Consider the following 57671-nt stretch of genomic DNA (forward strand, 5'->3'; position numbering starts at 1 on the left):
GCTCTACCTCCAAGATTCTTAAACACGAGGCTAGCCCTAAAGCTATTTCGGAGAGAACCAGCTATCTCCAGGTTCGATTGGAATTTCTCCGCTACCCACACCTCATCCCCGCACTTTTCAACGTACGTGGGTTCGGTCCTCCAGTAAGTGTTACCTTACCTTCAACCTGGACATGGGTAGATCACCTGGTTTCGGGTCTACAACCACATACTCATTCGCCCTATTCAGACTCGCTTTCGCTACGGCTCCGTCTTTTCAACTTAACCTTGCATGTAATCGTAACTCGCCGGTTCATTCTACAAAAGGCACGCTATCACCCATTAACGGGCTCTAACTACTTGTAGGCACATGGTTTCAGGATCTCTTTCACTCCCCTCCCGGGGTGCTTTTCACCTTTCCCTCACGGTACTGGTTCACTATCGGTCACTAGAGAGTATTTAGCCTTGGGAGATGGTCCTCCCAGATTCCGACGGAATTTCACGTGTTCCGCCGTACTCAGGATCCACTCTGGAGGGAATGAACTTTCAACTACGGGACTGTTACCCTCTATGGTAGGCCTTTCCAAGCCGCTTCATTTAACTCATTCCTTTGTAACTCCGTGTAGAGTGTCCTACAACCCCAAGAAGCAAGCTTCTTGGTTTGGGCTCTTCCCGTTTCGCTCGCCGCTACTAAGGGAATCGAATTTTCTTTCTCTTCCTTCAGGTACTTAGATGTTTCAGTTCCCTGAGTCTGCCATCAAAACGCTATGAATTCACGTTAGGATACTGTTCGATTAAAAACAGTGGGTTCCCCCATTCGGAAATCTCCGGATCAAAGCTTACTTACAGCTCCCCGAAGCATATCGGTGTTAGTGCCGTCCTTCATCGGCTTCTAGTGCCAAGGCATCCGCCATGCGCCCTTAATAACTTAACCTAATTGATTCCAATCTGCTGCGTAATACTTTGTCAGCTACACTTGTTCGAATGCTCATGTACGTATGTACACTCCGCTTCTCACTGCGTTTGCTTTCGCGTCTTACTTGCATCTTGAAATAATTTTCACATAAGTCATTAAGCCTAAAAAATTAAAACTTAATAATTCAAAATCTATAAAAGAAATTTGTGTTTGTGTTACTTTCAATGTCGTTTTATCCAGTTTTCAAAGAACAAGTTTTACTCTGCGACAAGTAATCGCAAGAGCAAGGTTTGAAGATCATTTGCATGAGCCTTCAAAACTAAACAGCAAGTAAGATAATCTGTATAAGACCCAAGGTCTTTTCCGTTATATTCCTTAGAAAGGAGGTGATCCAGCCGCACCTTCCGATACGGCTACCTTGTTACGACTTCACCCCAATCATCTATCCCACCTTAGGCGGCTGGCTCCTTACGGTTACCCCACCGACTTCGGGTGTTACAAACTCTCGTGGTGTGACGGGCGGTGTGTACAAGGCCCGGGAACGTATTCACCGCGGCATGCTGATCCGCGATTACTAGCGATTCCGGCTTCATGCAGGCGAGTTGCAGCCTACAATCCGAACTGAGAACGATTTTATGAGATTAGCTTACCCTCGCGAGTTTGCGACTCTTTGTATCGTCCATTGTAGCACGTGTGTAGCCCAGGTCATAAGGGGCATGATGATTTGACGTCATCCCCACCTTCCTCCGGTTTGTCACCGGCAGTCTCCTTAGAGTGCCCAACTAAATGATGGCAACTAAGAATAAGGGTTGCGCTCGTTGCGGGACTTAACCCAACATCTCACGACACGAGCTGACGACAACCATGCACCACCTGTCACCAATGTCCCCGAAGGGAAAATCCTATCTCTAGGACGGTCATTGGGATGTCAAGACCTGGTAAGGTTCTTCGCGTTGCTTCGAATTAAACCACATGCTCCACCGCTTGTGCGGGCCCCCGTCAATTCCTTTGAGTTTCAACCTTGCGGTCGTACTCCCCAGGCGGAGTGCTTAATGCGTTAGCTGCAGCACTAAGGGGCGGAAACCCCCTAACACTTAGCACTCATCGTTTACGGCGTGGACTACCAGGGTATCTAATCCTGTTTGCTCCCCACGCTTTCGCGCCTCAGTGTCAGTTACAGACCAGACAGTCGCCTTCGCCACTGGTGTTCCTCCAAATCTCTACGCATTTCACCGCTACACTTGGAATTCCACTATCCTCTTCTGCACTCAAGTTCCCCAGTTTCCAATGACCCTCCACGGTTGAGCCGTGGGCTTTCACATCAGACTTAAGAAACCACCTGCGCGCGCTTTACGCCCAATAAATCCGGACAACGCTTGCCACCTACGTATTACCGCGGCTGCTGGCACGTAGTTAGCCGTGGCTTTCTAATAAGGTACCGTCAAGGTACGTTCATTTCCTAACGTACTTGTTCTTCCCTTACAACAGAGTTTTACGATCCGAAAACCTTCATCACTCACGCGGCGTTGCTCCATCAGACTTTCGTCCATTGTGGAAGATTCCCTACTGCTGCCTCCCGTAGGAGTTTGGGCCGTGTCTCAGTCCCAATGTGGCCGATCACCCTCTCAGGTCGGCTATGCATCGTTGCCTTGGTAGGCCGTTACCCCACCAACTAGCTAATGCACCGCGGGCCCATCCTACAGTGACGCCGAAGCGCCTTTCAACTTCAAAACATGTGATTCGAAGGATTATTCGGTATTAGCCCAGGTTTCCCTGAGTTATCCCAATCTGTAGGGCAGGTTGCCCACGTGTTACTCACCCGTCCGCCGCTAAATCAGAGAAGCAAGCTTCTCGTCATTCGCTCGACTTGCATGTATTAGGCACGCCGCCAGCGTTCGTCCTGAGCCAGGATCAAACTCTCCATAAAAGTAGTTTGAAAGCTCATTTGCTTTGCTAGCGTTATCTTTTGATAACAATTGCTTATTCACTTAATGTGATAAGACTTGTTTGTGATTATCTTCTTGCTTGTTTAGTTTTCAAGGTTCATGTTGTTTCGTCGTTTTCTTATGACGACTTAAAATATCTTACCACATCTTCATTCAAGTTGTCAACAACTTTTTTAAAAAATGTTTTTTAGTTATTTAAACCATCTTTGTTAGCGACTCTTAATATTATAAATGTTTGTTATTTATAAGTCAACAACTTTTTTTAAAAAGTGAATTCCATAAACATTACTGTTTGAAAAGCACTTGTATTACTATACCTCTATAACGAATAACTGTCAACAATTTATTTCAAATAAAAAAGCTATTTAATTGATTCTTTTCTAAGAACCAACCAAATAGCTTTGTTGTTTAATTACCGTACCCAGATGAAGTAACTTAGGAAGACAAAGAATAAGATGTACATAATCCAGTGAACTTCTTTACGACGACCTGCTAATAACATTGTTAACGGATAGAAGATGAAACCAACCGCAATACCTGAGGCAATACTATAACCTAAAGGCATCATTAGCATTGTTAAGAATGCTGGTACAGCAATTTCGAATTGATCCCACTCAATATTTTTCAATGAACTTACCATTAGAATACCTACAATAACTAATGCTGGTGCTGTTACTGCCGATGTGATTACATCGAGTACTGGGAAAAAGAATAGTGATACTGCGAATAATGCTGCTGTTACTACTGCTGCAAAACCAGAACGCGCTCCTGCTGCCACACCTGCTGTTGACTCTACATAAGCAGTTGTTGTTGATGTACCTAATACTGAACCTACTGTCGTACCTAATGCATCGGCCATTAATGCACGACCAGCACGTGGTAACTTATTATTTTTCACAAGACCTGCTTTATCTGCTACAGCCATTAATGTACCAGCTGTATCAAAGAAGTCTACAAATAAGAATGTTAAAACAACTACTAAGAATTGAATATTTAATAATGACGAGAAGTCATGTAAGATCGGGTCAAGTGCAACACCGAATGTTGGTGCGATACTTGGAATTGATGATACAACTGATTTTGGAACTTCGATTACGCCAGAAATCATACCAATGATTGTTGAAGCGATGATTGTAATAAAGATAGCTCCTGGAACTTTTTTAACCATTAAGATGACTGCAATGACAATCCCTACAACTGCAAGAAGTGTGTCACCTTTTGTAAAATCACCTAATGTAACAATCGTGTCTTTGTCTGCAACGACGATTCCTGCACCTTTTAAACCAACGAATGTAATGAATAAACCGATACCAGCTGATACTGCATATTTTAATTGAACTGGAATGGCATTAATAATTGTTTCACGAATGCCTGTTAATGAAAGAAGAATAAAAATAATACCTGAAAAGAATACACCTGTTAAACCCGTTTGCCACGGAATACCATATGTTCCTACTACAGCGAAAGCAAAGAATGCATTTAATCCCATACCTGGTGCTAATGCAATTGGATACTTCGCTAAAATACCCATAATAAGCGAACCAACAATCGCCGCTAATGCTGTTGCAACGAATGCAGCACCTTTATCAATTCCTGCTGCGGCTAAAATGCCTGGGTTGACCGCCAATATGTATGCCATTGCTAAGAACGTTGTAACTCCACCAATGATCTCTCGGCGATAATTCGTGCCAAGTTCTTCAAATTGGAAATACTTTTTCATGATTAAATCCTCCGAATGTCGTCAAAAATAAAAAGCGCACAACTTTTAACAGTCGTACACTTACGATTCTATGTATCCATAGTATGAATAGAATGATCTATTCAATCGTAGTCAAGTCATTTACGGTAACTTGGTAGAAACTTCTGAGCCTTATTCTCAGCTTTATACGACGACGTTATTTAATTTACATTCATAATATAGCACTGTATTTTTCAATTTGCAATACTTTTCACGAACATTTTTAATAACTAATTAATAATAGTTCGTGAATAAAGTATTTTCTGTCACTGTAAATCTCTTTATCTATAAAACGAATATCAAATTTTGTTATCTACTCAACTCGAATACCTAATAAAGAGGCTAATACTAATGCCTGTTCCATATTGACACGACAACCTTTCAAACGTTCTAAATCAACAGTTAAATGTGTGAATTGTGAAGATCGTAAATCAAGTGTAGTTAAATCAGTCTGCTGCATCTGTAAACCTGACAAGCGACATTGTTCAAATTGTAAAAATTGATGTGTCACTGCATAGAAATCAGATTGTTCCAAATCACATTGATTAAATAACACATGCTTTAACCTTGTTTCATTAAATAAAGAAAAATTCATTTTGCACGATTCAAACGTTATGTCCCCCAAACTTGACCCTTGAAAAATCGTTCCAACTAATTTGCAACGTTCAAATACAACTCGGTGAATGGAAGACTTTGAAAAATCTACATTGGATAAGTCACAATTTTCAAATCGAACATCTAAAGCATTTAATCTTTTAATGGAACTATTATTCAAACGACAATCTCGTATGATGACTTGTACAAAGCGAAGATCGCAAGCTTCATCTTCTTCGAAGTTAATACTCTCTATTAAACTCTGCTCTGCTTCCCACTCTTCTTGCGCTAAGATACGATTCCATGTTGTCTCTGTTAAATGTTGTGGTAGTTTTGGTTCATTCATCTTACCATCCTCTCCTTTCTTATCACTTTACACTAAAAAAGAGGAACCGCAATTGCAATCCCTCTTTAATTCACTGTTTAAAAAAATCTTAGTACCAGCCGTTTGCTAACCAGAATTGTTTTGCTTTTTCCCATGAACCGTAACGTTGTTTTACATAGTTATCTGCTACACGTTCTTGGTTTGCTGGTGAGTAGTCACCGTTTAAATATGATTTATCTAGTTGGTATTTACCAATATATTTACCTGTTGCGCTTCGTGCATCATATGAGTTGCTTGACTCTTTTTGTGCAATCCAAGCTTTCGCTGAAGATGATGAACCTTGATAAGATGATGCATTACTTGCTTTTTGTGTTGATTGGTATGATTTTGTTTGTGTTTGCGCTTGTTGTTTTTGTTGTACTGGCGCTTTGTAAGTTGTTTGTTGCTTTTGTTGAGATGGTGCTTTATATGTTGATGATTGTTGTACTTGTTGTACTTGTTGTTTTTGAACAGGTTGAGCTGTTTTTCTTACTGTTGTTGTACCATCAGGGATTACTAATGTTGTTCCTACATGGATTAAATTTGGATTTGAAATTCCATTTGCTGAAGCGATACTTGATACGAATGAATAGTCTTTACCAAATTTTTGAGAGATACCTGATAATGTATCACCTGATTGTACTTTATATGAAGTGTGCGCACTAGCATCTGCTCCTGCTACAAAACCTGCAACACCAACTGCTACTGTTGTACCTAACACTAACGTTTTTAATGATTTCATAATATTCATTTCCACCTTTTGTTTAATTTTTATATTTGTCTCTCTATTATGTTCTTGCTGATTTTTAATATTTTTTTGCTCCTTCTCTGAAGCTGATAATAGATTAACATGATTTTTTATTACAAAAGTTACAGAAATATCACAGCTAAATGACCAACATGTATTAAAAGTTATACAAAGAACTGAATTAATTATTAAAATAATATATCATTATTATGATATAAGACCTAAAAACATTAGAATGTTGATATGACTTTGTTTTTACAATAAATTATAGGCTATTTTATTTTTCAATTTATTTGAGTTAATTTCATAATTCCAATCCCTTTGTTATCAAGGGGTAAAATTAAATAAAAATGAGGCACCTCCCCAAATTCGGTATAATGGTAGCGACTAAACAACCCACCCGAAAGGAATGATGCCTCATGACTATTGTAAAACAAATTAGCCTGTTTGACATCCAAGAATTATTCGAAATGGAAAGTTCGCACCGATTTGATGCCATTTTCTCCACTTTCGATGTACAACCTATCTTTCATCTCTTTTCTAAAAAGACAATGCGTGGTGCTCCACGCGAATGTAATTACGGGGCCATGATTCAATCATTAATAGTACGTATCGTCGAACGTATTCCAACAATAAAGGACTTAGTCAAACGTTTAGTCAACGACCCTTTATTCCGTTTGGATTGCGGATTTCTTGTTTCGGATTCAGTTCCGTCAGAAGCGTCATATTCTCGTATGATTGATGTCATTAGTCAATCTGATGTACTAGATTTCATGCAGGATCAACTTATCCTAGCCGCTTTGACGGAAGGATTTCTCGAAGACGAGTGTCTCGGTTTTGATGCAACACACTTCGAATCACGTGATGCCTCAAAGCCTTCAGAGAAAAAAGAAGCAGCTCCACCAAAAAAACGTGGTCGAAAAACGTCTGAAGAACAAGCGATTTGGTTAGCTGAACAATCTGAGATTGAGGTCAATCAAACAACCTATGAAAAGAAGCTAGAAGCTCAGTTGACGATTCCGACGAACACACTTTGGCAAGATATCCCCATTGAACCGAAGTGGGGAATTAAGAAAAATAGTAATGGCAAAAATACGTTCTGGTATGGCTTTAAGGGACATTTAGCTGTTTCAACTAAAAGTCAATACATTGTCGCTCGCATCATGTCCTCAGGGAATTTAAGCGATAGTAAAGCAGCTATACCCTTGTTGAAAAAAATCGCAGACTTCTTGCCAAATCATTTCGCTACCGCAATTTTTGATGCAGGATATGATTACGAGCCAATTTACCGTCAAATATTAAATCAAACAATGCGTGCTGTTATTCCGTATAATGTCCGACGAGAGAGCGAAGTAATTGGATTTGACCAACATTTCCGCCCAACCTGTGTGCGCGAACATAGTTATCGTTATGACAGCTTTGATGAAAAATATCAGACACTCAAATTCACAAGACCAAAGGAATGTGAAACTTGTCCATTACGCGATGATTCCCTATGTCAAAAGGTTTTCAAAATAAAATGCGAAACAGATATTCGTAAGTATACGTCTCCAGCACGTGGCTCAGATTTATGGAAGAAACTCTATAAAGAACGTACGGCAGTAGAACGTGTAAATGCTTATTTAAAGCAATATTTCCAGTTAAATAACATCCGTCACAGAACAGGTCGCAAAGCAAAATTGCATTTCAATCTAGTGACGTTTATTTATAATGCCTGTAAGTTAGCAGTTGACCGCATCAATTCGCAATTAAGTCATGCAAAAGTACCTGCATAAATTTTAAAAACGATAGTTTTTACATCGGAGCAATCTAAGCTCTTGAAAAAATCGAATTATGAAATTGATTCATTTAAGCAACATAATAAGAAAAAAGATAAAAATAGATGCAGATTTTTTTGTTATAGTGGATTTAATGAATAAAAAGGAGATTTTTTAGCTTATGAATCAACAACAGACACCACTTTACACCGCACTTATTCAACACAATGCGAAGCAGCCGATTAGTTTTCATGTGCCTGGACATAAAAATGGTATGCTGATCCCTTCTTTTGCACAATCAACCTATGAAAAGCTGTTAAAAATTGATGCAACCGAAATTACAGGACTTGATGATTTACATGATGCAGAGGGATGTATTGAAGAAGCACAGTCATTACTGAGTGAATTGTACAAAACAGAAGCAAGCTATTTTTTAGTAAATGGTTCAACGGTGGGAAACTTAGCGATGATTTTAGCGACATGTCAGCAAGGCGATACCGTTCTTGTTCAGCGTAATTGCCATCAATCGATTTTGAATGGATTAGAACTTGCAGGAGCAGAACCTATCTTTTTAACTCCAGCTTTTTATGAAGATGGACAACTCCCTACCTTATTAACAAAGAAAGTTGTTGAACGCGCGACTCAACTTTATCCAGAAGCGAAAGCCATCATTCTGACGTATCCAAATTATTATGGATTTTCGGATGCGATTGAAGATGTAATTCACGCTGCAAAAGAAGCAGGGCTTTTCATTTTAGTCGACGAGGCGCATGGGGCTCATTTTCAATTAGAAGGTTTTCCAAAAAGTTCACTGTCATTTGGCGCAGATATCGTTGTTCATTCAGCGCACAAAACGTTACCTGCGATGACGATGGGTTCATACCTTCACATCGGAACAGAACGTATTAACAAACGATCAGTTGAACACTACCTTCGTATACTCCAATCAAGTAGCCCCTCTTATCCAATTATAGCTTCACTTGATTTAGCTCGTTACTATTTAGCCAATTTACAAGATGTACAGGCAATTCTAGAAAATATCCAAGCATTCCGTCATTCCTTACAAAATATTGAAGGCATTCGTGTTTTAGAAGCGCCTTCACTCGATCCATTAAAAGTAACGATTCAATCAACAACAGGATTAAGCGGTTATGCACTACAAGCTCTTCTTGAACAACAAGGTATTTTCTCTGAACTAGCTGACCCTTTCAATGTATTACTCGTACTTCCACTGGCAGTAACGGATTATACTGATACGTTGCAACGAATTAAAAGCTGTTCATTTGAAAAAGGTGAGCCACTTCAAAAAGAAAAAAACATATATATAGAAGAAACTCAAAAATTAGCACGATCTTTTCATGAATTAAAGGGTGAAACAGACTATGTAACATTTGAACATGCTGCCGGAAAAATAAGTGCTGAACTCGTTACTCCATATCCCCCTGGTATTCCACTCATTATGAAAGGTGAATGCATTACACAACAGCACATTGAAACCATTCAGCGTTACCAAAAGCTAGGAAGTCGCTTTCATGGTGGTAGTAAATTAGCATCTCAACAACTACTTGTATATCAATAAAAAAGAGGAGCCGCATGTGATTGCGTCTCCTCTTTCTCATCATTAGTTTAAGTTACCAGGTACAGTTTTCATGATACGACCTGATTTTACGTTTTTTACAGGTTTTGTTGCTGGACGTAATACGCGCATTCGTCTCACCTCCTCTCAAATCGATTCGAACAATTATTGCTCTACTGTTTGTAAGCTGTTCTTCCAAACAAGATTCAATACTTTTTTAATGTTCTTTTTCTCTGAAGGACATGGACGTTCGCCTGATACGACACGGTACCATGGGCAGTGATTCCCTTGACATGCTGGACGGAAGAAGCAAGATTGGCATACTGTATCTGTTTCTTCACCTGATAATAACCAAGAAGCAATTTTATCGTAGTCTAAATCCATTGTACCGTCTGCTTGAATTTTACCTACTTTATTTACTTCTTCATCTAAAACCGTTGTACATTTATACAATTGACCATCTGAACCGATAACCATCGCATTCGGTTTTGCTGCGTAACATACTGCTGCTGTCGGATTCAATGCACCTTCAACCATGTTACTCATCGCAAGACCTTTATCCATCGCTGTTTCTGTGAACTCCCAGATTTTCTTGTTTGCTGTAATATGCGTACAAGTTGGAATTTCTTCATCGTTCGGACCGCCCCAACGACCAACAGGACGGAAGAATACGCCAAAGCGTGAATCATTCGCAAAGTGCTCTTTTAAAAAATCAATTAAGTGTTCTGTTTCACGTAAGTTATCTTCATCAAAGTTAATACGGATTGTCATATTGAAGTCGCCTTCTACATCACGTAATGATTGTAAGTTTTCAACGATTTTTTCAAACGTTCCTTGTCCGCCAATCATATGACGACGCGCATCATGTACTGCTTGAACGCCATCAATTGTCACCATGTATTGTGATACATTCCATGATAGTAACTTTTCAAATGTTTCACGATTTAAAAAGTAACCATTCGTTACAACGTCTGCTGAATAATCAATATTATGTTGCTCTGCTTGTGCCATGAATTCTTTCGATAACTCTTCGATAATTCCTAACTCTAATAGCGGCTCTCCTCCGAACCAACTAATGTGCAAATTATCTAGTGTACCCGCGCGCTCTTTTACTAAAGCTTTCACACCTGCTTTTGTTTCGTCTGTCATCTTACCTTTTGCAAATGACTCATAGCAATAACGGCAACGGAAGTTACATTGCTCTGTTGTCATTAAGATTAAGTGCAGCATATCTGTACGGTGCATCGTTTGGTGTAATAAATCAGCACGTTTTAACTCATCCACCGTATCTTTTACGATAAAACCATTATCGAATAAAGCTTGCTTTACTTCTGTATCAAGAGCTGGTGATCCTTGACGCTTTAGTGCTGTTAATACTTCTTCACGCTCTTTTTCGTCAAAATTAACGATGGCGCCTGTGTAACTGTTGTAAACAATTACGCCGCCGTCTTCTGTTTTCGTTAATGCATTAAATTTCGATGGAATGTATTTTACTTGTTCCATGTCTGTTCCCCCTCAAAAATCAATCTTTGTACATCCGATAGATGTCATCTTCTCAAACCTTTTTGAAACAGAAAAAAAGGATTGTCCCTTCTATAAACGCGCAGTATTCGCCTTACTGCGTGTTTATACGAAAGACAGTCCTTTAAGTAGAAATAATCGTCATGCTTTTGAATACGGACTTCTGCCCACAAGCAGACAGACCTGTCCTACCTATTTTGCTCACGACAAAATAGAAGGTAGCAACAGTTGTCTGCTCGATTCTCCCTCATGCGATTATTTCGATTCTGTTGTTGGTGGCTTAGAAGTAACATCTTCTTGTACACGTAATGCGCATTCGACTTCGCCAGAAATACGTGTCATAACAAATGCAATGGTTGTACCGATTGTTTTCGTGTTCGCATTATTTCGCATACAGCTTCCCTCACAACTTTTTTATCAATCATTCGTCCGTTTAGCTAGCCCATACATTTATGCGCTAGTGATTGAGTTTATTTTACAAGGGATTTCCGCTTTATGTCAATGTTCTATTTTATGTCCATTTCGGAACAAGTCGAATATAGATCAATTCAAAAATCAGTTCACAAACCGTTTGCGTCAGAATAATCGTCATTGTTAAACTTTGCATCGCATGTGGTAAAGTAAATGTTAATGGTAAGACAGCTAATGAATTACGCGTAAAACCACTAAAGATTAATGCTCGTTCTGCTGGCTTTTTCAAACGATATAAACGTGCAATCATGACAGATAATACAGGCATAATGAGAATGAAGGCAATATAAATCGGAATCACTGCAAAAATTTCTTCCTTCATATTTGCCATGCGTTGTACTTGGGGCGCAACAATCACAAAGATTGTCAAAGCCATCGTCGGCACAGGTAACCATGCAGAGGCTTGTTGAATCTTACGAATGGGTGAATCGAATCGCAAACAATCATCCAGGCGCTAGGTGGTATGACAGCTTGGCTCGTGAATAAACAACTTCAAACATTTGGCACAACCCAGACGATTGGTGCTTGGAATATTGCCAACAAAGTATATATCTTTTGTTTAATGCCGATTGTTGGGATCACGCAAGCCATTCAAACAATTTTAGCCTATTTCCATGGTCAACGTCATCCACAGAAAAAACGTTTAGTTATTCGTACTACATTACAGTGGACAACAATTTATAGTGTGTACTCATGATTGGTGTCTTTTTCTTATTCGGTCAAAACGTACTTCAATTATTAACGAATGACGAACAACTACTTCGAGAAGGTCAAAGGATTTTAAATATTATTTTCATCACGCTTCCTTTAACCGGATTCGCTTATACCGTCATGACACAACTACAAGTGACCGAACAAGAATTACAAGCTGTTGGAATTGGATTGACGCGTCAAATTTTTGCGATGTTACCGCTGATTTATCTATTACCTTTATTCGTTCGTACATTTGCGCTACCTTTTTCGCAAACAGAAGCCATCTTTTTAGCGACTCCTTTCGCAGACTGCTTAACTGCGCTTGTTGCTTATGTCTTCATTCGAAAACAAGGCTTATTTTCTTTTTCCAAACAGATGATTTACAATAAAGAAAAGTAGCTCGGTTTCGGGGGTGGGACGATGTTTTATTTAGATGAGTCAGGCACAATTTCAAAGAACAAGCCACACGCTAATAATATGCGTGATGTGTATTTCATCATTTGTTTCGTGCATACTCACGACCCCGAACAATTAAAAAAAGTGTATCGTCGCACGATGAAAAAATTACGTCGTACATTTGCTGATTATTTTGCAACGCATGTACGCAATCCACGCGAACCAAAAGGCTCTGAACTCACACCGATTATGAAGCATTATTTTATTTCGGAACTCATTCAAAAAACGGATATTACTGTATCCTATGTTGTGATTGATAATCGTCATATAAAAGATGTCTTCCGAGAAAATGATGCACGCACATTCAATTTTTTCGTGAAATATTTACTTCAATTAAAAGAGCTAGATGCACGCGATCAGGAACACTTACATCTAAATATTGATAACCGAAATGTATCGCTCATGAATATGCATCAATTAGAAGAATATCTTGCGACAGAACTTGTTTTAACAGAGAAAGTAAGACATGTGCAAGTCGAATATTTAGACTCACGCGATAGCTACGGGGTTCGTACAGCCGATTTGTTTGCGAACTTACTCTATCAACGATTACGCTATCGTCGTAATCCGTTTCCAGACTACCACTTACAAGATCGCATACGAAAAAAATCACCGATTCATCCCGCTTCACTCGAATGGGTATTCCAACAATTTAAAGCGAGCGGACGACTTCAGAATTATTTTTACATCCCTACGCAAAAAAATTGACGCTTACTTTTCGCGGTGCTACTATAGATTTAGGCGTACAAGTAAATCCTGAATCTACGCAATTGTGTCGAAAGACGACTGTAAGCTGTCTCTGTTTGGCAGCCGTACTCAGGTTAGTATGCCTTGAATTGAATACATGCGACATTTTGTCGTCACATAGAAGAACCCCTGATTTTTAAAAAATCAGGGGTTTTGTTTTATATAAAAAGCTAATCTTTATTCTGTTATTTCTTCGAATTCACCCGCATACATCATAATCGTACCGAGTAAATCATTAAAGACTGTCGCATGAACGGTATACACACCACGTTCATCATCATAACCATCTTCAACAATCGCCTGTCCTTTGAAAAAAGAAGGAAGTGGCACCAGTCCAAATAAGTGCTGGGCATTCGTACGTGTAATGAGTTTGCCCTCTTTTGAAACATTCAATAATAAATTCGAACGCATCATCGCAGGTTTTCCGAGTAAATCGTAAGCTGTATTCGTATTCAAATCAATACGTGTTGTCGAGTTGAACGCACGTGTTTTCTTTTGAAAATAAAAATTACGCGACCAATTCATATCGACAATACCATTCCCCTGATCCACCGTTTCGTACATCATATCAAATGGCACATTCGACCCCTGCTCTGGAAATAAAAAATCCATCAACGGCGCTGCATAATAAAAAGGCAACAGTAACGGACTCCCATGTTTCACCGTCGACATCACCCCTTTTGCGCGGAATGTTTCACCAGGAGCTGTATGGTAGCGGTGTTGTAACATCGGATGCAATCGTTCAAAATCCTCACCAAGTAATTGCTTATAGACAGACATAGATTAGCCTCCTTTCTATAATGATTCCCGATTTAGTTGAAAACATACTATGAGAGCATGCGCACAACTAAAGCTCAGGAATGAGATGAATCGCTAAAATATGACGCTGTACAATATGAAGCTTTACACTGTTATTATAATATGAATGAAAGGGGAAATATAGTTTGGTGGGGTGGAGAGTGGGTACTTCTTATTTTATAGCATAAAAAGCCTACACCTCTTGCGAGGCATAAGCTTTACTCGAGTTTTTGGCTCTACAATAAATAACGTTGGTGAAGAAAAAAGCACCGAACTCACATGAGATCGGTGCTGGAACTTCACTTGCGTTATTTTTTATGTAAAACCATAGAAAACAAGTGAGTTTCCCGATAGAATAAAAGTCGACTAAAACCCATACTAAAGGAGAGACTCACTTGCATACTACTCATGATATTAAAAATTTACTAGATATACAAGACCCAAACATCACTTTTTCCGATGCATGTGTGGAAATAAAGCAAGATAGAGGAAAGGTATGTAAATTTATTTCCGCTACACTTACCTATACACCTACCCATTGCGCGGTTTGTGGTATGAAAAATGAACACTTTTCCGTGATTAAAAACGGGACACAAACATCCCGCATCACACTGCCACTCACGGGGGTGCATCGTACCTTCCTTTTACTCAAAAAACAGCGCTTCTTTTGTAAAAGCTGTTCATGTACTTTCGTGGCGCGTTCGTCTATTGTCGATCGCCATTGTTTTATTTCCAATCAAACGAAAGCACGCGTTACGATGAAAGCGACCGAAGCGCAATCCATCACGTTGATTGCCCAAGATGCGATGATTTCGGTGTCTTCTGTGCAACGCTTTATTCAAGCGTATGCGAATGAATGCCTGAAACCAACGAATCGACTACCGGAAAACCTGTCGTTCGATGAATTTAAATATGCCAAAGGGCGCATGGCTTTTCAATATATTGATGCCCAAACAGGCACGATTTTGGATATTTTACCGAGTCGCTTCAGTTTTCATATTAAGAACCATTTCTACACGCGTTACAGCTATCGTGAACGCTGTTCGGTCAAAACCATTACGATTGATATGAATGCCGGATATGAAAAACTCATACAAGAACTGTTTCCAAAAGCGAAGATCATCATCGACCGATTCCATCTCGTTCAATTGATCAGTCGTTCGATGAATCAACTGCGAATCCAAGTCATGAATGGTTTTAGACGCGGGCACAACGAAGATCAGAAGAAATATCGTCGACTGAAAAGATATTGGAAACTACTTTTAAAAAACGAAAAAGACCTAACCTACGCCGTTTATAAACCGTTTGGGTTATTTGGGCAAACGACGGACAGGACCGTTGTCGATACATTATTGAGTTATGATGAACGTTTACAAGTCAACTATACACTGTATCAATCCCTATTAAACGCCATGAAAGAAAAAGATATAAACGCCTTACAAACGCTCTTAAAACAGCCTTTACACGAAGAAATTTCACTTGATTTCAGAAGAAGTATACGCACATTAAAACATCACTTAAGTTCCATTGAAAACAGTTTTATGTATCCATTCAATAACGGAAGAATTGAAGGCATCCATAATAAAATCAAAGTCTTAAATCGTGTTGCCTATGGGTATCGTAATTTCACGAATTACCGTCAACGAATCTTCATTCATTTCAAATTGAAAAGAGCGAGCTGCGTTTCATAAATGAAACACAACTCGCTCGAAAAACCGACTCGTTTATTCTGTTAAATAGTCTCACCAACGTCATTTGACAAAGAACCACAATAATCCAGCTTTGAAAAAAGATCTCTACCAAATTTGGTAGAGATCTTTTTATGGAAATAAAGTTTGAATTATATAAATAAACGTTTTATGTTTTATTTTTTAAGACTAATACATGATCCACATTAATTTTACCGCCACGATTTGCACGATCAAATCCCATGAAATGATTCTTAATAATATAACTCCATCTTGTTTCTAATATTAATCCATTTTTTTCTGCAAGTTGTACGAGTATAGTTGCAGTATTGACTTCGACATTACTAACAGTACTGTTTCCTACGGCCATAATATAGTGAGCACCGCTATTCATTGTGGTTATGGAAGACTTGAAGTGTTCCTCCATGAATTCAAAGTATTTATATATGATATAGGCGTGTTTCTCACCATTTTTTTTATCTTCAAGTACTTTTTTTATACTGTCATCCATCAGTGGGATGCCTAATGAACGTTCTTCAACAAAAAAGTTTGAAAATTCTTTTTTAGGTACTAGTGTCGTGCCCGTATACAACTTTCTTTTTTTGTTCTGTTTTGTCTGGGTATTCATGGAAAATAAGTCTCCAACCCAGAATAATTCTACCATCTGATTATATACATAGTCGATTGACTTAATATAAGGGGGCGAAGTAACTATTAAATCAATTTTTTTAGGAATTAATTTAGAAAAATCAGCATCTCCGTTTGTTCTAAATACGCTAGCTTTTGCTTTATTATTCCATAAAAGATTGAATTCCTGAAAACCGTTCAAAAAGATTCCTAACTGTTTTCCAAATAATGAGTACACTTCAGAGGGTTTTTTAGGTTTTGTTCCAGAAACATATGTTTTTTGTGATTGATTATCGGCATTTGATGCACGACGAATTATTCCTGAGAAAGCGATAATAAAAGCGTCATAATAATCAGATATATTGATAACATCTTTAAACATTATAGGGATTTCATCAATTAACCCTCTAAGTTTACTTAATTTTATTACTGCATCATCTGTAAACCAATGATTTAAATTTTCAACTTCAGGCATAAATTTTGCTTCGACAGTTTCCTTGTTATTCATAATCCAGTCACTGATAATTGAAAACTGGTTCGGATCCAAAGGAGTTGATTTAACTTTTGAAATTAAACAAGAAAGTGGGTCAATATCGATACCAAAAGAATCATGACCTAATATTGTTGATTCTACTAGACTTGTCCCACTACCTACAAAAGGGTCTAAGACTATTTGTTTTTCATCATTAAGGTAGTTATTAATTGCCCATTCTGGTATCTGAGGAATGAATTTTCCTGGATACTTATGAAAACCATGTGTCAACGGTGTGACAATATTAGTGTCAATACTCACTAGTGCATTATTTGGTATTGCACTAGGTAATTTTTCAAAGTGTAAAATTGTCATAGGTTACTCTTTTCTAAGGATTACAATGGATTCTCTCATGAATCCCATTACGTCCTTTAAATATTTTCTCTGTTGAGAGCTCGTAGTTAAATGTCTGGTAACGATTATTTCTTCCACTTCGAATCCTATTTTTTCCCCTATTTCTGCTATTAATAAGTCAGATGGGATAATGATTCCCGCATAAGCAGAATTTCCAACTACTATAGCTACTCTACCTTTATCTTGTGTTTTTACATATAGGTTACGTATCAAAGTCTCCATATCGTCAAAATAACCGGATACGACTACTGGAATTTTATTGCTCCATAACTTTTTTGTTTCTAAAATAGATGTTAGATGTGAGACAGATTCGTTAGCATTTACTAATAATTTTGAAACTGTAGCACTTGCATTTGAACGTAATCCAGTTCTTTTAAGTTGCTTTAACTCATCTTGACTCTTTATAAATTCTCCTAACCATAATTCAGTTTTGTGGATTTCAAAGTAATCAAAGAAATTCACGTATGGAGGGGAAAAAATTGTTAATTCCATTTGCTCGGGAATATCCAAGACTCTCTCCATAGATGAACCTAATAGCATAGTCGGTTCTGGAGCGGAAATAGGGTTGCTTTGTAAATCTTCTAAAATATTATATATGTTGTTAATAATTTTATTTAGAACATAAGAAAATTTATCTTTTGGAAAATGCTCTTCTTCCCATTGCTGTATAGGTATATTAATATAACCATTTTTATTTCTTCGTCTATTTCTATACTTTAATCCGTTACCTTCTTTTTTTACATTGGAAATAGATTCAATATTTGAGAGCCACGATAAGAAGAATATATCCCTTGTGTGAGAGTTGTCAATTGATGTGATATGTTCTTTTAACTGAAGTATGGTTTGCAATATATCTGTATTAAAATATTTATATGCTAATTCAAAGTTTGTAGCACGTAATGTGGAGTCACGTTTCAATTTTTGGAAAATTCCCAGCTCATTTTGAATACTTTTAATATCCTCTTCAAAATAATTTCTATTTTCAACTTTTGAAACAAATAAAGAAATAGGGTTTACATCTATTCCATAGGTTTTTAGATTGCTAAATCTACCAGCGAGAATGGAGGAACCACTCCCCATAAAGGGATCTAGAATGGAACCAGTAACATTATATTTAGTAATAAATTTTTGAACTAATTTATAAGAGTATCCTTCTCGATAAGAATACCAGCGTTGAAAAGGGATTTCATTAGTTGTTTGGAAATGGACTAAATTTGAATACGACTGATCCAGCACTATATTATATTGTTTTTCGAGGTTTTCTAAAAAAATTTTATCTTCATATGCCACGTGAATCTACTCTCCTAAAAATACATTTTCTCTATGGTATAACGCATAGACTCTATTAAAGTGGACTTTTTCTGGTAGTGTTAATTGTTTCGCTTGACTGTCCAGAATACGCATAACATTTATTTGTTTTTCGGTCTTAATTAATTCTGATGAATATATAAATTTTGAGGAGACGATTTTTCCATATCCATCAAAAGTAAATAATCCAGCGTCAAACATTTTATGGCAGCTTAAACATAATGCAACGCCATTCTCTACATCACTTCTATGCTTATTATTAGTTATTATATCTTCGGCGCTAAAGGGCATGATATGAGCAGCTTGAATAAATAGTGTTCCTTCTGCATCACAACCTGGAATCGCACAATGATAATGATAGTTATTTTTGACTGCTTTAGACCAAGTGGATGTTCTTTCTGATTGTTTAGTTGCTTGCCAACGTTTCTCTAGCTGTTCCTTGCTAAGTGTAATTCTAAACGTAGATAATCCTTCAACTGCATCTATAAGCTGAGGAGTTCCATACTCTTTAAATTCACTTAGCAATGCTTCTCTAAATGGTGCACCTAAAGCCAATGGATTATTCTTAATTTCTTGTGCATTAATTTTTGGCTGTGGAACGTAATTTCTTATTGCTTCAAGCATATTTGGAAATTGGTTACCAAACTCCAAGCCACCATTATGGTTCTTAATAAACAAAGCTGACTGTACTAAATCAGTTGTCCAATATGAATAATTCTTCCCTTTTTTTCTTGTAGTGTCTCCGTCTATAAGATATTCTAATCTATTTCTGTCCAAAGCACCGTTGTTAGAGTTCAATTCCTCTATGAGCCTTTTAATTAACAAACCACTTTCAACTGGAATACTATCAAACCTTTTACTATCAGGAGAAAAAGAAACAGTTGCAAGAGCATTTGCAATTGTTAGTCTATATAGTAAATTTGCATCTCCACCTCGTCCATCATCAACTGCATCAGACCATAATAAACCCATGGTAGTCCACTGTAAAGGAAGTTGATTACTGTCTCTAATAAAACCTAGACGAATCCAGTTTCTAATTTTTGTTTGCATCGTTGATGGTTGGATGGATTCATTTCCTAACTTGGCTGTAGCTGAAAAATCATAAATCCAAGCATTTTTAGGATTTCTTCTATCTGCTCCCCAAATTTTACCGATAAATTCAGTTTTCATACTTGAAGCCACAAGCAATTGAATTGCAGCTAATTCTGAAAGCTGGCTACCGGTTCTTGAATGGAACCAGTCTCCTTCAAACTTTGGCATAAAAAACCTCCTAAACTTCGCTTTTGTCTTACTTATTTTAACAGAAAAATTGTAGTTAAGTATTTAGTTATGCAAGAATATACCTTTTTCTTCTGTAAATATGATAATCCATCAACGTTAAGGTTGCTCATAGTAATATCTACAGAGTTATTTATTATATAAAATGTAAAGCTAACATTAAACAAAAGCCAAATATAACTTTATTTCATGACCCTGAATAACTATATGAGTTATAGATTTTGATATAGATAGTTATTTAAGCAATAAATTTATTAATTAGAAAAATAAAAGACCCCTACCAAATTTCGGTAGGGAAATGGTAGGAAACCATATCATCTTTAATGTAAATATAGTATTTTAAGAGTTGAAAAATGTTGATATATCGGCATTCCCCATCCATATTATATTGGTTTTTTATTCCCACTCAATCGTTGCTGGTGGCTTAGATGTAATGTCATACACGCAGCGGTTGATGTGGTCTACTTCGTTTATGATACGTACTGAGATTTTTTCTAATACGTCCCAAGGGATACGTGCCCAGTCAGATGTCATACCGTCGATTGATGTTACAGCGCGGATGCCGATTGTGTAATCATATGTGCGTTGGTCGCCCATTACGCCGACAGAGCGGATGTCAGGTAATACAGTGAAGTATTGCCAGATGTCGCGGTCAAGGCCAGCTTTTGCGATTTCTTCACGTAGGATGAAGTCAGATTCGCGAACGATTTCTAATTTTTCTTCTGTTACTTCGCCAAGTACACGGATTCCAAGACCAGGGCCTGGGAATGGTTGACGCCATACTACTTTTTCATCAAGACCTAATTCAAGACCTAATTGACGTACTTCGTCTTTGAATAGTGTGTTTAATGGCTCGATTAATTCGAATTGCATGTCTTCTGGAAGACCACCAACGTTATGGTGTGATTTAATTGTTTGAGCTGTAGCTGTACCAGATTCAATAATGTCAGTGTATAGTGTTCCTTGTGCTAGGAAGTCCATACCTTCTAATTTTGAAGCTTCTTCGTCAAATACGTAAACGAATTCGTTACCGATGATTTTACGTTTTTTCTCTGGGTCAGAAACGCCTTTTAATTTGTTCATGAAGCGTTCGCGTGCATCAATTTTAATCACGTTCATGTCGAAGTCTTCAGTGAAAGTTTTCATTACTTGTTCAACTTCACCTTTACGGTTTAAGTTGTGGTCTACGAACATACAAGTTAATTGGTCGCCGATTGCTTTGTGGATTAATACCGCTACAACTGATGAGTCAACGCCACCTGAAAGTGCGCAAAGTACTTTTTTGTCGCCAACTTGTTCACGAATTTTTTCGATTTCTACTTCGATGAAGTTCGCCATTGACCAGTCGCCTTTTGATTGGCAAATATCTAATGCGAAGTGACGTAGTAAGTCGTTTCCATAAACAGAGTGACGTACTTCTGGGTGGAACTGTACTGCATAGAATTTGCGGCTTTCGTCTGCCATTGCAGAGATTGGGCAAGATTCGCTTGTTGCGATTGTAGTGAAGCCTTCTGGTGTTTCTGTTACAAGGTCACCGTGGCTCATCCATACAACTTGTTCTTTTGGAAGGTCTGCAAATAATGCATTCTCTTGTAAAATTTTAATTTCAGCTTTACCGTATTCACTGTTACCTGCTTTTTCAACTTTACCGCCTAGTGTATGTGCCATTAATTGCATACCATAGCAAATACCTAAGATTGGTAAACCTAATTCGAAAATAGCTGGGTCAATGCTGAACGCACCTTCACCATATACTGAGTTCGGGCCGCCTGAGAAAATAATCCCTGTAGCATGCATGCCTTTGATATCTTCAGCTGTAATTGTGTGTGGGTGTAATTCACTGTATACACCGAATTCACGAATACGACGTGTAATTAATTGATTATATTGGCTACCGAAATCAAGAACAACAATCTTCTCTTGATTCATTAAATTTGTACTTGCTGACAAAAGTTCCACCTCTTCATTAATAGTTAAATTGATTACGTACTCATACGGTAGGACGGCTGTAGTTTATCTCAATTGATTCGAAAAGAACGCGTATGAAAATATCACTATTTTCCACGCGTCCTCACTTCACATAAAAGATGATTTACTAAGCCTCTATATATACCGTTCATCCACCTTCATAGTCAAGTTATTTACGGCAACTCGGTAGAGACATTCGAACCATATTATCGAACATATATGAGGGTAATTCAATTATTATACTTTGCACTTAGTTTAACTGTAGTAAAGCTTAAAATCAACCTCTTGTTTCATTAATTAAATTTTTCCAACATTCTTTAAATTCATCCCATCTAGCCGAATCAGCATTCGGATCATATAAGCGTCGTTCCATTAAATTTGTCAATTTCGACATATCTTCTGTACGGAGCTGTTGATCCACTCGTTTTGCGAATGTTGCTAGTGTTTCACCGTCTTCTCTCACAAGTAGATTATGACGCGCTAGTCGGCGAAGTAGTACACGATAAGCTTGTTCAATTGGTGGTTTTTTCTGATTGTAATACCAGATGAACAAGTTCACATACCAGCGATGACGTGTAAAGAATAAAACAATTGCTAGTACTATGACACCAATACCAAATGCGATTGGTAACCAATTATTCGTATTCGTTGTTGTTGCTTTTTGTTCTTTTGGTTGTTGTTCTTTTTTCATTTCTTGCTCTTTTTTTGGTTGTTCCTTCTTTTGCTCCTCTTGCTTTTTCTGTTCTTCCTGCTTCTTTTCTTCTTTCTTCGTAGGTGCTTCGTTTTGTGTCGTTTCTTCTTCGACTTGTTCATCGAATCCTTCAAAACCGATTGTCGGTTCAAATGGCATCCAACCAACTTCTGGAATATAGACCTCTACCCAAGAGTGCGCATTATTGTTCGTTACGCTATATTGGCTCATACCATCCTTTAATACTTCCGTTGAAGCGGTTTTATCGCCTGGTGAGAATCCTTTCACCCAGCGTGTTGGCACACCAATTGAGCGCATCATCATGACCATCGAAGTCGAGAAGTTATCACAATACCCTACCTTTGTATCGAATAAGAAGCGATCAACATAATCTTCATCACCTGTTGGGTAACCAACATTTATATTTGAATAGCGATATCCCGATGTTTTAAAGTAATCGACCACTGCGTTTGCTTTGTCATATACACTTTTTTCGTCTTTCGTAATATCTGTTGCTAAGTCGCGTACTCGTTTTGGTAAGGTTGCAGGAACTTGTAAATTTTCTTTTTTCTCTTTCGGTGTAATACCTGTGTCTTTTGCAATCATTTGCATGCGTGATGCATCTAATTCTTTTTGTTTATAGATTGGTTTCGTATAAACATATTCATAACTTAATAAATCAACGACTTTACGATCTTTACCTTTCGTTGCACGAATCTTACCTGAATCTATCTCGATATAAAATTGATTGTTCTTTTCATTACTGCGTAAGATTTCTTTAACTCCATACGGCTGTACAAGGAAGCTATATTTCTTATCCATCTTCACTCGCATATCTAATTCATTCTTTTTCTTACCGCCTGGAATTGATGTTTTAATCGCTTCACCATAGTCAAATGTAGAGACGAGAATTTCGTTCTGTGCATTCTTCCAACCTCGTCCTGTATAAGAAGACTTCGATTCTACACGCATGTACTGCGGTTCTTTTGCAGTGTATTGAAAGACTGGTGTACTATCGCGTTCAAAGTCTCCCCCTAGTTGGTCGTCATTTTCAACATAGCCAATTTTACCAACTGTATTAATATTAGCATTCGTCCACTTTACTAAATTTTCAATTGGCTCTGGTAAGTTTGTTGCTGCTTTTTGTTTTGGCATTGCATAAGCAAATGCCGCACTCACACCAATCAATAAAAATAACGGAACCAGTAGTTTTAAATAGTTCCCAATCGTTTGCTTCATTTTATTTTCACTCATCAGTCGCTCTGTGAATAATAAGCCCGTCAATAAGAAACCTAAAATCATCGTGCGTATAATACTTGCATCCGCATTATATTTTGTAAATGTATCAATGAGTGCTAAAAAAAGTACAGTTAAAATGAAGAAAAATAGAATAGAACGTCGAATCGTCAACCAATGGTGAATTAAATAAATGGTCATCCATAATAAAATTAAGAAGAGCATCGTTTTAAATCCATCTGACATATCTATCCAATTCCCTGTAACAAGCGCACGCATACTCTCTGTTATACTCTGGATAAATGGTCCGTCTTGTGGCTTTTGTATGTATAACATAAACCAAATAATATAGGCGCCTTTAATTCCAACAGAGATACCTGTATGTACGTGCGCAATATTTGTTACTAAGCAAATAACGATAAATAACATTAATAAATCGTAATGACCTGTATTCGTCAATTCCATAACGGGTAGTAACCACTCTCGTAACATAAAGAAAATAAGTACATATAAAAAGAGCAGCTTACTCCACTTCAACAAATCTTTATTCTCCATATCTACCCTCCTGACCCACTAAAGAAAAGCGTCCACGTTCTACATAGACAACTTGAATACCTGCTTTTTCAGCATGATACTCAACAACTGGATCAGCTTTCCATGTTGTTTTATCATTTGGTTTTACGACATAGATGATTGGTTTACTACCGCGCGTGGCATTCATCTTTAATAAATCAATCCAATCCACATCTAACTGTGATGTAACGAGCATGAGTGCGTTTGAACTACGAACTAATTCATCATGTCCATAGATTTTCTTCGGCTCATAAATTGATGGTTCAATTGTCGCCAAATAATACATCAATTGCTCCAAATCATTCTCTGAACGAAACTCAGCTAATGAGAAGCGGTGTTCTCCTGCTCCTAAAAAACAAACAGGCTCCTTTTGGCGATGTGCCGCTTGCATAAGTGAAGCAACAAACGAAATCTGCCCTTCAAAATTCGCACCTTTTGATGTATCTAACACAACACATACATCATCTGATTGTTGATATTCAAATTCTTTCGTATAGAGCATGCCAGTTTTTGCAAAGCTCGACCAGTGAAGCCATGTCATACGATCTCCTGGGGCATAATCTCGAATACTTGCAACCATTGTCGACTGCTGCGGTTGTTTTTGTGATGTATAACCTAGCATTCCCTGTTCTTGTGAGAATCGTCTAGTGAAGGACATGTTCTCGACTTTCGGATAGACAATCAACGTCTTTTTCGCTTCAATGTATTTCGTCTTTTGAATCCACCCTAATACATCGGCTACTTGTACTTGAATACCTTCTAATTCATGGCGACCACGAGCTAGTTTTGGAACGGTATAGCTCCAACTTACTTGTCGCTTAAAGCCCATCGGTAATAACTTGTGTAAATCACGTGTCTGTAGTTCAGCAAAGGCGCCTTTTGGTTCCATTTCTTGTACAACAATGAACAAGATGGGAAGCCATGATTGTCTTTTTAATGTGACTTGAACTTTTAGTGCGTCACCTTCTACAAAACGCTTATTTAAAACCTTTCGTTCGACTGTCATATGACCAATTGGCGTTAAAAAGACAAGGAAGGAATACAGTGCAAATGGAATGACCATAAAGAACACAAACCATAACACGAATCCTCCTTGAATCGTTGCAAATAATAAACTGCCTAGCACAAGTAATAGGACGAGTAACATACGTGTGACAGACGATGTAATTCGTCTTAACCTCGATTTCATCGTGCTTCCGTCTTTCCAACAGGTACAGGAACACTTGCTAACACGCGTGCTACAATATCCTCTGCTGTTAAGTTTTCATAACGAATCTCTGGTTTTAAAAGAAGACGATGGGAGAATACGAATGGTGCTAAATATTGTACATCGTCTGGTGTCACATAGTTTCTTCCTTTTAAAAGCGCATAAGCTTGTGAAGCTTTCATTAAAGCAATCGAAGCACGAGGGCTTGCTCCTAAATAGATGGCTGTATGTTCACGTGTCGCTTGTGCAATCGATACAATATACTCTTTTAATAAGTCTGATACAGCTACTTCATCCACTTGTTTTTGAAGATCAATCAGTTCTTCAATCGTAATGACTGCTTGTAAATTCTTAAGTGGGCTCGTTCCTTCAGCTCTTCTTAACACTTCAATCTCCTCTATTTTTGTTGGATAACCCATTTTCATTTTTAATAGGAAACGATCGAGTTGTGCTTCTGGTAATGGATACGTTCCTTCGTACTCTACAGGGTTCTGTGTCGCCATGACGAAGAATGGTTGACCAATATCGACTGTTTCACCATCAATTGTGACAGAAGCTTCTTCCATCGCTTCTAATAAAGCAGATTGTGTTTTAGGTGATGTACGGTTAATTTCATCGGCAAGTACGATATTCCCCATAATCGGCCCCGGACGGAAGTGGAATTCCATCTCTTTTGGGTTATAAATCGAAACACCGACAACATCAGAAGGAAGTAAATCAGGCGTGAATTGAATACGCTTAAATTCTGCGCTAAGTGATTTCGCTAAAGCACGAACCATGACCGTCTTACCTACCCCTGGCACATCCTCTAATAATACATGCCCTTTGGCTAGTAAAGAAACGAGACTTAATTCGGCAATATGTTTTTTACCAATCATCACTTTCTCGATGTTTTCAATGACTGCTTGTAATTTATGTTGTGCTTCCATCCATATTCCTCCTAATATTACTGATTACTTCTATTTTGAAGTTATTTTCATTTTTCGTCAATCTAAGCGCAAGAAAACGAATTAAAATATACTTTTGATTTCTTTATTCTATAAAAAAGAGAAGATGCGCTCCAAATGTCACATCTTCCCTCTTTCCACCTAGAACATTCATCCTGTGTGAAACAAACTTAGTATTTTTTGTTTTGCGCACGAATAAGACCGATTTTACGCATGAAAAGTTCCTCCAAGTGTTCAGCTTCACCTTGAGCTAATACCTCTTCTAAAGGGCCATTCATTAACACTTCACCATCATGTAGTAGAAGTACATCGTCTGCCAATTCTTCTGCGAATGATAGTAAGTGTGTAGAGAATAAAACTGTCTTACCTAAATCTTTTTGTTCTTGTAGGATTTGTTTTAACTCTGCAATCCATAATAGATCCAGTCCGTTCGTTGGTTCATCTAAGATGAGTAATTTTTCATCACCTAGTAAACTTTGTGCTAAGTTCAGGCGTTGGCGCATCCCTTTAGAAAATTGACGCACATGCTGTTTTCTAAATTCCCATAGACCAACACGCTTTAATACTTGTTCTACATCAGACTTTGGTAATTTTTTCAGATGCGCAAGTAGTTGTAGAATTTCATACGCTGTTAACGTTTGTGGGAAGTTTACGTCATCTGGCATGTACTTAATCGATACGCCATCTTCCCATTGTAATTCACCTGATTCTAAATCTTCTTGACCGATTAATAAACGAATTAGCGTACTTTTACCCGCACCATTACCACCTGCTAAAGCAATAATTCTTCCGCTATTTAATTCAAAGTTAATGCCATGTAAACCATTATTAGAGGAATAGACTTTTTTGACATCAATACCTTTTACAATCATTCTGCTTTCCCCTTTCTAGATAGAATCCACTGTGCAAACAGTAGGGGACCTAAAATCCAAGCAACACAAACAACCATATAGATTAGATAACCAAAAACAGAATTATAGAATTCTGTAAAGTCAAAGAAGGCAGGTCCTAAAGCAGTTGTTTGTCCAGAGAATAGGAAATAACCGAAGCGAATCCATTCTGCAGGGTTTAAATGCATCATAATAATCGTTAATGTTAACGTTAATTTACCTGATACGAATGTACCGATTGCCATTAATAAATATGAAATTAATAGCAGTGCAGCTGCCCAGACAACGAGTGAGAGAGATAGTGCGTGTAATCGGTTTTTCGCAATAACACCGCATAGTACGGCAATTGCTGCAAAAATTAAGACGAGTAGGATTGATAATGTAACGAAGACTAAAGGTAATTGCACAGAACCTGCAATACCACTCATAATTAATACGACTGCAAACGATAGGATTAAAATTAAGAAGAACGATAAAACAATTGAGATATATTTACCGAAAATGTAACTTCCAAGTGATAACGGATATGTTTTAAGTAGTGAGTACCAACCTGATTCCACATCACTCGCCACGCTCATACTACCGATTGTTAAGATGAATAGTGGTAGTAAGAAAAGTAATAGGTTTAAAAAGCTTGCTGTTTGTCTCGTAAAACCATCTACAGGTAATGCGAGTTGTTGAATCAATGCAATTGCTGCAAAGACTAGAATGAACAGAACACCGACAAGTTGCATCCAGCGACTGCGGAGCATCTGCTTCCATTCTAGTTTAATAAAAAGTTGGTTCATGATGGATTACGCTCCCCAATTAAAGCTTTTTAGTTCGTCAAAGCTCATTACTTTTCCAGAGCCATTCTTTTCAACATATTTTTTTGCTGCTGCTTCATCTTTGAATGCAATGACACCATAACTCATTGGTGTTGGTACTTTTTTATCGTAAACGAATGTTGATTTTTCAACGTCTAACCATTCGTCACTGTCATTATCTTTAATGAATGCTTCACCAATATCATCTTTGTTCATTGTTTTATAGTAATCCATTAAACAACCGAGATCATCGAACATTTCATAATCGCCATTTTTCAAAGCGATTTGTCCAGCGTATTTTTCATTCGCTAAACTCATGTTACAGATTTTGCAAATGTCTGTTTGTTTATTAATTTCTTTTGCTTCATATTCTTTATTACCACAAGCAGTTAATAAGAGACTTGTTGCTAAAAGTGCGCTTAACCATTTTTTCTTCATATTTTAACACTCCTTCTCCAGCCATAAAGACTACCAATAAATAAAATACCACCTAAAATAATGAGCCACATTTTCATTGGGCGATCTGTTTCAAATTCTGTAATGGATTTCATACGTGGTTTTTCATCCACTAATTGACTTGTTTCTGTCTTATTTGTTTGTTGGTCCATCTGATTCAGTAGTACAACACTTGGTGATTCAATGTAGTATTGGTAAGCAGGTTCGCGTACCATCCACTGCCCGAAACTTTGAAGTGCTACATATTTGGAGTCGCCAATACCATCATCTTCTACGTCAAAACCAGAATAATCATCATAGTAGTTTCCGACAATATTACTCGCTGTACCATCTGAACGAATGTTCACGATATTCCCCAGGAAATCATTATGCTCTACTTTGTTCTCTTTATAAGACCCTGTGAATTCAACTGCTGTTTGATTCGTTAAAAATGTATTATCAAGAATCGTTGATTTTTTCATATTTTGACTTGAAATCGCTGTTCGATTCCCGATTAATTCATTATTTTTCGTCACGATATTCTCTGCATTATACAGTGTAAAACCTGAACTATTCCAATCACTTTGATATTGGATTTTGTTCTTTTCTAATAATGCATTTTTCGCAATCATGAGCATAATTCCTGTCACATTATTTTCAAGTGTATTTCCTGTTGCATAAATATCTTTTCCGTACATATAGTGAAGACCATAACGACTAAATGTAGCAATATTATTAATGATTCGTGATCCTGTTACACGTTCTAAATAATAAGCATCTAGCACTTCTGTAATGTCACTATCGGAGATATTAATGCGCTTACTATCATATGCCGCAATCCCTGTCCCCTTATCTGCATACTGTCCATCAATACCACGCATCTTAAAGTTTTTTACGTGGACATCCGATGAGTTTCGAATGTTTACACCGCTGAACATATAGACCATCTTCAGGTTCTCAATATGTATTTGTGAAGATTTCTTCACATCTATGGCAGACTGAGAACGTGAAAAGTTCAAATTTTTAAGGGTGACATCTTTTGTATTTTCGATTGTTAATACGGTCTTATCATAGCCAGCTTTCAGCAGTGTTTTTTCACCACCGACAATCGTAATCGGCTTACGAATCGTTGCCTGTTCTCGGTACACACGATCAAATAGTTTTAACGTGCCTCCGCTTGGCGTTTTGTCGATTTGTTTTTGTAGTGATTCAGCATGGGCTTGTGCTGAAAAGCCAATTAAGCTAATGAAAAAAACGAGTAAAAAACGCCATTTCATATTGGTGCCTCCATTAACTACAAAGGGGAATTGCCCAAAAGGACAACTCCACTCCATGTATTATTTACTTAATGACCGCTGTTATCTGAATGTTCTTCGCTGTCTTTATGGCCTTCTTTGCTATCACCGTGGTGACCGCCACCATTTGCTGCTTTGTACTTTTCGTGTGCTACATCATCAATGTCACTTACTTTTACGATTTTTGCACCTTTATGTTTGTCTGTGAAAGCTTTTGCACTTGCATCGTCTTTGAAGTAAGCAAAACCATAATGCATTGGTGTTTTAATGTCGCCTTTGACAACAACTGCATCATCAAGTTTCATCCAACTCTTATCATCGTAGTTTCTCACATATTTATCAAGTGTTACGTCGTGCTTTCTTTCATAGTTTAACATACAACCTGCATCATCAAAGAATAAATTCTTTCCGTCTTTGTCGACAGCTTGAGCTGTAAATGCGCCCATTTCATCAGACTTTTGATACACCGTCATATTACAGAATGCACATACTTCATCTTTTGCTGGCTCTTTTAATGTGACGCCATCCACTACAGTTGTACCATTTGAATCTTTTGTTTGATTTTCAGTTTGTGTTGTTGAAGCCGTTGTCTTTGGTGATTCCTCTTTCTTTGCTTCATCTTCTGTATTTCCGCAAGCTGTTAATAATGACATAGCAATTAATGCACTAATTCCTAAACGATATTTCATATATTTTCCACTCCTTTTTTCATTCACTTTATACTCTAACGGTCAATTGTGAAATAAGATGAAAGTTAATGTGACTTTTTTTCGTCAAAAATGAAATCTATTAGACAAAAATCATCGAAACTTTTCACATAAAAAAAAGAACCGTACTTATTTTGTACGGTCTCTTCCATTATATACGAACATACTATTTCCAAAAATCATCGTACACGGTAATTGGTAGATGACGTTTATGTTGGGAGCGTAAATAATGCTTTTCAAGTGTTTCTTGTGCTGCTTTTGGAATTTCCTTACCTTCCAAGTAATCATCAATTTCATCATATGTGATGCCAAGTGCTACCTCATCTGGCAGAGAAGGACGATTTTCCTCAAGATCGGCAGTTGGTGTTTTTTCATATAGGTGTTTTGGACATCCGAGTTCCGCTAACATTGCGCGACCTTGACGCTTATTCAAACGCCATAAAGGTGTTAAATCTGCACCACCGTCACCGTACTTTGTATAGAAACCTGTTACGGCCTCTGCCGCATGGTCTGTGCCAATGACAACCGCTTGTTTCGCAGCCGCAAGCGCAAACTGGACTTTCATACGTTCACGTGCTTTGTCATTTCCTTTGATAAAGTCAGATATTGTAATACCTGCGTCTGCTAAAGCTTGAACACCTGCATCTACTGCTGGTTTTATATTCACTGTATAAACCTGTGTTGGATTCATAAAAGCAAGCGCATCATTACAATCTGATTCATCTGCTTGTACACCGTAAGGGAGGCGTACTGCATAAAACGCATAGCGCTGTTCACCTACTTCATCATTCAATTCATCTACAGCCATTTGTGTTAGTTTGCCTGCCAATGTTGAATCTTGTCCACCTGAAATACCTAATACGAAGCCTTTTAAGAATGAGTGCTTATGTGCATATTCCTTTAAAAAATCAATTGTACGACGAATTTCTTCATGTACATTAATCGTTGGTTGCACATGTAATTCTTTTATAATCTGTTGTTGAAGTGTCATTTTTCAAATCCTCCAATTCGATCATTTACCACCTTAATCATTTCTTGTACTTCTGCGATATTACGCATTTTATTATCCCAACATTTTTGGCTTAAATCAACAGGATATTCTTCTGGATTTAGTGAACGCTTATATTCATCCCATAGTAATTGTAAGTTGTCTTTTGCATATTGCTTCATCTCATACACTGTTGGATTTGTGTAGATGACTTCACCTTGCTCAATCACTTTTGTGTGTAAGTTCTTCGCTTCAAAGTTTGTGACAAATTTTGAGATGAATGTATGAACAGGATGGAACATCTTAATTTTTTCTTCTGATTGTGGGTCTTCATCATACATCGTAATGTAATCCCCCTCAGCCTTACCATTTTCACGATCGATAATACGGTATAGCTTTTTGCGTCCTGGTGTCGTCACTTTTTCTGCGTTTGCTGAAATCTTAATTGTATCGACCATCTCACCATGTTCATCCTCAATTGATACAATTTTATAGACTGCACCTAATGCTGGTTGGTCATAGGCTGTAATAATCTTTGTACCGATTCCCCACATATCCACTTTTGCATCTTGTGCTTTTAAGTTCAACATCGTGTATTCATCTAAATCATTTGAAACAACGATTTTTGCGTCTTTGAATCCTGCTTCGTCTAACATTTTTCGAGCAGCTTTTGATAGAAAAGCGATATCACCGCTATCTAAACGAATACCGATAAAGTTAATTTTGTCACCTAATTCTTTTGCAACTTGAATCGCTGAAGGAACACCGGATTTTAATGTATCGAATGTATCAACTAAGAATACGCAGTCTCGGTGACGACGTGCGTATGCATGGAACGCTTCATAATCACTGCGGTAAGATTGAACAAGTGAATGTGCATGTGTTCCAGCGACAGGGAGGTCAAATAATTTTCCTGCGCGCACATTACTTGTGGATTCAAATCCACCAATAATGGCAGCACGTGTACCCCAAATCGCTGCATCCATCTCTTGCGCGCGACGTGTACCAAACTCCATTACAATCTCATTTTCTGCTACATGTTTAATACGACTTGCTTTTGTTGCGATTAATGTTTGGTAGTTCACAATATTTAAGAGAGCTGTTTCGATTAATTGCGCTTCTACAAGAGGCGCTTCAATGCGTACAATCGGTTCATTGCCAAAGACAATCTCACCTTCTACCATTGAATAAACATCACCTGTAAAACGTAGATCTTTCAAATACTCAATAAAATCTTCTTGATAACCTACTTCATCACGTAAATAGGCAATATCAGATTCACTGAATTTAAAATCTCGTAAATACTCAAGCATGCGTTCCAAACCGGCAAATATAGCGTATCCATTGCCAAACGGAAGTTTTCTAAAATAAAGTTCAAACACTGATTTTCGATTATGAATCCCATCCGCCCAATAAGATTCTGCCATATTAATTTGATATAAGTCTGTGTGTAACGCTAAGCTGTCGTCAGGATAAGTTGCTTTCATCTTTACACTCCTTCTTCCCCTGTTTCATTTAGTCATTTAATACTTCATTTAGCGAATTACTCCGTATATTACCCGAATGGCTCCATTTCAAGTCATCTCTCATATATTTCAACGCTAAAATAAATATGTATGTCTATTATCATAGCAAAAAATAAGAGGTAAGTCGTCTATCTTGTCATAACTTTGACACATACACATTTTGTAAGTGCTATTATACCATGTAAAAAGTAAACCACTTACAAAAATCATTTGAAGTATTCGACTATAGCGATTAAACTAAATAGGCACCATATTTTCCTATTCCTTACATATGCTTTTTGAAGTTATGTTTGGAATTTAAAAGAGGAGAGGAAAAAGTTCACATGAAGACCTATACGGTTCAAATTGCTGGATTTACACGTCATTTACCCATCGTTCAAATCGAAGAAAACTTATCAATTGCAAGTTTTGATTTACTTGGGGATGTAGAACTTGTTGAAGTAGCTGCACAAAAACTGGCTGAAAAACTACCGCATGTTGATGTGCTCATCACAGCAGAAGCAAAAGGTATACCACTTGTTTATGAACTATCAAAGAAGTTACAATTACCACGCTATGTTGTCGCACGCAAACAAATAAAAAGTTATATGAACCAACCCATAATTCATGAAGTAAACTCGATGACAACGTCGACACCTCAGATTTTAGCAATTGGCTATGAGGATGCTGCTTTTTTAAATTATAAACGTGTTGCCATTGTTGATGATGTTATTAGCTCAGGTTCTTCTCTTGAAGCATTAGAAGCTCTTGTACAAAAATCTGGCGGTGAAATTGTTGCAAAAGCCTGTATCTTAGTAGAAGGCGACTCCAGTGGTCGTTGCGATGTGATCTATTTAGACAAGCTACCACTTTTCACTAATCACATACCAAATCTATCACATACATAATAAAAGGAGGACAGAATAATTTTATAATCATCTGTCCTCCTTCACCATTATATTTAAATTTTTTCATGTTGTAGTAAACGCTCTTTCAGTGGTAAACCGCTACGAAATCCTGTTAATTTACCATTCTTTCCAATAACACGATGACATGGAATGACAATGAGTAACGGATTTTTTCCAATTGCAGATGCTACAGCACGTGTCGCAGTTGGCTTACCAATCGCTTCTGCTATTTGTGCATAATAACGAGTCTCCCCATACGGAATGTTTACGAGCTCTTGCCAAACTTTTTTTTGAAAATCTGTTCCCTGTAAATCAATTGTTATCTGATCCAATTTGAATGCTTGATCTTTTGCATATGCTTCAAAATGATTTATGAATGGTGCTAACTTCAAATCATCTCGAATCAGATGATCTGCGTATTCATTCAATTCATCCCAATCATTCGTTACAAAAGACAGCCCTTCTTCTGTACAAGCAACATAAAATTTCGTTTCTAGCGCTTGCCATTCCGTATAGTACATAACATCACACTCAACTTTCTAACGTTTTTTTATATTGTTTAGGTGTTGTACCAACCAAATTTTTAAATAATGTTATAAAATAAGACGTGTTATGTAACCCCACTTGATGTCCAATTTCTTCAACTGATAAATACGTGTGTTTTAATAACTCCACTGCACGCTGAATGCGTACTTTTTGTAAGTACTCTGTTGGTGTATAACCCTTTACACTTTTATATATACGTTGTAAATGATAGGGGCTACTATGAAATTCATCTGCTAATACACGTAATGTAATATGCTCTTGATAATATTGATCCATATAAGCATTCATCTGATTCGTCCAGTCTTGATTGCTCAGTTTTAAGCCACCTGGTTTACAACGTTTACATGGATAATAACCTGATTCCATTGCTAAGTCACTATTTTTATAGATGCGTACATGTTCTACATCGGGCTTACAAGATGGACATGACGGCTTACAAAAAGTCTTTGTTGTCGTAATTGCGTAAACAAATTCACGGTCTACACTTGAAGTTCTCATTTGAATTGCTTGCCATTCAAATTCTGTTGGCGTACGTCCTAACATATAATCATCACCTAATTTCTTTTTTCTTTCTAATTAAACATCTATTTTATCGAACTGATTTTAAAGGAGTGGTTTTTTGAATTCAATTTATCAACCTTCTATACATTTTCAAGATATTCATCTAACAATTGATGGACAAACGATTTTAAATGGCATTACAGGATCTATTCCAGATGGGAAAATCACCACATTTGTTGGTCCTTCTGGTGCTGGTAAAACAACTTTACTCAAGATGTGTAATCGTCTCATCTCCCCAACAAGCGGAGAGATTCAAATCTATAATAAAAATGCACAGGATTATAACCCTGTTGATTTACGCAGAGAAGTCGGAATTGCCCTTCAATCTGCTCCTATGATTAAAGGAACGGTCTATGATAACTTGAATCTTCCACGTACACTTCAAAACCAACAATTATCACGAGAAGATGCAATCTCTATCTTACAGGACGTCGGACTAGACGAAACGTTTCTTAAAAAGGATGCATTGGACTTATCTGGCGGACAAAAACAGCGTGTATCCATTGCACGTACACTCGTCAATCGCAATAAAATTTTATTATTAGACGAGATTACTTCCGCACTCGATCGTATTTCTGTACGTGAAGTTGAGGAGCTTATTCAAAAAATTAATAAAAAATACCATGTAACGATTATTTGGATTACACATAATTTAGAGCAAGCGATTCATTTAGGGGATTATGTATGGGTATTGATGGATGGCCAATTGATTGAAGCAGGCGAGAGTTCCATTCTAAAGTCACCGAAGAATGAGCGAATTAAACAATTTATTGAGGGGGTAGATGCATGAGTTATACAGCACTTGCGATTACTTTATTATTCGTTTTAATTCCTTTAATTCTTTCAAAAACACTACATTTACAATTAGAAAAAGACACAATCATCGCAACGATTCGTTCGATTGTTCAATTACTCATTGTCGGGTATATTCTAAAATTTGTTTTTACAAGTGATGGTTATCTTTATACAGGACTGATGATTGGTTTAATGGTTTTAGCCGCTACATTAAATGCGCGAAAAAAAGGCTCACATATTGATGGGATTACGTGGAAACTTGTCGTCACATTTTTAACAGTTGAAGTGATTACAATGTCTATTTTAATTGGTCTAAACGTAGTACCAGCTATACCTCAATATATGATTCCTCTAAGTGGTATGGCAATTGGAAATGCGATGGTTCTCTCTATTCTATTTTTAAATCGCTTCTCTTCTGAAATTGAAGCCTATGAAGACCAAATTGAATTAATCTTGTCATTAGGTGGTACACCAAAACAAGCGATTCATAGACAGTTGATCTCTTCGATTAAAGCGAGTATGATTCCAACGATTGAAAGCCAAAAAACAATCGGATTGGTTCAACTCCCTGGTATGATGAGTGGTCAAATTATTGCAGGAGCTGACCCTGTTCAAGCGGTGCAATTCCAGTTACTCGTTCTTTTCATGCTGCTATCTACAGCTGCCTTATCAAGTGTTATTTTAGGATTTTTATCGTATCCAACACTGTTCAATAAACAAATGCAAATGATTCATGAGAAATTTTCTGGTGAATGAAAAAATCGTCTTCCCATTCCATGTGAGAAGACGACTTTTTTGTCATAATATTAATTTTGTACCTAGTAACAAGTTACAGATTTTGAGACTCAATTGCAACTCGTTTGTCATAAAACAGTGTAAATTCTGTAACAAAATAGTCCAAAAAGGTTTAAAATCATTAGTTTTCAGCTACAAGTCTATCTTATAATGGATAGAATTCGTTCTCAATTTTTATGCCTACACTTTCATTTTATATAAAATACATATTCTTTTTATTCAAAAGATTCTCTACATCTAGCATAAAATTTATGTTTTTCATAGAATTTTATGTTTTAATAAAATTAATAAAAGAACAGAAAGCTTTTAAATTCATTAGCGAAGGGGTCTGCTATATGGCACTAAAAGATTTTTTCATCGCATTATCTGAAAATCAATTTTTAAATGACAACGCAAAAAAATATAGTTTAAAGCTTGGCGCACAAACTGTTGTTGCAGGAATAAATTTAGATGAAGTCATTATAAGTATTCAGAAACTAAACGCACAGGGGATTTCTTGTACAGTCGACCATTTAGGGGAGTTTGTTCAAAATGAAGCAGAAGCCATCACTGTAAAAGAAGAAATTCTACACTTGATTGAAGTGATACATGAGCATCAACTCGATGCACATATCTCGCTTAAACCTTCACAGCTTGGTCTCAATTTAAATGTTGATTTTTGCTATCAAAACATTGAGGAAATCGTAAGTTGTGCGCAACAATCCAAAATATTCGTGAATTTCGATATGGAGAACTATGAACGTTTACAAACGACACTTGATTTCGTTTTACAGCTTTCAAAAACGTATGATAATGTGGGAACTGTTATTCAAGCCTATCTTCATCGCGCTATGGATGATTTAGAAACATTGAAGAACACGCGTGTCAGAATTGTAAAGGGTGCTTATAAAGAGCCTGAAACGGTTGCTTTTCAAACAAAAGGTGAAATTGATGCCAACTTTATCCGTTTAGCTGAATGCCATCTATTAAATGGAAAATTCACATCGATTGCAACACATGATCATCGTATCATCGCGCATCTTCAAACTTTTATTCGAGAACAAGCGATTGCAAAAGAAAAATATGAATTCCAAATGCTCTATGGTTTCCGAACAGATTTACAGGAATCACTTGCAAATGAAGGTTATCCATTCTGTACTTATATCCCATACGGTGAAGATTGGTATGGATACTTTATGCGTCGTTTAGCAGAACGTCCGCAAAATATAAATCTTGTTGTTAAACAAGTGTTCAATAAAAAAACAAATACATTGATTGGTATTGGTGCAGTCGCATTTTTATTGGGACGCCTCACCAAAAAAAATAATCGATACAAAAAAAGAGAGGTCGGATTCTTCATCCCATCCTCTCTTTACTATTTGTTCCATCCTTTTTCTTTAAAACGCGCAATGGCTTCAATACGATTACTCACATCTAACTTATCCAGAATTGTTGAAATATAATTTCTTACTGTTCCTGGCGATAAAAATAATTCTTTTGCAATTTCTTTCGTTGTTTTTCCTTCGGCAACAAGACCAAGTACTTCGGATTCACGCTCTGTTAAAGGGTTCGAATCATCTTCATAAACGATGTCAATTAATTCAGGCGCGTAAATACGACGACCATCCACAATCACGCGAATTGAGTTGACAAGTTCCTCAATTGGACTGTCTTTTAATAAATACCCACGTACTCCTGCTTTTTTTGCTCGTTCAAAGTATCCTGGACGTGCAAATGTCGTTAAAATAATAATTTTATATTCTTGATCTTTTAATTGCTCTGCTACATCTAGCCCTGTTTTACCCGGCATTTCAATATCCATGATGATGATGTCTGGTTGATGTTCTGCAATTTTCTCAAGTGCTTCTTCACCATTTTGAGCGATTGCCACAACTTCCATATCATCTTCCATATTAATTAATGCCTTCATAGCGCCTAGTAACATGCCTTGATCTTCTGCAATGACAATTTTAATCATGCTGCTCACACCTCTCGTCTCATTCTCCATATTATAACAAAAAGCGAGGAATATAAAAGCATTCATCCTCGCCCCTGTACTATACAATTTTTTTTATTGGTAAAATTGGTTTTACGGATGTTTTACGGATATGTTGTGGCAACTGCTTAAACGTAATAAATTGATATGTCTCTGGATCATATAATTTGAACTTAAGTGATGCCAAACTTAATTTTAATGTAATCGTCGTTGCATGTTGTAATGGTGGTGTTTTTTCATGCGCTTCTTCTAGTGCATAGTTTGGAATACGTGGCGCTAAATGATGTACATGGTGGAAACCGATATTTCCTGTTAACCATTGTAAAACAACTGGTAATTTATAATATGAACTACCTTCTACTGCTGCCTTCACATAACTCCATTCACTCTTCTCTTCAAAGTATGAATCTTCAAATGTATGTTGGATGTAGAATAACCATACACCTAGCATCGCTGCGATATACATTGATAATCCGGTTACAAGCAAGAATGGTACAAGACCTAAGAAATAAACGACTGCACCATATAGCACGACTAATACGATATTTGTAAAATACGTATTCATACGTTCTGGCATACGCGCACCACGACGATTTTTACGATTCACTACTAATAGTAAAAATAGTGGTCCTAGCCCAAACATAACAAGTGGGTTTCGGTATAAACGATAGCCAATTTTCTTCATTTTTGATGCTTGTTGATATTCTTCTACTGTCATCATCCAAATATCGCCTACACCGCGTGCATCTAAATTTGAGCTTGATGCATGGTGTAAAAGATGTTCATGACGCCATTGTGAATAGCCAAACATCGTTAAAATCCCTGTAATTGTTCCCCATACTGCGTTTGCTTTTTTGTTTTTAAAGAACGACCCATGTGTACAATCATGGAAAATAATAAAGGTACGAATTGCGAAGAATGCTGCACCAATACTCAGTGCAATCGCTCCTACAATTGTTTGGTCAATAATCATATATGCAATTACCCACATAGCTACTAGTGGAATAATAGTGTTCATCAATTGGAAAATGCTTTTTGTGCGATCTGATTTTGCAAACGGTTGAACCGCTTTGTGTAACTCTTTTGTTCTTTCACGTTCCATTCTTTTGCCCCCATCCCTATTTCCTTAATCTTAAAGGGGGATGGACTATTCACATAGGTGTGATTGTCATAGATGTCATATGACAAATGTCACTTAAAATGACCCATTGGAAAAAGCGTTCAATATCTCATATCGAACGCTTTTCATTTTATACGTTAAAGTAACGAGCATCTGGGTGGTTAAATACCATCGCAGAAACAGATGCTTCTGGTTGCATCATAAAGCCTTCTGTTAACTCTACCCCAATATCCTCTGGTCGTAACAATTTAAATAACTTTTCTTGATCTTCTAAATTCGGACATGCTGGATAGCCGAATGAGAAGCGCTGCCCTTGATACTTCGCTGCAAAACGGTCGCGCATTGTAAAGTCTGTCGCATCTGGATAACCTGCATGGTCACGCATTTCTTGGTGAATACGTTCTGCAAATCCTTCTGCAAGTTCAAGCGCTGTTGCTTGGAACGCATGACTTTCTAAAAACTTCCCTTGCTCTTTTAGTCGTTGTGCATATTCTCTTACACCATGCCCTGCTGTCACTTGCATAAAGCCTACATAATCCATCTCTCCACTATCTTTAGACTTTAAGAAGTCTGCTAAACATAGGAATGGTGCTTTTTCTTGACGTGGGAATGTAAAACGCTCAATCTCTGTTTTCTCATCTTTTGGATCATAAATGACAACATCATCTCCATCAGATTGCGCTGGGAAGAATTGATACATACCTGAAGCCGATAATAAATCTGACTGTAAGTATTCTGTCACTAAATCATATAACTCATTCGCGCGTTTGTCGCCGTTAAGACGTAAGTCCTCACTATAACCTCTCAGTCCTAAATGATGACCGATTAGTGTACGCATATTCACATATGGATATAAGTGCTTTACAGAATAGTCACGAATAACATGACGTTCTGTATCATGTGGTTTATACACTTTAAAGTCACTGCTTACTGTTTTAACAGGACGTGTCGCTACTGCTACCGCTCTACCTCCTGCTGGTTTATTCGCTTCCTTTTCAGCACGTTTTTGTTGTGCTGTAGCGATTTCAGCGAGTAATTCTTCTCGTTCCTCACCTTGTAATCGGTTGATAATTTCAAGCCCTGCCATCGCATCTTTTGCATACATCACAGGTCCATCATAGTTCGCCGCAATTTTCGTATCAGTGAAGCGACGCGATAGTGCTGCTCCTCCAACGATAATCGGTGTATCGATTCCGGCTTCTTTGAAGTCCTGCGCTGTTATCACCATTTGTTGTGCTGATTTCACAAGTAGTCCTGATAATCCAACAATATCCGGTTTCTCTTTACGAACTGCTTCAATTAATGTTTGCGGTGCGACTTTAATACCTAAATCCACAACTGTATAACCATTATTACTCATAATAATCTCTACTAAATTTTTACCGATATCATGTACATCACCTTTTACAGTTGCAAGTAACATCTTACCCTTACCGACATCATCTACGTGTTTCTCCATGAACTGTTCTAGATGGGCAACAGCTGCTTTCATTACGCCGGCTGATTGTAATACTTCTGCTACAATCAATTGATTTTCGTTGAATAGCTTGCCGACTTTCGCCATCCCTTCCATTAACGGTCCATTAATAATATCAAGTGGTGTATCGTACATCTCACGCGCTAATTCTAAATCTTCAATTAACCCCTCTTTTGTACCTTCTAAAATATAGTAAGCTAAACGTTCTGGTACAGTTTTTGGAATATCATCTTCTGATTTTTCTTTTTTCTTATCTCGGTAAAAATCAGTAAATACAGCTAATGTTTCGTCTGTTGTGTTGAATAATAAATCGTTCGCTAAATTGATTTCTTCTTCTGGAATCGACGCATAACGCTCTAATTTTTCAGTATTCACAATCGCATAATCAAGACCAGCTTGTGTACAGTTATATAGATAGACTGCATTTAACACTTCACGTCCTACAGGTGGTAAACCGAACGATACATTCGATACACCTAGAATCGTTAAAGCGCGCGGTAGCTCCTGCTTAATTAAGCGAATTCCTTCGATTGTTTCAACAGCTGAACCGATATATTGTTCATCACCTGTTCCAACAGGGAATACAAGTGGATCAAAAATAATATCTTCTGGTTCAATACCCCACTTATTCACAAGTAAGTCGTACTCGCGCTTCGCAATTTCGAGTTTACGGTGACGGTCAACAGCCATCCCCTTCTCATCAATTGTTCCAACAACAATCGACGCACCATACTTTTTCACGATTGGAATAACAGCATCAAAGCGTTCTTCACCGTCTTCTAAGTTAATGGAGTTAATAATCGCTTTACCTTGTGAATACTTTAAAGCTTCCTCAATTACTTTTTCATCTGTTGAGTCAATAACGAATGGTACTTTTACTTTTTGTCCAACTTCTTTCATGAAGTTAACCATATCTTCTAATTCTTCTCGGTCAGGATTCGCTAAACAGATATCAATAACATGCGCACCGTTTTTCACTTGAGCACGTGCAATTTCAGCAGCTTCTTCAAACTTCCCTTCGATAATTAGACGCTTAAATTTACGGGAACCGATTACGTTTGTACGTTCCCCTACAAATAGTGGTCGCATAGAGTCATCATATATAAGTGCTTCAATACCTGAAACTGTATGATGCGACTCTTTTTCTTCGAGTGGTCGTGGCGGTGCATTTTCTACCACTTTACGAATCGCACGAATGTGATCAGGTGTCGTTCCACAACAACCACCTACGACATTTAACCAACCTTTTTCAACGAAACCAGCAAGCTTTTTCGATAAACTATCAGGTGTTTCATGGTAATGCCCTTCTTCATCTGGTAAACCCGCATTCGGATAACAACTAACATAACTTGTTGCTAGTTCAGATAATGAACGTAAGTAGTCGGTCATAAACTCTGGACCCGTCGCACAGTTTAAACCAACTGATAGTGGTTTAATATGTTCAATTGAAATATAGAAGGCTTCAATACTTTGACCTGCAAGTGTTGTTCCCATCGGTTCAATCGTACCTGATATCATGATTGGAATTTCTTTACCGAGTTCTTCAAATGCTTGCTTAACACCAAGTGTACCGGCTTTTACATTCAACATATCTTGCGATGTTTCAAGGAGTAGTACATCTGCGCCACCTTCAATCAAAGCTTTTGCCTGTACATAGAAGTCGTGTTTTAACGCATCAAATGTAATACCACCTGTTACAGATAGCGTTTTTGTTGTTGGGCCCATCGCACCTGCAACAAAACGTGGCCACTCAGGTGTCGATAATTCCTCTGCTACTTCTTTGGCAATTTCGACAGCACGTTTATTAATTTCAACTGCTTGATGACCTAAATCATATTCGTTTAATACGAGTGGTGTACCACCAAATGTATTCGTTGAGACAATATCCGCTCCTGCTTCAAAATAAGCACGATGAATTCCTGCAATAACATCCGGTCGTGTTAAATTCAAGTTCTCGTTACAACCATCATATTCATCGCCCCCAAAGTCATCTGGCGTTAAATTCGCATTTTGTAACATAGTACCCATCGCACCATCTAATACGAGAATATGATCTTTAATTCTTTCTTCAATGAGATGTTTCGACAACGTGACTTCCTCCCTTAACCTTTTCATCTAATTCCTTAATGTAGTGAATTAATTCAACAGACATATCGTAGCGCATGAACGGTGTAATCAGATAAATACCGTTAAAGAGTGATGCAGCTGTGTCAATTAATTCTTTCGCAATTTGGACACCCTCTGCCTGTGCGCGTTCTTTATCGCCATCTGCTGCTTTCATACGTTCAAGTACTTCATCTGACAACTTAATGCCTGGCACTTCATGGTGTAAAAACTCAGAATTTCGTAAACTTGTTAGTGGCATGATTCCGATGTAAATCGGTGTATCTAAATGTTTTGTTGCTTCATAAATTTCAATAATTTTCTCTTTTGAGTAAACAGGCTGTGTAATGAAATAATCCGCACCTGCTTCAATCTTTTTCTCTAAACGTGGAATGGCACGTTCGACGACACGTACATTCGGATTGAATGCTGCCGCTACAGAGAAGTTTGCCTTTTTACGTAGTGGTTTTCCCGAGAAAGAAATACCTTCGTTTAATTTTTTAATTAATTGTAGTAATTCAATGCTCGATACATCATAGACGCTTGTAGCACCTGGAAAATCTCCTACTTTTGTTGGGTCACCTGTTACAGCTAAAATATCGTGAATACCTAATGCATCTAGCCCCATCAAATGAGATTGTAGCCCGATTAGGTTACGGTCGCGACATGTAATATGTGCTAATCCTCGTACATTCTTTTCATATTTTAAAATCGATCCCATCGCCACATTCGATACACGTGGTGAAGCAAGTGAATTATCTGCCATTGTGACAATATCAGCGCCCGCTTCTTGTAAAATCGCTGCTCCTTCTAAAAACTTTTCTGTTTCTAAATGGCGTGGTGTATCAAGTTCAACGATAATGGAACGCCCTTTTTTTACTTTTTCGTGAAGTGGTTCAAATTTAGACACATTAGCTTCACGAATCACTTCTTCTTTAGTTGTGATAACTTCTTTATTTTCCATTGGTAAAACATCTGATAAATGTTTCTTCACTTCGTGAATATGTTCAGGTGTTGTTCCACAACATCCACCAATTAAGCGAACCCCTTCATCACGTAATTCAACTGCAGCGCGCCCAAAATATTCTGCTTCTGATTCATATACCACTTTTCCTTCTTCTACATCGAGTAGACTTGCATTCGGATACGCAGATAAGAACGAATTCTTTGGTAGCTCAACATTTTCAAGCGCCTTCACTGTATGGTACGGGCCTAACCGACAGTTCACACCGACAACATCAGCTCCAGCTCTTTCTAAATGTTGCAGTGCATCATTCAACTTCATTCCATTTAATAAAACCCCTGGGTCATGCATCGAAACTTGCGCTACAATCGGTCCATCTGAGAATATGCGAATTGTTTTCACTAATGTTTCAAGCTCTTCTAAGTCGTAAAATGTTTCGAGTAGTAAACCATCTACACCTGCATCAAGTAATACTTTTGCTTGTAAAACAAGTGATTCAATAATCTCATCTAGTGAATGTTCATCCTTACGAATACCTCGAATTCCACCAATTGTTCCAAGTACGTACTCGCCATTCTTCGTGGCTCTTTTCGCTACCTCTACACCCGCACGATTCAGTGCTTCATATTCATCTTGAATACCGTAGCGAGCTAACTTAATCGTATTCGCTGTGTACGTATTCGTCTGAATGACATCAGCGCCCGCTTCAATATATAGTTTATGAATATTCTCGATTACTTCCGGCTTTCGAACATTCAGTTCTTCATAACAAAAATCAATCCCATATGAATAGAGCAGTGTCCCCATTGCTCCATCTGCTGTTAATACTTTTGTCTTTAAATCTTCTAGTAATCCCATACACTCCCCATCCTTCCTTCATTTCAAAAAAGCTATAAAAAAACCTTCTTACATTGCATAAGAAGGTTTGAACTGACACTTGAAAATAAGCCTTCTTATCTTTTAAGAACCATACGTCCTTCTGGAATTAGCACCTGACCATCTAAATGGCTGGTTGCTGAAGCGTCGTCGGGCCAGTCCCTCGGCTTCTCTTGATAAGAAATTATTGAATTTTTAAAATATTAAAAGAATCATACCTCTTAAATAGAGTACCGTCAATAGCTTCTACCACTTTCAGCTAAATATTGTACGAAAAAGCGCTTACTTTATCACAATATTTCGCAAATTTAGTAATAGAAATTAAAAAAGCGTATGAGGTTTTTTCACATCTCATACGCTTCATATTTTATTTTTTTATCGTAAATGCATCGCCAGCATTTGAATCAAAGTCACGCGCATTGACATACTCACCTTGTACAATTAATCGTTTCGAACCATCATAATTACATGTAACGAGCGTCAGTAGTCTTTTTTTAGCTTGATTTTCGATAACTTGAACGTCAGTTGCTTCTGTAATAAAGATTTTTGTAATTTTATACGTATACACACGCTTATAGTCCGTTGTGTACATAAGCATTCCTTTTTTTGCTTTCGTTAAAGGGCTAAATAATGTTTTATCATTATTCATATTATGACCTGCTAATGCATAATTACCTTGCCCCATCTTCATATCCTTCTTTAATGTACCTGCGCCAATTGCTAGATTTGTATTTGAAATTCCGTATAAAATAGGCAATTGTAAAGATACATCGGGAACACTTAATGCACCAATTGAATGTACATCACCTTGATTCATTTGTGCCTTTAATACATCTTGTAAACTAATATTCTCTACTTTACCAAAATCAAAGCTTACGTCATCCGCATTTTGTGCTTTTTGTTCATCAAACTGCTCAATTGCTTGATTACTCATATGTGACACGATGAACCCCATAATTTGTTTATTGAAAATTAGTGCAACACCTAAAACAAACAAAACAATGCCAATCGTTAAACTTAATTTCCTGTTCATTATGGAATCCTTCTTTCACACTTTATACGAATTCTCATTGTCTTTGAATAAATTGATTCATAACTCGTGTAGCAACTTCTTCACCATTTTGAATACATAAACCAATCCCCACACCATAATACGAACAACCAGCTAAATGTACATGTGGATGATATTTCACCATTTGTTTTTCAATACGTTCAACTGCTTGTTTATGTTGTAAATTATAAATTGGCATCGCATCAAACCATTTTCTTACATCAATCCATGTTGGTTCATCTGTTATTTTCAAGCTTTTTTCGATGTCTTGACGTGCAATTTGTGCTAATTCATCATTTGTCATCTGACAAAATTCTTTAAAACGAGGGTTATTCTTTTTATAAAACATACGGATAAGTAACTTATCGTCTTTAGAAGTATGACGCCATTTGCGACTTGTCCATGTACATGCATTACAATTTACATCATTACCTGATGATACAATATATCCTGTACCATCTGCTGGTAGCACATCATTCGGTAAATCATAAGCCAAGTAAACTGTAATAATAGAACCCGTTTGTAGTTCTTCAAAATCACGTTGGAAAGGCTCTTCCTTCAATAGTTTTTGTGCGACTTGGTGCGGTACAGCTAATACGACCTCATCTGCATCTAACCATTCACCCGTATCTATTTGAACCTTATACCCATTCGTGTCTTGTTTTAACAATTCCGCCGATGTATTTTTTAAAATCGTCGCGTTCTCTAGCGTTTCTTCGATTCGTTCAAATAATTCTACTAGACCATTTTTAAACGAAATGAATTTCTTTTTGGCATTCTTTTGATAGAAAGCTTTATTCGCTTCAAATCCACGCATAATACTGCCAAATTCATTTTTATATTCAAATAAGTAGGGTAAAGTAGAAGCAATTGTTAATTTATTCAAATCACCTGAATAGACACCAGATAAAACAGGTGCGACTTGTTTTTGAACAATTTCTTCACCTAAATAATATGTTAAAAATTCTCCGACCGAATGATTTGTTGTAAAAGGAAGTTCGGTTTTTTCTAAGTCTTGTAAAACAGCTTTTTTTCCTTCTTCTGAAATAAGCGTACTTTTATTTAATGCTTGTTCATTCATAGGAATTCCAAACACGCTATCTTCTGGAATTGCATGTAACTGATTTTCAGTTAAAATATATGAAACGCCTGTGTCATTATAAACAACGCGATCTTCTAATTGTAATTCTTCGATTAATTTTCGAACACTCGCATGGCGCGACACGATGGAATCTGCACCAACTTCCATTAAGTAACCATCACGTTGTTTTGTGACCATCTTACCACCGATTTGTGCGTCTTTTTCAATCAATGTCAAAGCGAGATCCAACCCTTGTTCTTTGGCTTGTTTTTGCAAGTAATGCATCGTACTCATTCCGGTAATACCGCCACCAATTACGACTACTTTTCTCAACGTCTGTCATCTCCGTTCATTCATGTTCTTCCTTAGTATAAATCAAATTGACTCGGAACCACATTGTTTTATCTTACAAACTCTTGAACACTTTTCAAATACGCAAGCGTTTAATTTAGCTTTTTGTTCCATTTACGGTAACCTTAAATTAATCCTATTTTGAAAGGGTCTTGCTATGAATTTATTAATGATTACACTCTTTTTATTAATCGGTTTACTAGCGTCTAATATTATTAGCCACTATGTAAAATTTTTACCGACTGCTTTAATTCAAATTGGTCTCGGTGTTATTTTAGCACTTTTCGTTCCGAGCTTAGACTTAGAACTCGATACCGAATGGTTTTTATTACTTTTTGTTGCGCCGTTATTATACAATGATGGACGCTATTTTCCACGCAAAGAATTATGGAGTATGAGACTACCTATTTTAGGGAATGCCATCGTACTGGTACTCATCACAACGATCGGCGGTGGATATTTTATTCACTGGCTTGTGCCAACAATTCCACTCCCTGCTGCCTTTGCACTTGCTGCCATCCTATCTCCTACTGATCCTGTGGCAGTAAATGGCATTGCAAAACGTATTCGAATACCTGAAAAGATTTTAAGTGTTGTACGCGGGGAATCACTTATCAATGACGCTTCAGGGTTAGTAGCTTTTAAATATGCAGTTGCTGCAGCTGTATCAGGGTATTTTTCATTCCAAAGTGCCATTTTAAATTTCTCTTATACGTTTTTAGCAGGAGGGATTTTAGGTTTAGTTCTTGGATTTGTTCTAATTGAATTACGATTTGCTTTTAGACGTGCTGGCATACGAGATGCTGTTTTCCACACACTTTATCAAATTTTAACGCCCTTTATCATTTATCTCATTGTGGAAAATATTTTTCATGCTTCTGGCGTTATCGCCGTTGTCATTGCGGGGATTATTCAAGCTATTTTCAAAGAACAAACCGAAACTGTCCTTGCAGAAGAACAAGTGCTAACAGAGAGTGCTTGGGAAATCGTTTTATTCGTTTTAAATGGCGTTGTTTTCTTATTACTTGGTTTAAATATTCCATTATCTATGAAGCAATCGATTTTAGATACACAAATCGATAATTGGATTTTAATTCTTTATGCATCTGCAATTGGCGCAATCATTCTTCTTATACGCTTCGTTTGGTCACATTTATTTGCACTGTGGCAATTCAAGCGAAAAAGAGATGAAAAACCAACGCTAAAAATGAGTCTAATTAGTAGTTTAGTTGGTGTACGTGGTGCTGTCACAATGGCGGGGATTTTATCATTACCTTTCTTCCTCGACACAGGAGAGCCCTTTCCAGAACGATCTTTAATCTTATTTTTAGCTTCTGGTGCTATTCTTTTCACACTGATTATTGCTACAGTCTTCTTACCGTTACTAACAGATAAAGAAGAAATGACAGTTGTAAAAGAAGGTCAGCTGTCATTCCATGAGGCGAAAAGTTTTGTTTTAGTGCAAACTGTAAAAAAGATGCAATCAAAAATCAACGAGGAAAATCGTTATATTATTTATGATTTAATTGATAATTTACAACATCTATTCAGACAAACACAATTAGAAGCCAATGCAGATGATTCAGGTAGTTCAAAACATGCACCAAAATTAGAACGTATTCGCTTGAATGCATTACAAGTTGAACGTGACTATATCAATGGATTGTATAAAGATCATAAACTTGATGAACATATGTACCAGTCATTACTACATTCTATATCTGATCGCGAAAAAATGCTGTCGATTAGCACTTGGAAACGTGGATTGTTTACATTACGAAAAGTTTTACGCGAGTTATCGATTGCTAAAAAGCATTATAATAACGAAAAAGAAAAATATTTATCGTATGTTCTCATGCGTCAAGATGTTCGTCGACACGCTTATAAAAAAGCAATCGATTATTTAAAAGAAAAACGAAAAAAATCAGATCATCCTGAGCTCTACACCGTTATTCTTTTTGAATATCAAAAAGCATACGAACGCCTACGAAAAAAAGTCACAATGGACTCTGTACGCGAAGAAGAACTAAAAGAAGAATTAAATTTAGTGATGCTCGAAACAGAACGTCAAGAAATTCACTTATTATATGAAGAAGGCAAAATTACACGCGATCAAGAAAAAGACTTACGTCGCCTTGTAAACTACATGGAAAATATCGCATTATACGAACATGTGGAATAAATAGCAAAAGAGCTTCGGCATTTTCATATGCTGAAGCTCTTTTGCTTTTAGCTAGAATTTTGTTCTAGTCTCTTGTATTATTTTTTCTTTTTGTACTTTGCAATTTCATGAACTACTAAATTCGAATAGAATTTACCACCTTCAGGGTTCGGGTGGATCTGGTCATTATAAAAGATTTGTGGTTTATTTTTAGATGCTTCATACCAATCAATCTCATGTACATTATCATATTCTTTCGCTGCATTTCGAATCGTCTTATTCACACTATCTTGCCAACTACGACTCACGCGTACATTCATTAAGAATATTTGACGTTTTGATCCAAGTAATTCATAAATCTCTTCCCACTGCGTTTTTGTAAATGTACCATTCGAGCCTAAACCAATTAGTACCGTATTCGATACCTGTCCTTGATTCACCTTTGTACGCAATTTATCAATCGCTGCATCAACTTGTAATGCCACTGTCGCATCGACATCAATACGCGGTAAATCTGCTTGTAAAGCACTAGCAGCACTCAGCATAACAGAGTCACCCAATGCAGTAATCGGTGTGTTAGCTAATGCAATCTTACCATTGGCGACATCTTTTTTATATTGCGCTTCTTTTTTCGGCTTTTCATCAGCTTTTGCTTTTTTCTCAGCTACAGCTGCTTCTTTTGCTTCTTTTTTAGCTTTTGCAATGGCTGCTTCTTTTGCTTTTTTACGTTCTTCAGCGGTTTGCTCTTTTTTCGCTTTTTGCTGTTCTTCTTTTAACTTCTGCTCTTCTTTTAGATGTTGCTCCAGTTCATTCTCTTTAGAAGCTTGTGGAGCAGGTTCGACAATCATACCGTACGTGAAAACAATCGCAATCGCTGAAATAGCAAGCATTGTAAAGCGCTGTTTCATGTTTTGCTGTTTCCACTTCCACGACCATGTACCGTTTCTAAAGACAGCCAACCAATTACGCCATTCCCCACGACGAATTGGATTTTCCACAAAACGATACGACAATGCTGATAAAATAAATGTTAAAACCAATGCTAATAGAATTTTCATACCGCTAATCTCATCTGTTTTAACTGCAATTCCTAATAATACAATGATTGGGAAGTGCCAAATATAAATACCATAAGAGCGTTCACCAATCCATAGTAACGGCTTAATACTAAAAATCTTCGCAATGGAATTAGCTGGATGTACAATAACAGCGATTAATACTGCCGTTACTGCCGAAGCCAAGTACATACCACCATAATATAAGAAGCTACCGTCTTCTTGTGTGAAAATCATTAAAATGATTAAAATCCCTAAACTGACCAAACCTGCGATATTCAATACTTTTTTCAAATCAGGTGTTACATTCGGACTCAATTTTGCACTTGGCCATACGAATGCTAATGCCGCACCTAGTAAAATTGAAAAGGCACGTGTATCCGTCCCGAAATAAACACGACTTGGATCAGCATCAGGACTATACATGAATGCCATTGCCTCTGCTGAAATAAACGACAGTAGGACAATAAATATCGCAAGCTTTCCTTTTGAACGAATAAATGTTAACGCTAGTAACATTAAAATCGGCCATATAATATAGAATTGTTCTTCTACCGCAAGTGACCACATATGTTGCAGTGGTGAAGGCGGCGCAAACTTTGTAAAATATGAGTGATCTTGAAGTATGTAATACCAGTTACTCACATAGAAAAAAGCCGCAGCAACTTCTTCACGTAATCCTTCTAAGAAAGAACGCTGGAATAATGTAATCCACGTCACTAATGCAACTAACATTAATACAAGTGCTGGAATGAGCCTTCTAAATCGCTTAATCCAGAAACTCTTAAAATCTATTCTTCCATTCTTTTCGAATTCATTAATTAATAAATCTGTAATAAGATAACCTGACAATACGAAAAATACGGTTACACCGAGAAATCCACCATCAATTCCATCAATATGTAGATGATATAAAATAACAGCTAATACTGAAATAGCTCGTAATCCGTCCAATCCGCTAATATATCTGCGCTTTTGCTTTCCAGGACGCGGCATTGAAATACCTCCTAAATAATTGTTTCATCTCTCTATTTAATAAGACGTTTTATTTCTACATTAAGTTTTCTTTTTCATATTTTTATTGTAATTTCTATTCTAATAATAGCTTAAATTTATACATGCGTTAAGTTTTTTCATTCTTTGAATTAGCTATAAGATACGTTTTTTCAAAAATTAAAATCAATTATGCATCATCCGACTATTTCAGATATGTTACAAATAATACAACTTTATCACAATTCCCTTTTTTATACTATTTTATACATCATTAATATTATGATTAAGGAAATAGGAGGGAAATTATGCAATTTAAAAAGAAAAACATCATGTCATTCTTGCTCAGTATTTGTTTAGTTTTTACGATGTTCTTCTTACCTACTGAACAAGCTTCAGCAACATCTATCCAACTAAAAGTCGCAAATACAAATTCATTAAATCTTCGTATAGGTCCTAGTACAAAATATAAGGTTATAAAAAGACTAAAAAAAAATACAGTTGTCACACAAACTGCAAAAAAAGGTACATGGTCGAAAGTAAAAGTAGGTAAGACAACTGGTTATGTATCTTCCAAATACTTAACAAAAATTATACTCTCTACTAGTAGCACAAAGGTTGGCAAGTACTACTCCATCACTGCCGCTACACTTAACGTTAGAAAGACAAGTAGTGTTACGTCAAAAAAATTGGCTACTGTTCGCTTTGGCGATCAATTTAAAATTAAAGCCCAGGCTAAAAACGGTTGGTTTAAAATCGAGTACGCAAAAGAGAAAACAGGTTATGTCTCACATAAGTACGGTATTATTTCTACTTCCAAAGAGAACGCATATCCAGAAGGCACGATTTTTGGTCCATTAAGTGGTCGAACATTCGTCGTAGATGCAGGACATGGTGGCGCGCAAAAAGGTGCTTATTATTATGATATTGCTGAAAAAGATTTAAACTTAAAAGCTGCTAAAGCTTTACAACAGCAACTTAAAAAAGATGGTGCTAAAGTCGTTATGACACGCACAACGGATAAAACATTATCACTCGAAAAACGCGTACAAATTTCGAAATCTGTTAAACCAGATGCTTTTATAAGCGTTCATCACAATGTATATAACAAAAAAAGTGAGGAAGGCTATCTAGCTCTTTATACAAAAAAAGCTGAAAAGACATTTACGAAATACTTATTTAATGCATTAGATCGACCAATTTCAGCTGTTTCCGACGTACCTGCAGAAGAATATCGCTATCAAAACTTACACGTTCTACGCGAAAACCCATACATCGGTACACTGTTAGAATACGGTTATATGAACCGAAAATCTGAACTAAAAAAGATTAATACAGATAGTTATCGTAAAGCAATGGCACAAGGTATTTCAACTGGTCTAATTAACTACTTTAAAAAGTATTAATAGTTAAAAAGACTTTAATTGTTTTCAAATACAAAAAAAGGAATCGCACATATTTAGGCGATTCCTTTTATTTGTGTAGTAATCGATTAAATTTCGATTACATCATTCCTGGCATGCCACCCATATCTGGCATTGCTGGTGCTGATGAGTTATCTGGAAGGTCTGCTACTACTGCTTCTGTTGTTAGGAATAGTGAAGCTACAGATGCAGCATTTTGAAGTGCTGAACGTGTAACTTTTGCTGGGTCTACGATACCTGCTTCAATCATGTTCACCCATTCACCGTTCGCTGCGTTGAAGCCTGTTCCAACTTCTTCACGTTTTAGACGATCTACGATGACAGAGCCTTCTAAACCTGCATTATTTGCAATTTGACGTACTGGTTCTTCTAATGCACGTAATACGATGCGTGCGCCTGTTGCTACGTCGCCTTCTGTACTATTCGCTACAGCTTCTACTGCTGCATGGATACTTACTAATGCAACACCACCACCAGCTACAATACCCTCTTCTACTGCTGCGCGTGTAGAGTTAAGAGCATCTTCAATACGTAGTTTGCGTTCTTTTAGTTCGATTTCAGTTGCTGCACCGACACGAATTACGGCAACACCGCCAGCTAATTTTGCTAAACGTTCTTGTAATTTTTCTTTATCGAATTCAGACGTTGCATCTTCGTATTGGTTACGAATGTTGGCAATTCGATATTCGATTGCTTCTTGTTGACCAGCACCTTCAACAATTGTTGTGTTGTCTTTTGTTACAACTACTTTTGCTGTGCGTCCAAGTTGGTCTACAGTTGTTTCTTTTAAATCTAAACCGATTTCTTCTGTGATCACTTGTGCACCTGTTAGAATCGCAATATCTTCTAACATCGCTTTACGACGATCACCGAAGCCTGGTGCTTTGACAGCCACTACGTTAAATGTACCACGTAATTTATTTAATACGAGTGTCGCAAGTGCCTCACCTTCAACATCTTCTGCAATAATTAACATTGGACGACCTTGTTGTACTACTTGTTCAAGTACAGGTAAGATTTCTTGAATGTTTGAGATTTTTTTATCTGTAATTAAGATATATGGATTGTCTAATACTGCTTCCATTTTATCTGTATCTGTTACCATGTAGTGTGATAAGTAACCGCGGTCGAATTGCATACCTTCTACAACTTCTAATTCTGTATTGAAACCTTTTGATTCTTCTAATGTAATAACACCATCATTACCTACACGTTCCATTGCTTCTGCGATTAATGAACCTACTTCATCATCTGCAGCTGAGATCGAAGCTACTTGTGCAATTGCTTCTTTGTTTTCAACTGGTTTTGAAATGTTTTTTAATTCTTTAATTGCTGCTTCAACTGCTAAGTCAATCCCTTTACGGATACCGACAGGGTTTGCACCAGCTGTTACGTTTTTTAAACCTTCTGTAATCATTGATTGTGCGAGTACTGTTGCAGTTGTTGTACCGTCACCAGCGATTTCATTTGTTTTTGAAGCTACTTCAGAAACTAATTTTGCGCCCATGTTTTCATATGGATCTTCTAGTTCAATTTCTTTTGCAATTGTGACACCGTCATTTGTAATAAGTGGTGCACCGAATGCTTTTTGTAATACAACATTACGTCCTTTTGGTCCTAATGTTACTTTTACTGTATTCGCTAATTTATCCACACCTGCTAACATTAAACTACGTGCATCTTCGCTAAATTTAATTTCTTTTGCCATTGTATAATTCCCTCCTAGAAAATCAATCCATTCGTTTATTTGTATATATTAGATTACTCTACAATTGCTAAAACGTCGCTCTCGCGTAGTATTAAATAGTCTTTACCTTCATATTTTACTTCCGTACCTGCGTATTGAGCATAAATTACTTGGTCGCCTGCTTTTACGCTTAACGGAACCACTGTACCACTATTTGTTACGATTCCAGAACCCACTGCAACAACTTTACCTTGTTGTGGTTTTTCTTTTGCAGAGTCGGGTAGTACGATACCGAATGCTGTTTTTTCTTCTACCTCTACTACCTCAATAATAATACGGTCACCTAATGGCTTTAACATGTTCTAATAACCTCCTAATTTCTATGCATCAATATTTTTTTGTTAGCACTCTTATATAACGAGTGCTAACTTATATTCTTAATAATAAGCACTCTCGATTTTTTTTGCAAGTCATAACATTTATTTTTTTATAAAAAAATGACTGATTTACATTTTCTTTTTACTTCAACTTATTGGTAGAATAGAGATACGAATATTTCCGGAAAGGATTTGCTTATGAAAACTAAAAAAACACCGCTCTATATATTAATTACATATATACTCATGCAACTATCACCTATCATCTTTTTAAAGCCGATTGCTTCTATTATTCAATGGTTGGAACCAAGTATCACCAATGATGAACTATCCGCACAAGCACGCAGTTGGACCATCTTCTTTACGTTCTTTCTCGGTACACTTGTAACGATTTTCTTCATCTTACGTGACAAAAACTTTTTCAAAAATGCTTTTGTTGGTGGTAAGCGTTTTTCTACTATGGGGGCGATTGGATGGGGCGTTTTAGGATTCTTCATGATTTTAATTGGCCAGTCTCTTGCTGGTTTAATCGAAACATCACTTGGCATTACACCTGGTTCTGAAAATACAGCACAACTTTCTGCAATGGCTAAAGCAGCCCCTATTGCCATCATCAGTATTGTATTTTTCGGACCATTCCTTGAAGAAGTCGTATTCCGTCGCGTCATTTTCGCATCGTTAAACCAAACAACGAACTTTTTCATCGCAGCGAGTGTCAGCGCCATTGTATTTGCAATCGTGCATATGGATTTTTCTCATATCATCATTTACGCAACTGTTGGGTTTATCACTGCTTTTCTCTATAACAAAACAAAGCGACTGCTCACCACGATTATTGCACATACGATGTTGAATGGTTTTGTTATTATCATGAATCTCAATTTAGACAAAATAGAAAAATACCTCGAAACACTAAAATCCATGCAATAAAAAGAGTCTCTTTTTTTAGTGTTCGCAACAAAAAACTGGAATCGCACAACATTACGATTCCAGTTTTTCTTTTATATTATGCAGCTAGCTCCATTTCTCGCTGCTGCTCTGCTTTCAAATAACTTCTATAACCTATACGCGAAATCATGATACTGATTTCGTATAAAATACATAGTGGTAATGTGACAATCATGTGTGACACGATATCTGGAGGTGCGATGACTGCTGCTACACAGAGTAGTGCAAAGTATGCGTACTTCCTTACTTTTGACATGCCCATTGGCGTAATAATTCCGAGACGCGTCAAAAATAACATAATGATTGGCAACTGAAAAATCAATCCAAATGGTAATGTAATTTGCATTAAAAATTGAAAGTATTCATAGATTCCAATGGTCTGTTCAACATCCATTTCTCCTGCTAAACCCATCATCCATTTCAACATATACGGACGTAACACTAAATACGAAAATACAATCCCTACAATGAACAATAGGAATGCATATGGAATATAGCGTAATGTCACTTTGCGTTCTTTTTCATAAAGTCCTGGGCTCACAAAACCCCATAACTGAAATAGAATAATCGGTGATGTCATAACAAGCGATAAAATAAAGATAACTTGTATGTAAACCTTCACTGGATCGGTAACACGAAAAGCATGCAATTGAAGCGATTTTGCTTCTTCAGTATGTTGTAAAAATTGTATGAGTGGTTGTGCTAAAAAGAAACTTCCAATAATCGCTAAAACAAAGAATCCTGCAACAATTAATAGCCTCTTTCGAAGTTCCTCTATATGTTCAACGACTGTTAGTTCTTCTTGTTCCATCAGATGAACACCCTACTTCGTCTCTTCGATTTTTTCGACAGCTTTTACTTCATTTGCGCTGTTTGTTTCAACTGTTTTTTGTTTTGTACTTTCAAAATCTTCGTCTGTTAAACCTTTTGTTGCAGATTTAAACTCACGGAGTGTAGAACCCATCGCTCTTCCTAGTTCAGGAAGTTTTTTGGGACCAAAAATAATGACAGCAACACCTGCAATAATCGCAATACTAGCTGGACCTACCATTACACACACCTCCTCAATTTGATAACTACATTCT

At 37.1% G+C, this 57671-nt stretch carries 47 protein-coding genes, 2 rRNA genes and 3 riboswitches (1 of these 52 cut by a window edge); of the genes, 13 read left to right on the top strand and 36 right to left on the bottom strand.

Annotation, left to right across the window (positions count from 1 at the left end; translation table 11 throughout):
- The 5 genes from MHB75_RS10560 to MHB75_RS10580 form a co-directional block, all read right to left on the bottom strand.
- A 23S ribosomal RNA gene (locus MHB75_RS10560) occupies positions 1-912 on the bottom strand (it extends 2018 nt beyond the left edge of the window).
- Positions 913-1273: 361 nt separating this feature from the next.
- Positions 1274-2821: ribosomal RNA gene (locus MHB75_RS10565) — 16S ribosomal RNA — on the bottom strand.
- Together the 16S and 23S rRNA genes form the textbook arrangement of a ribosomal RNA operon.
- A 431-nt stretch (positions 2822-3252) precedes the next feature.
- Complete coding sequence (locus tag MHB75_RS10570) at positions 3253-4560, bottom strand: NCS2 family permease (protein ID WP_340997595.1); 1308 nt, start codon at positions 4558-4560, stop codon at positions 3253-3255.
- 88 nt (positions 4561-4648) lie between these two features.
- Positions 4649-4750: riboswitch (purine riboswitch) on the bottom strand.
- A 141-nt stretch (positions 4751-4891) separates the two neighbouring features.
- Positions 4892-5518 (bottom strand): pentapeptide repeat-containing protein, encoded by a 627-nt coding sequence (locus tag MHB75_RS10575; protein WP_141274065.1) that lies wholly within the window; start codon positions 5516-5518, stop codon positions 4892-4894.
- A gap of 88 nt (positions 5519-5606) precedes the next feature.
- Complete coding sequence (locus tag MHB75_RS10580) at positions 5607-6278, bottom strand: LysM peptidoglycan-binding domain-containing protein (protein ID WP_340997598.1); 672 nt, start codon at positions 6276-6278, stop codon at positions 5607-5609.
- A gap of 425 nt (positions 6279-6703) precedes the next feature.
- Here MHB75_RS10580 and MHB75_RS10585 point away from each other — a divergent pair, with 425 nt between their 5' ends.
- Together MHB75_RS10585 and MHB75_RS10590 are read left to right on the top strand one after the other, a co-directional pair.
- Positions 6704-8059 (top strand): transposase, encoded by a 1356-nt coding sequence (locus MHB75_RS10585; protein ID WP_109350943.1) that lies wholly within the window; start codon positions 6704-6706, stop codon positions 8057-8059.
- A 163-nt stretch (positions 8060-8222) separates the two neighbouring features.
- Positions 8223-9620, top strand: coding sequence for an aminotransferase class I/II-fold pyridoxal phosphate-dependent enzyme (locus MHB75_RS10590; RefSeq protein WP_340997600.1), 1398 nt, complete (start codon positions 8223-8225; stop codon positions 9618-9620).
- 162 nt (positions 9621-9782) lie between these two features.
- On the opposite strand, the gene MHB75_RS10595 is transcribed toward MHB75_RS10590, so the two are convergent.
- The 3 genes from MHB75_RS10595 to MHB75_RS10605 form a co-directional block, all read right to left on the bottom strand.
- Positions 9783-11120 (bottom strand): radical SAM/SPASM domain-containing protein, encoded by a 1338-nt coding sequence (locus tag MHB75_RS10595; protein ID WP_068450716.1) that lies wholly within the window; start codon positions 11118-11120, stop codon positions 9783-9785.
- A 273-nt stretch (positions 11121-11393) separates the two neighbouring features.
- On the bottom strand, positions 11394-11531 hold the full coding sequence (locus tag MHB75_RS10600) for a hypothetical protein (protein WP_165442702.1): 138 nt from the start codon (positions 11529-11531) through the stop codon (positions 11394-11396).
- A 118-nt stretch (positions 11532-11649) separates the two neighbouring features.
- Positions 11650-12048 carry a hypothetical protein gene (locus MHB75_RS10605; RefSeq protein ID WP_340997605.1) on the bottom strand — a complete coding sequence of 133 codons (399 nt, stop codon included), beginning with the start codon at positions 12046-12048 and terminating at the stop codon, positions 11650-11652.
- 24 nt (positions 12049-12072) lie between these two features.
- Between MHB75_RS10605 and MHB75_RS10610 the strand changes: the two genes are divergently transcribed.
- Genes MHB75_RS10610 through MHB75_RS10620 form a run of 3 tightly spaced genes read left to right on the top strand, consistent with a single transcriptional unit; the run spans position 12073 to position 13466 of the window.
- Positions 12073-12306, top strand: coding sequence for an MATE family efflux transporter (locus MHB75_RS10610; RefSeq protein ID WP_340997607.1), 234 nt, complete (start codon positions 12073-12075; stop codon positions 12304-12306).
- Positions 12303-12701: a hypothetical protein gene (locus MHB75_RS10615; RefSeq protein ID WP_340997609.1), complete on the top strand. Its 399-nt coding sequence runs from the start codon at positions 12303-12305 to the stop codon at positions 12699-12701. Before MHB75_RS10610 ends, MHB75_RS10615 begins: the two co-directional genes overlap by 4 nt.
- 21 nt (positions 12702-12722) lie before the next feature.
- Positions 12723-13466: a DUF3800 domain-containing protein gene (locus tag MHB75_RS10620; RefSeq protein ID WP_141274070.1), complete on the top strand. Its 744-nt coding sequence runs from the start codon at positions 12723-12725 to the stop codon at positions 13464-13466.
- A 216-nt stretch (positions 13467-13682) separates the two neighbouring features.
- Here MHB75_RS10620 and MHB75_RS10625 read toward each other — a convergent pair whose 3' ends face one another.
- The gene (locus MHB75_RS10625; protein ID WP_340997612.1) at positions 13683-14285 is read right to left on the bottom strand and encodes a DUF4166 domain-containing protein; all 603 of its coding nucleotides are present in this window, start codon (positions 14283-14285) and stop codon (positions 13683-13685) included.
- Positions 14286-14770: 485 nt separating this feature from the next.
- On the opposite strand from MHB75_RS10625, the gene MHB75_RS10630 reads away from it, so the two are divergent.
- Positions 14771-15994, top strand: coding sequence for an ISL3 family transposase (locus MHB75_RS10630; protein WP_340998616.1), 1224 nt, complete (start codon positions 14771-14773; stop codon positions 15992-15994).
- A 166-nt stretch (positions 15995-16160) separates the two neighbouring features.
- Here the strand turns inward: MHB75_RS10630 and MHB75_RS10635 are convergent, their stop codons facing one another.
- The 14 genes from MHB75_RS10635 to MHB75_RS10700 all read right to left on the bottom strand — a co-directional run bounded on the left by MHB75_RS10635 (position 16161) and on the right by MHB75_RS10700 (position 33320).
- Positions 16161-17465: a DNA methyltransferase gene (locus MHB75_RS10635; RefSeq protein ID WP_270273009.1), complete on the bottom strand. Its 1305-nt coding sequence runs from the start codon at positions 17463-17465 to the stop codon at positions 16161-16163.
- Between the two features lie 3 nt (positions 17466-17468).
- On the bottom strand, positions 17469-18794 hold the full coding sequence (locus tag MHB75_RS10640; RefSeq protein WP_340997617.1) for a hypothetical protein: 1326 nt from the start codon (positions 18792-18794) through the stop codon (positions 17469-17471).
- Positions 18795-18800: 6 nt separating this feature from the next.
- On the bottom strand, positions 18801-20072 hold the full coding sequence (locus tag MHB75_RS10645; protein WP_270273006.1) for an HNH endonuclease: 1272 nt from the start codon (positions 20070-20072) through the stop codon (positions 18801-18803).
- 414 nt (positions 20073-20486) lie between these two features.
- Positions 20487-22019 (bottom strand): glutamine-hydrolyzing GMP synthase, encoded by a 1533-nt coding sequence (guaA, locus tag MHB75_RS10650; protein WP_174795798.1) that lies wholly within the window; start codon positions 22017-22019, stop codon positions 20487-20489.
- 180 nt (positions 22020-22199) lie between these two features.
- Positions 22200-22301, bottom strand: a riboswitch (purine riboswitch).
- 34 nt (positions 22302-22335) lie between these two features.
- Positions 22336-24540, bottom strand: coding sequence for a DUF4129 domain-containing transglutaminase family protein (locus MHB75_RS10655; RefSeq protein WP_340997620.1), 2205 nt, complete (start codon positions 24538-24540; stop codon positions 22336-22338).
- Complete coding sequence (locus tag MHB75_RS10660; protein WP_082701341.1) at positions 24530-25747, bottom strand: DUF58 domain-containing protein; 1218 nt, start codon at positions 25745-25747, stop codon at positions 24530-24532. The genes MHB75_RS10655 and MHB75_RS10660 overlap by 11 nt, the downstream gene beginning before the upstream one ends.
- Complete coding sequence (locus MHB75_RS10665) at positions 25744-26694, bottom strand: AAA family ATPase (protein ID WP_340997627.1); 951 nt, start codon at positions 26692-26694, stop codon at positions 25744-25746. The genes MHB75_RS10660 and MHB75_RS10665 overlap by 4 nt, the downstream gene beginning before the upstream one ends.
- A gap of 188 nt (positions 26695-26882) precedes the next feature.
- Positions 26883-27584 (bottom strand): ABC transporter ATP-binding protein, encoded by a 702-nt coding sequence (locus tag MHB75_RS10670; RefSeq protein ID WP_068450681.1) that lies wholly within the window; start codon positions 27582-27584, stop codon positions 26883-26885.
- Positions 27581-28390, bottom strand: coding sequence for an ABC transporter permease (locus MHB75_RS10675; RefSeq protein ID WP_068450679.1), 810 nt, complete (start codon positions 28388-28390; stop codon positions 27581-27583). The genes MHB75_RS10670 and MHB75_RS10675 overlap by 4 nt, the downstream gene beginning before the upstream one ends.
- 6 nt (positions 28391-28396) lie before the next feature.
- Positions 28397-28846, bottom strand: a complete 450-nt coding sequence (locus tag MHB75_RS10680) for a nitrous oxide reductase accessory protein NosL (RefSeq protein WP_141274075.1) — start codon at positions 28844-28846, stop codon at positions 28397-28399.
- Positions 28843-30120: a right-handed parallel beta-helix repeat-containing protein gene (locus MHB75_RS10685; RefSeq protein WP_340997631.1), complete on the bottom strand. Its 1278-nt coding sequence runs from the start codon at positions 30118-30120 to the stop codon at positions 28843-28845. The genes MHB75_RS10680 and MHB75_RS10685 overlap by 4 nt, the downstream gene beginning before the upstream one ends.
- Before the next feature lie 68 nt (positions 30121-30188).
- Complete coding sequence (locus tag MHB75_RS10690) at positions 30189-30827, bottom strand: nitrous oxide reductase accessory protein NosL (protein ID WP_340997632.1); 639 nt, start codon at positions 30825-30827, stop codon at positions 30189-30191.
- A gap of 184 nt (positions 30828-31011) precedes the next feature.
- The gene (gene nadE, locus MHB75_RS10695) at positions 31012-31836 is read right to left on the bottom strand and encodes an ammonia-dependent NAD(+) synthetase (RefSeq protein WP_340997635.1); all 825 of its coding nucleotides are present in this window, start codon (positions 31834-31836) and stop codon (positions 31012-31014) included.
- A complete protein-coding gene (locus tag MHB75_RS10700) occupies positions 31833-33320 on the bottom strand; it encodes a nicotinate phosphoribosyltransferase (protein WP_141274079.1) in 1488 nt (495 codons plus the stop codon). Before MHB75_RS10700 ends, nadE begins: the two co-directional genes overlap by 4 nt.
- Before the next feature lie 362 nt (positions 33321-33682).
- On the opposite strand from MHB75_RS10700, the gene MHB75_RS10705 reads away from it, so the two are divergent.
- Positions 33683-34246 carry a phosphoribosyltransferase family protein gene (locus MHB75_RS10705; protein WP_141274080.1) on the top strand — a complete coding sequence of 188 codons (564 nt, stop codon included), beginning with the start codon at positions 33683-33685 and terminating at the stop codon, positions 34244-34246.
- A 53-nt stretch (positions 34247-34299) separates the two neighbouring features.
- On the opposite strand, the gene MHB75_RS10710 is transcribed toward MHB75_RS10705, so the two are convergent.
- Entirely contained in the window at positions 34300-34767 is a 468-nt protein-coding gene (locus MHB75_RS10710) for a methylated-DNA--[protein]-cysteine S-methyltransferase (protein WP_340997637.1), read from the bottom strand.
- Between the two features lie 10 nt (positions 34768-34777).
- Positions 34778-35335, bottom strand: a complete 558-nt coding sequence (locus MHB75_RS10715) for a helix-turn-helix domain-containing protein (RefSeq protein ID WP_141274082.1) — start codon at positions 35333-35335, stop codon at positions 34778-34780.
- A gap of 76 nt (positions 35336-35411) precedes the next feature.
- Between MHB75_RS10715 and MHB75_RS10720 the strand changes: the two genes are divergently transcribed.
- From MHB75_RS10720 to MHB75_RS10730, 3 genes are all read left to right on the top strand, one after another.
- The gene (locus MHB75_RS10720) at positions 35412-36143 is read left to right on the top strand and encodes an ABC transporter ATP-binding protein (RefSeq protein ID WP_141274083.1); all 732 of its coding nucleotides are present in this window, start codon (positions 35412-35414) and stop codon (positions 36141-36143) included.
- On the top strand, positions 36140-36904 hold the full coding sequence (locus tag MHB75_RS10725) for an ABC transporter permease (RefSeq protein ID WP_340997640.1): 765 nt from the start codon (positions 36140-36142) through the stop codon (positions 36902-36904). Before MHB75_RS10720 ends, MHB75_RS10725 begins: the two co-directional genes overlap by 4 nt.
- A gap of 374 nt (positions 36905-37278) precedes the next feature.
- A complete protein-coding gene (locus MHB75_RS10730; protein WP_340997642.1) occupies positions 37279-38385 on the top strand; it encodes a proline dehydrogenase family protein in 1107 nt (368 codons plus the stop codon).
- Here the strand turns inward: MHB75_RS10730 and MHB75_RS10735 are convergent.
- The 6 genes from MHB75_RS10735 to hemG form a co-directional block, all read right to left on the bottom strand.
- Positions 38298-38900 (bottom strand): response regulator transcription factor, encoded by a 603-nt coding sequence (locus MHB75_RS10735; RefSeq protein WP_141274086.1) that lies wholly within the window; start codon positions 38898-38900, stop codon positions 38298-38300. The genes MHB75_RS10730 and MHB75_RS10735 overlap by 88 nt on opposite strands.
- 79 nt (positions 38901-38979) lie before the next feature.
- On the bottom strand, positions 38980-40020 hold the full coding sequence (locus MHB75_RS10740; protein WP_340997644.1) for a fatty acid desaturase: 1041 nt from the start codon (positions 40018-40020) through the stop codon (positions 38980-38982).
- A 148-nt stretch (positions 40021-40168) separates the two neighbouring features.
- Entirely contained in the window at positions 40169-43603 is a 3435-nt protein-coding gene (gene metH, locus MHB75_RS10745; protein ID WP_340997646.1) for a methionine synthase, read from the bottom strand.
- A complete protein-coding gene (locus tag MHB75_RS10750) occupies positions 43584-45440 on the bottom strand; it encodes a bifunctional homocysteine S-methyltransferase/methylenetetrahydrofolate reductase (protein WP_340997648.1) in 1857 nt (618 codons plus the stop codon). Before MHB75_RS10750 ends, metH begins: the two co-directional genes overlap by 20 nt.
- 92 nt (positions 45441-45532) lie before the next feature.
- A riboswitch (SAM riboswitch) is annotated at positions 45533-45641 on the bottom strand.
- Between the two features lie 184 nt (positions 45642-45825).
- Entirely contained in the window at positions 45826-46491 is a 666-nt protein-coding gene (locus MHB75_RS10755; protein WP_340997650.1) for a class A sortase, read from the bottom strand.
- A 34-nt stretch (positions 46492-46525) separates the two neighbouring features.
- Positions 46526-47923: a protoporphyrinogen oxidase gene (hemG, locus tag MHB75_RS10760; protein ID WP_340997652.1), complete on the bottom strand. Its 1398-nt coding sequence runs from the start codon at positions 47921-47923 to the stop codon at positions 46526-46528.
- A 175-nt stretch (positions 47924-48098) separates the two neighbouring features.
- Here hemG and MHB75_RS10765 point away from each other — a divergent pair, with 175 nt between their 5' ends.
- Positions 48099-50123 (top strand): Na+/H+ antiporter, encoded by a 2025-nt coding sequence (locus MHB75_RS10765; protein WP_340997654.1) that lies wholly within the window; start codon positions 48099-48101, stop codon positions 50121-50123.
- A 77-nt stretch (positions 50124-50200) separates the two neighbouring features.
- On the opposite strand, the gene MHB75_RS10770 is transcribed toward MHB75_RS10765, so the two are convergent.
- Entirely contained in the window at positions 50201-52153 is a 1953-nt protein-coding gene (locus MHB75_RS10770; RefSeq protein WP_340997656.1) for an acyltransferase family protein, read from the bottom strand.
- Between the two features lie 305 nt (positions 52154-52458).
- Here MHB75_RS10770 and MHB75_RS10775 point away from each other — a divergent pair, with 305 nt between their 5' ends.
- Positions 52459-53556: an N-acetylmuramoyl-L-alanine amidase gene (locus MHB75_RS10775; RefSeq protein ID WP_340997657.1), complete on the top strand. Its 1098-nt coding sequence runs from the start codon at positions 52459-52461 to the stop codon at positions 53554-53556.
- 97 nt (positions 53557-53653) lie between these two features.
- Here the strand turns inward: MHB75_RS10775 and groL are convergent, their stop codons facing one another.
- Both groL and groES read right to left on the bottom strand, forming a co-directional pair.
- Entirely contained in the window at positions 53654-55282 is a 1629-nt protein-coding gene (gene groL / locus MHB75_RS10780; protein ID WP_141274095.1) for a chaperonin GroEL, read from the bottom strand.
- 53 nt (positions 55283-55335) lie between these two features.
- On the bottom strand, positions 55336-55620 hold the full coding sequence (groES, locus tag MHB75_RS10785; protein WP_068450638.1) for a co-chaperone GroES: 285 nt from the start codon (positions 55618-55620) through the stop codon (positions 55336-55338).
- Between the two features lie 216 nt (positions 55621-55836).
- On the opposite strand from groES, the gene MHB75_RS10790 reads away from it, so the two are divergent.
- Positions 55837-56568 (top strand): CPBP family intramembrane glutamic endopeptidase, encoded by a 732-nt coding sequence (locus MHB75_RS10790; protein WP_141274096.1) that lies wholly within the window; start codon positions 55837-55839, stop codon positions 56566-56568.
- A gap of 76 nt (positions 56569-56644) precedes the next feature.
- On the opposite strand, the gene tatC is transcribed toward MHB75_RS10790, so the two are convergent.
- Positions 56645-57397 carry a twin-arginine translocase subunit TatC gene (gene tatC, locus MHB75_RS10795; protein ID WP_340997661.1) on the bottom strand — a complete coding sequence of 251 codons (753 nt, stop codon included), beginning with the start codon at positions 57395-57397 and terminating at the stop codon, positions 56645-56647.
- A gap of 12 nt (positions 57398-57409) precedes the next feature.
- A complete protein-coding gene (locus tag MHB75_RS10800) occupies positions 57410-57637 on the bottom strand; it encodes a twin-arginine translocase TatA/TatE family subunit (protein WP_068450632.1) in 228 nt (75 codons plus the stop codon).
- Between the last annotated feature and the right edge of the window lie 34 nt (positions 57638-57671).

This window comes from Kurthia sp. FSL E2-0154, from assembly GCF_038003625.1.
In the GTDB taxonomy this organism is placed as follows: Bacteria; Bacillota; Bacilli; order Bacillales_A; family Planococcaceae; genus Kurthia; species Kurthia gibsonii.

What these genes read in the sequence shown, in the direction of transcription:
- MHB75_RS10690 (WP_340997632.1), bottom strand. Translation starts at nt 30,827, where the DNA reads ATGAAATATCGTTTAGGAATTAGTGCATTAATTGCTATGTCATTATTA.
- MHB75_RS10665 (WP_340997627.1), bottom strand. Translation starts at nt 26,694, where the DNA reads ATGGAAGCACAACATAAATTACAAGCAGTCATTGAAAACATCGAGAAA.
- MHB75_RS10800 (WP_068450632.1), bottom strand. Translation starts at nt 57,637, where the DNA reads ATGGTAGGTCCAGCTAGTATTGCGATTATTGCAGGTGTTGCTGTCATT.
- MHB75_RS10620 (WP_141274070.1), top strand. Translation starts at nt 12,723, where the DNA reads ATGTTTTATTTAGATGAGTCAGGCACAATTTCAAAGAACAAGCCACAC.
- MHB75_RS10645 (WP_270273006.1), bottom strand. Translation starts at nt 20,072, where the DNA reads ATGCCAAAGTTTGAAGGAGACTGGTTCCATTCAAGAACCGGTAGCCAG.
- MHB75_RS10585 (WP_109350943.1), top strand. Translation starts at nt 6,704, where the DNA reads ATGACTATTGTAAAACAAATTAGCCTGTTTGACATCCAAGAATTATTC.
- groL (WP_141274095.1), bottom strand. Translation starts at nt 55,282, where the DNA reads ATGGCAAAAGAAATTAAATTTAGCGAAGATGCACGTAGTTTAATGTTA.
- MHB75_RS10715 (WP_141274082.1), bottom strand. Translation starts at nt 35,335, where the DNA reads ATGTTAGGACGTACGCCAACAGAATTTGAATGGCAAGCAATTCAAATG.
- MHB75_RS10685 (WP_340997631.1), bottom strand. Translation starts at nt 30,120, where the DNA reads ATGAAATGGCGTTTTTTACTCGTTTTTTTCATTAGCTTAATTGGCTTT.
- MHB75_RS10730 (WP_340997642.1), top strand. Translation starts at nt 37,279, where the DNA reads ATGGCACTAAAAGATTTTTTCATCGCATTATCTGAAAATCAATTTTTA.
- MHB75_RS10740 (WP_340997644.1), bottom strand. Translation starts at nt 40,020, where the DNA reads ATGGAACGTGAAAGAACAAAAGAGTTACACAAAGCGGTTCAACCGTTT.
- MHB75_RS10770 (WP_340997656.1), bottom strand. Translation starts at nt 52,153, where the DNA reads ATGCCGCGTCCTGGAAAGCAAAAGCGCAGATATATTAGCGGATTGGAC.
- guaA (WP_174795798.1), bottom strand. Translation starts at nt 22,019, where the DNA reads ATGAATCAAGAGAAGATTGTTGTTCTTGATTTCGGTAGCCAATATAAT.
- MHB75_RS10625 (WP_340997612.1), bottom strand. Translation starts at nt 14,285, where the DNA reads ATGTCTGTCTATAAGCAATTACTTGGTGAGGATTTTGAACGATTGCAT.
- tatC (WP_340997661.1), bottom strand. Translation starts at nt 57,397, where the DNA reads ATGGAACAAGAAGAACTAACAGTCGTTGAACATATAGAGGAACTTCGA.
- MHB75_RS10595 (WP_068450716.1), bottom strand. Translation starts at nt 11,120, where the DNA reads ATGGAACAAGTAAAATACATTCCATCGAAATTTAATGCATTAACGAAA.
- MHB75_RS10680 (WP_141274075.1), bottom strand. Translation starts at nt 28,846, where the DNA reads ATGAAGAAAAAATGGTTAAGCGCACTTTTAGCAACAAGTCTCTTATTA.
- MHB75_RS10775 (WP_340997657.1), top strand. Translation starts at nt 52,459, where the DNA reads ATGCAATTTAAAAAGAAAAACATCATGTCATTCTTGCTCAGTATTTGT.
- MHB75_RS10590 (WP_340997600.1), top strand. Translation starts at nt 8,223, where the DNA reads ATGAATCAACAACAGACACCACTTTACACCGCACTTATTCAACACAAT.
- MHB75_RS10575 (WP_141274065.1), bottom strand. Translation starts at nt 5,518, where the DNA reads ATGAATGAACCAAAACTACCACAACATTTAACAGAGACAACATGGAAT.
- MHB75_RS10725 (WP_340997640.1), top strand. Translation starts at nt 36,140, where the DNA reads ATGAGTTATACAGCACTTGCGATTACTTTATTATTCGTTTTAATTCCT.
- MHB75_RS10755 (WP_340997650.1), bottom strand. Translation starts at nt 46,491, where the DNA reads ATGAACAGGAAATTAAGTTTAACGATTGGCATTGTTTTGTTTGTTTTA.
- MHB75_RS10675 (WP_068450679.1), bottom strand. Translation starts at nt 28,390, where the DNA reads ATGAACCAACTTTTTATTAAACTAGAATGGAAGCAGATGCTCCGCAGT.
- MHB75_RS10570 (WP_340997595.1), bottom strand. Translation starts at nt 4,560, where the DNA reads ATGAAAAAGTATTTCCAATTTGAAGAACTTGGCACGAATTATCGCCGA.
- MHB75_RS10600 (WP_165442702.1), bottom strand. Translation starts at nt 11,531, where the DNA reads ATGCGAAATAATGCGAACACGAAAACAATCGGTACAACCATTGCATTT.
- MHB75_RS10700 (WP_141274079.1), bottom strand. Translation starts at nt 33,320, where the DNA reads ATGAAAGCAACTTATCCTGACGACAGCTTAGCGTTACACACAGACTTA.
- MHB75_RS10705 (WP_141274080.1), top strand. Translation starts at nt 33,683, where the DNA reads ATGAAGACCTATACGGTTCAAATTGCTGGATTTACACGTCATTTACCC.
- MHB75_RS10765 (WP_340997654.1), top strand. Translation starts at nt 48,099, where the DNA reads ATGAATTTATTAATGATTACACTCTTTTTATTAATCGGTTTACTAGCG.
- nadE (WP_340997635.1), bottom strand. Translation starts at nt 31,836, where the DNA reads ATGACACTTCAACAACAGATTATAAAAGAATTACATGTGCAACCAACG.
- MHB75_RS10615 (WP_340997609.1), top strand. Translation starts at nt 12,303, where the DNA reads ATGATTGGTGTCTTTTTCTTATTCGGTCAAAACGTACTTCAATTATTA.
- MHB75_RS10580 (WP_340997598.1), bottom strand. Translation starts at nt 6,278, where the DNA reads ATGAAATCATTAAAAACGTTAGTGTTAGGTACAACAGTAGCAGTTGGT.
- MHB75_RS10790 (WP_141274096.1), top strand. Translation starts at nt 55,837, where the DNA reads ATGAAAACTAAAAAAACACCGCTCTATATATTAATTACATATATACTC.
- MHB75_RS10670 (WP_068450681.1), bottom strand. Translation starts at nt 27,584, where the DNA reads ATGATTGTAAAAGGTATTGATGTCAAAAAAGTCTATTCCTCTAATAAT.
- MHB75_RS10610 (WP_340997607.1), top strand. Translation starts at nt 12,073, where the DNA reads ATGACAGCTTGGCTCGTGAATAAACAACTTCAAACATTTGGCACAACC.
- MHB75_RS10750 (WP_340997648.1), bottom strand. Translation starts at nt 45,440, where the DNA reads ATGGGATTACTAGAAGATTTAAAGACAAAAGTATTAACAGCAGATGGA.
- MHB75_RS10655 (WP_340997620.1), bottom strand. Translation starts at nt 24,540, where the DNA reads ATGGAGAATAAAGATTTGTTGAAGTGGAGTAAGCTGCTCTTTTTATAT.
- MHB75_RS10735 (WP_141274086.1), bottom strand. Translation starts at nt 38,900, where the DNA reads ATGATTAAAATTGTCATTGCAGAAGATCAAGGCATGTTACTAGGCGCT.
- MHB75_RS10660 (WP_082701341.1), bottom strand. Translation starts at nt 25,747, where the DNA reads ATGAAATCGAGGTTAAGACGAATTACATCGTCTGTCACACGTATGTTA.
- groES (WP_068450638.1), bottom strand. Translation starts at nt 55,620, where the DNA reads ATGTTAAAGCCATTAGGTGACCGTATTATTATTGAGGTAGTAGAGGTA.
- MHB75_RS10635 (WP_270273009.1), bottom strand. Translation starts at nt 17,465, where the DNA reads ATGACAATTTTACACTTTGAAAAATTACCTAGTGCAATACCAAATAAT.
- MHB75_RS10710 (WP_340997637.1), bottom strand. Translation starts at nt 34,767, where the DNA reads ATGTACTATACGGAATGGCAAGCGCTAGAAACGAAATTTTATGTTGCT.